The organism is Thermostichus sp. OS-CIW-31, from assembly GCF_054060305.1.
The window spans coordinates 113,162-158,592 of record NZ_JBSSDA010000004.1 but is presented as its reverse complement, the minus strand read 5'-3'; the positions used below and the strand labels follow the sequence as shown (position 1 = coordinate 158,592).

55 protein-coding genes (1 of these 55 cut by a window edge) are annotated in these 45,431 nt (G+C 58.8%); 22 read left to right on the top strand and 33 right to left on the bottom strand.

Features of this window, described 5'->3' with window-relative positions; genetic code table 11:
- The first annotated feature begins 210 nt into the window (after positions 1-210).
- A complete protein-coding gene (locus ACVWY9_RS04260) occupies positions 211-987 on the top strand; it encodes a YcjF family protein (protein WP_457387588.1) in 777 nt (258 codons plus the stop codon).
- On the opposite strand, the gene ACVWY9_RS04255 is transcribed toward ACVWY9_RS04260, so the two are convergent.
- Positions 979-1,983, bottom strand: coding sequence for a glycosyltransferase family 2 protein (locus tag ACVWY9_RS04255; RefSeq protein ID WP_414349686.1), 1,005 nt, complete (start codon positions 1,981-1,983; stop codon positions 979-981). The genes ACVWY9_RS04260 and ACVWY9_RS04255 overlap by 9 nt on opposite strands.
- Before the next feature lie 47 nt (positions 1,984-2,030).
- Positions 2,031-2,921, bottom strand: a complete 891-nt coding sequence (gene hslO, locus ACVWY9_RS04250) for an Hsp33 family molecular chaperone HslO (protein WP_414406715.1) — start codon at positions 2,919-2,921, stop codon at positions 2,031-2,033.
- 342 nt (positions 2,922-3,263) lie between these two features.
- Here hslO and ACVWY9_RS04245 point away from each other — a divergent pair, with 342 nt between their 5' ends.
- The 4 genes from ACVWY9_RS04245 (at position 3,264) to ACVWY9_RS04230 (ending at position 5,830) form a co-directional block, all read left to right on the top strand.
- Positions 3,264-3,749, top strand: a complete 486-nt coding sequence (locus ACVWY9_RS04245) for a globin family protein (protein WP_414331342.1) — start codon at positions 3,264-3,266, stop codon at positions 3,747-3,749.
- A gap of 63 nt (positions 3,750-3,812) precedes the next feature.
- A complete protein-coding gene (gene apcB / locus ACVWY9_RS04240; RefSeq protein ID WP_011433054.1) occupies positions 3,813-4,298 on the top strand; it encodes an allophycocyanin subunit beta in 486 nt (161 codons plus the stop codon).
- Positions 4,299-4,464: 166 nt separating this feature from the next.
- Positions 4,465-4,668, top strand: a complete 204-nt coding sequence (locus ACVWY9_RS04235) for a phycobilisome linker polypeptide (protein ID WP_011433055.1) — start codon at positions 4,465-4,467, stop codon at positions 4,666-4,668.
- A gap of 133 nt (positions 4,669-4,801) precedes the next feature.
- Complete coding sequence (locus tag ACVWY9_RS04230) at positions 4,802-5,830, top strand: ABC transporter ATP-binding protein (RefSeq protein ID WP_011433056.1); 1,029 nt, start codon at positions 4,802-4,804, stop codon at positions 5,828-5,830.
- Positions 5,831-5,960: 130 nt separating this feature from the next.
- Here the strand turns inward: ACVWY9_RS04230 and ACVWY9_RS04225 are convergent, their stop codons facing one another.
- The gene (locus ACVWY9_RS04225) at positions 5,961-7,601 is read right to left on the bottom strand and encodes a 2-isopropylmalate synthase (RefSeq protein ID WP_457387587.1); all 1,641 of its coding nucleotides are present in this window, start codon (positions 7,599-7,601) and stop codon (positions 5,961-5,963) included.
- Between the two features lie 71 nt (positions 7,602-7,672).
- Positions 7,673-8,605, bottom strand: a complete 933-nt coding sequence (locus ACVWY9_RS04220) for an arylamine N-acetyltransferase family protein (RefSeq protein ID WP_457387586.1) — start codon at positions 8,603-8,605, stop codon at positions 7,673-7,675.
- Positions 8,606-8,887: 282 nt separating this feature from the next.
- Between ACVWY9_RS04220 and ACVWY9_RS04215 the strand changes: the two genes are divergently transcribed.
- From ACVWY9_RS04215 to ACVWY9_RS04205, 3 genes are all read left to right on the top strand, one after another.
- Positions 8,888-9,169 (top strand): MoaD/ThiS family protein, encoded by a 282-nt coding sequence (locus tag ACVWY9_RS04215; RefSeq protein ID WP_414416405.1) that lies wholly within the window; start codon positions 8,888-8,890, stop codon positions 9,167-9,169.
- Between the two features lie 59 nt (positions 9,170-9,228).
- Positions 9,229-11,367, top strand: a complete 2,139-nt coding sequence (locus ACVWY9_RS04210; RefSeq protein ID WP_011433060.1) for a polyribonucleotide nucleotidyltransferase — start codon at positions 9,229-9,231, stop codon at positions 11,365-11,367.
- Positions 11,368-11,542: 175 nt separating this feature from the next.
- Complete coding sequence (locus ACVWY9_RS04205) at positions 11,543-13,729, top strand: CHASE2 domain-containing protein (protein ID WP_457387585.1); 2,187 nt, start codon at positions 11,543-11,545, stop codon at positions 13,727-13,729.
- Positions 13,730-13,734: 5 nt separating this feature from the next.
- Here ACVWY9_RS04205 and ACVWY9_RS04200 read toward each other — a convergent pair whose 3' ends face one another.
- On the bottom strand, positions 13,735-14,004 hold the full coding sequence (locus tag ACVWY9_RS04200; RefSeq protein WP_457387584.1) for a hypothetical protein: 270 nt from the start codon (positions 14,002-14,004) through the stop codon (positions 13,735-13,737).
- Positions 14,005-14,308: 304 nt separating this feature from the next.
- Positions 14,309-14,530 (bottom strand): high light inducible protein, encoded by a 222-nt coding sequence (locus tag ACVWY9_RS04195; RefSeq protein ID WP_011433062.1) that lies wholly within the window; start codon positions 14,528-14,530, stop codon positions 14,309-14,311.
- 199 nt (positions 14,531-14,729) lie between these two features.
- On the opposite strand from ACVWY9_RS04195, the gene ACVWY9_RS04190 reads away from it, so the two are divergent.
- Positions 14,730-15,212 (top strand): pyridoxamine 5'-phosphate oxidase family protein, encoded by a 483-nt coding sequence (locus ACVWY9_RS04190; protein WP_457387583.1) that lies wholly within the window; start codon positions 14,730-14,732, stop codon positions 15,210-15,212.
- Between the two features lie 67 nt (positions 15,213-15,279).
- Here ACVWY9_RS04190 and ACVWY9_RS04185 read toward each other — a convergent pair whose 3' ends face one another.
- Both ACVWY9_RS04185 and ACVWY9_RS04180 read right to left on the bottom strand, forming a co-directional pair.
- Complete coding sequence (locus ACVWY9_RS04185; protein WP_414349693.1) at positions 15,280-16,218, bottom strand: alpha/beta fold hydrolase; 939 nt, start codon at positions 16,216-16,218, stop codon at positions 15,280-15,282.
- A 103-nt stretch (positions 16,219-16,321) separates the two neighbouring features.
- The gene (locus tag ACVWY9_RS04180; protein WP_457387596.1) at positions 16,322-17,515 is read right to left on the bottom strand and encodes an RNA-guided endonuclease InsQ/TnpB family protein; all 1,194 of its coding nucleotides are present in this window, start codon (positions 17,513-17,515) and stop codon (positions 16,322-16,324) included.
- 218 nt (positions 17,516-17,733) lie between these two features.
- On the opposite strand from ACVWY9_RS04180, the gene ACVWY9_RS04175 reads away from it, so the two are divergent.
- The 4 genes from ACVWY9_RS04175 to ACVWY9_RS04160 all read left to right on the top strand — a co-directional run bounded on the left by ACVWY9_RS04175 (position 17,734) and on the right by ACVWY9_RS04160 (position 19,799).
- A complete protein-coding gene (locus ACVWY9_RS04175; protein WP_011434188.1) occupies positions 17,734-18,192 on the top strand; it encodes an MAPEG family protein in 459 nt (152 codons plus the stop codon).
- 151 nt (positions 18,193-18,343) lie between these two features.
- The gene (locus ACVWY9_RS04170) at positions 18,344-18,613 is read left to right on the top strand and encodes a hypothetical protein (RefSeq protein WP_011434187.1); all 270 of its coding nucleotides are present in this window, start codon (positions 18,344-18,346) and stop codon (positions 18,611-18,613) included.
- Between the two features lie 36 nt (positions 18,614-18,649).
- Positions 18,650-19,330, top strand: a complete 681-nt coding sequence (locus tag ACVWY9_RS04165; protein WP_457387582.1) for an energy-coupling factor ABC transporter ATP-binding protein — start codon at positions 18,650-18,652, stop codon at positions 19,328-19,330.
- Positions 19,331-19,586: 256 nt separating this feature from the next.
- The gene (locus ACVWY9_RS04160; protein WP_011434185.1) at positions 19,587-19,799 is read left to right on the top strand and encodes a CP12 domain-containing protein; all 213 of its coding nucleotides are present in this window, start codon (positions 19,587-19,589) and stop codon (positions 19,797-19,799) included.
- A gap of 398 nt (positions 19,800-20,197) precedes the next feature.
- On the opposite strand, the gene ACVWY9_RS04155 is transcribed toward ACVWY9_RS04160, so the two are convergent.
- Both ACVWY9_RS04155 and msrB read right to left on the bottom strand, forming a co-directional pair.
- Positions 20,198-21,001 (bottom strand): FTR1 family iron permease, encoded by an 804-nt coding sequence (locus tag ACVWY9_RS04155; protein ID WP_457387581.1) that lies wholly within the window; start codon positions 20,999-21,001, stop codon positions 20,198-20,200.
- A gap of 49 nt (positions 21,002-21,050) precedes the next feature.
- Positions 21,051-21,542, bottom strand: a complete 492-nt coding sequence (gene msrB, locus ACVWY9_RS04150) for a peptide-methionine (R)-S-oxide reductase MsrB (protein ID WP_414380695.1) — start codon at positions 21,540-21,542, stop codon at positions 21,051-21,053.
- Between the two features lie 275 nt (positions 21,543-21,817).
- Here msrB and ACVWY9_RS04145 point away from each other — a divergent pair, with 275 nt between their 5' ends.
- From ACVWY9_RS04145 to ACVWY9_RS04115, 7 genes are all read left to right on the top strand, one after another.
- Positions 21,818-22,261 (top strand): NAD(P)H-quinone oxidoreductase subunit N, encoded by a 444-nt coding sequence (locus tag ACVWY9_RS04145; RefSeq protein WP_011434182.1) that lies wholly within the window; start codon positions 21,818-21,820, stop codon positions 22,259-22,261.
- An 88-nt stretch (positions 22,262-22,349) separates the two neighbouring features.
- Entirely contained in the window at positions 22,350-23,390 is a 1,041-nt protein-coding gene (locus tag ACVWY9_RS04140) for a Light dependent period protein LdpA domain-containing protein (protein ID WP_457387580.1), read from the top strand.
- 54 nt (positions 23,391-23,444) lie between these two features.
- Positions 23,445-25,331 carry a R3H domain-containing nucleic acid-binding protein gene (locus tag ACVWY9_RS04135; RefSeq protein WP_457387595.1) on the top strand — a complete coding sequence of 629 codons (1,887 nt, stop codon included), beginning with the start codon at positions 23,445-23,447 and terminating at the stop codon, positions 25,329-25,331.
- A 237-nt stretch (positions 25,332-25,568) separates the two neighbouring features.
- Entirely contained in the window at positions 25,569-26,138 is a 570-nt protein-coding gene (locus ACVWY9_RS04130; protein ID WP_457387579.1) for a Uma2 family endonuclease, read from the top strand.
- A gap of 235 nt (positions 26,139-26,373) precedes the next feature.
- Positions 26,374-26,826: a QcrA and Rieske domain-containing protein gene (locus tag ACVWY9_RS04125; protein WP_414330183.1), complete on the top strand. Its 453-nt coding sequence runs from the start codon at positions 26,374-26,376 to the stop codon at positions 26,824-26,826.
- Between the two features lie 93 nt (positions 26,827-26,919).
- Complete coding sequence (locus ACVWY9_RS04120; protein ID WP_414330180.1) at positions 26,920-28,068, top strand: glycosyltransferase; 1,149 nt, start codon at positions 26,920-26,922, stop codon at positions 28,066-28,068.
- Positions 28,069-28,146: 78 nt separating this feature from the next.
- Positions 28,147-29,034, top strand: coding sequence for a PRC-barrel domain-containing protein (locus tag ACVWY9_RS04115; protein WP_011434176.1), 888 nt, complete (start codon positions 28,147-28,149; stop codon positions 29,032-29,034).
- A gap of 143 nt (positions 29,035-29,177) precedes the next feature.
- On the opposite strand, the gene ACVWY9_RS04110 is transcribed toward ACVWY9_RS04115, so the two are convergent.
- The 23 genes from ACVWY9_RS04110 to rplC all read right to left on the bottom strand — a co-directional run bounded on the left by ACVWY9_RS04110 (position 29,178) and on the right by rplC (position 42,674).
- Positions 29,178-30,158 carry an alpha/beta fold hydrolase gene (locus ACVWY9_RS04110; RefSeq protein ID WP_457387578.1) on the bottom strand — a complete coding sequence of 327 codons (981 nt, stop codon included), beginning with the start codon at positions 30,156-30,158 and terminating at the stop codon, positions 29,178-29,180.
- Positions 30,159-30,181: 23 nt separating this feature from the next.
- Positions 30,182-30,406: a translation initiation factor IF-1 gene (gene infA / locus ACVWY9_RS04105; protein ID WP_011434173.1), complete on the bottom strand. Its 225-nt coding sequence runs from the start codon at positions 30,404-30,406 to the stop codon at positions 30,182-30,184.
- Between the two features lie 130 nt (positions 30,407-30,536).
- Positions 30,537-31,310 (bottom strand): type I methionyl aminopeptidase, encoded by a 774-nt coding sequence (gene map, locus ACVWY9_RS04100; protein ID WP_414344308.1) that lies wholly within the window; start codon positions 31,308-31,310, stop codon positions 30,537-30,539.
- Positions 31,311-31,348: 38 nt separating this feature from the next.
- A complete protein-coding gene (locus ACVWY9_RS04095) occupies positions 31,349-31,930 on the bottom strand; it encodes an adenylate kinase (protein WP_011434171.1) in 582 nt (193 codons plus the stop codon).
- The gene (gene secY, locus ACVWY9_RS04090; RefSeq protein WP_011434170.1) at positions 31,930-33,228 is read right to left on the bottom strand and encodes a preprotein translocase subunit SecY; all 1,299 of its coding nucleotides are present in this window, start codon (positions 33,226-33,228) and stop codon (positions 31,930-31,932) included. Before secY ends, ACVWY9_RS04095 begins: the two co-directional genes overlap by 1 nt.
- Positions 33,229-33,369: 141 nt before the next feature.
- Positions 33,370-33,822: a 50S ribosomal protein L15 gene (rplO, locus tag ACVWY9_RS04085; RefSeq protein ID WP_457387577.1), complete on the bottom strand. Its 453-nt coding sequence runs from the start codon at positions 33,820-33,822 to the stop codon at positions 33,370-33,372.
- 37 nt (positions 33,823-33,859) lie between these two features.
- A complete protein-coding gene (gene rpsE / locus ACVWY9_RS04080) occupies positions 33,860-34,396 on the bottom strand; it encodes a 30S ribosomal protein S5 (protein ID WP_011434168.1) in 537 nt (178 codons plus the stop codon).
- 18 nt (positions 34,397-34,414) lie between these two features.
- Positions 34,415-34,783 carry a 50S ribosomal protein L18 gene (gene rplR, locus ACVWY9_RS04075; RefSeq protein ID WP_414355943.1) on the bottom strand — a complete coding sequence of 123 codons (369 nt, stop codon included), beginning with the start codon at positions 34,781-34,783 and terminating at the stop codon, positions 34,415-34,417.
- 7 nt (positions 34,784-34,790) lie between these two features.
- On the bottom strand, positions 34,791-35,336 hold the full coding sequence (gene rplF, locus ACVWY9_RS04070; protein WP_011434166.1) for a 50S ribosomal protein L6: 546 nt from the start codon (positions 35,334-35,336) through the stop codon (positions 34,791-34,793).
- Positions 35,337-35,369: 33 nt separating this feature from the next.
- Positions 35,370-35,780, bottom strand: a complete 411-nt coding sequence (rpsH, locus tag ACVWY9_RS04065) for a 30S ribosomal protein S8 (protein WP_011434165.1) — start codon at positions 35,778-35,780, stop codon at positions 35,370-35,372.
- Between the two features lie 59 nt (positions 35,781-35,839).
- Positions 35,840-36,382 carry a 50S ribosomal protein L5 gene (gene rplE / locus ACVWY9_RS04060; RefSeq protein WP_414328930.1) on the bottom strand — a complete coding sequence of 181 codons (543 nt, stop codon included), beginning with the start codon at positions 36,380-36,382 and terminating at the stop codon, positions 35,840-35,842.
- A gap of 66 nt (positions 36,383-36,448) precedes the next feature.
- Positions 36,449-36,847 carry a 50S ribosomal protein L24 gene (gene rplX, locus ACVWY9_RS04055; RefSeq protein WP_457387576.1) on the bottom strand — a complete coding sequence of 133 codons (399 nt, stop codon included), beginning with the start codon at positions 36,845-36,847 and terminating at the stop codon, positions 36,449-36,451.
- A complete protein-coding gene (gene rplN, locus ACVWY9_RS04050; RefSeq protein ID WP_011434162.1) occupies positions 36,847-37,215 on the bottom strand; it encodes a 50S ribosomal protein L14 in 369 nt (122 codons plus the stop codon). Before rplN ends, rplX begins: the two co-directional genes overlap by 1 nt.
- Complete coding sequence (gene rpsQ, locus ACVWY9_RS04045; RefSeq protein WP_011434161.1) at positions 37,212-37,463, bottom strand: 30S ribosomal protein S17; 252 nt, start codon at positions 37,461-37,463, stop codon at positions 37,212-37,214. The genes rplN and rpsQ overlap by 4 nt, the downstream gene beginning before the upstream one ends.
- Positions 37,463-37,684 carry a 50S ribosomal protein L29 gene (gene rpmC, locus ACVWY9_RS04040; protein WP_457387575.1) on the bottom strand — a complete coding sequence of 74 codons (222 nt, stop codon included), beginning with the start codon at positions 37,682-37,684 and terminating at the stop codon, positions 37,463-37,465. The genes rpsQ and rpmC overlap by 1 nt, the downstream gene beginning before the upstream one ends.
- Before the next feature lie 13 nt (positions 37,685-37,697).
- Positions 37,698-38,165, bottom strand: a complete 468-nt coding sequence (gene rplP / locus ACVWY9_RS04035; RefSeq protein WP_011434159.1) for a 50S ribosomal protein L16 — start codon at positions 38,163-38,165, stop codon at positions 37,698-37,700.
- 55 nt (positions 38,166-38,220) lie between these two features.
- Positions 38,221-38,991, bottom strand: a complete 771-nt coding sequence (gene rpsC, locus ACVWY9_RS04030; protein ID WP_011434158.1) for a 30S ribosomal protein S3 — start codon at positions 38,989-38,991, stop codon at positions 38,221-38,223.
- 42 nt (positions 38,992-39,033) lie between these two features.
- Positions 39,034-39,408: a 50S ribosomal protein L22 gene (gene rplV, locus ACVWY9_RS04025; RefSeq protein ID WP_457387574.1), complete on the bottom strand. Its 375-nt coding sequence runs from the start codon at positions 39,406-39,408 to the stop codon at positions 39,034-39,036.
- Positions 39,409-39,453: 45 nt separating this feature from the next.
- The gene (gene rpsS, locus ACVWY9_RS04020) at positions 39,454-39,735 is read right to left on the bottom strand and encodes a 30S ribosomal protein S19 (RefSeq protein ID WP_414331934.1); all 282 of its coding nucleotides are present in this window, start codon (positions 39,733-39,735) and stop codon (positions 39,454-39,456) included.
- A gap of 66 nt (positions 39,736-39,801) precedes the next feature.
- Positions 39,802-40,686, bottom strand: coding sequence for a 50S ribosomal protein L2 (gene rplB / locus ACVWY9_RS04015; RefSeq protein ID WP_414344282.1), 885 nt, complete (start codon positions 40,684-40,686; stop codon positions 39,802-39,804).
- Between the two features lie 49 nt (positions 40,687-40,735).
- A complete protein-coding gene (locus ACVWY9_RS04010; protein ID WP_414330452.1) occupies positions 40,736-41,035 on the bottom strand; it encodes a 50S ribosomal protein L23 in 300 nt (99 codons plus the stop codon).
- Positions 41,028-41,978 carry a 50S ribosomal protein L4 gene (rplD, locus tag ACVWY9_RS04005; protein WP_457387573.1) on the bottom strand — a complete coding sequence of 317 codons (951 nt, stop codon included), beginning with the start codon at positions 41,976-41,978 and terminating at the stop codon, positions 41,028-41,030. Before rplD ends, ACVWY9_RS04010 begins: the two co-directional genes overlap by 8 nt.
- Before the next feature lie 51 nt (positions 41,979-42,029).
- Positions 42,030-42,674 carry a 50S ribosomal protein L3 gene (gene rplC, locus ACVWY9_RS04000; RefSeq protein WP_011434152.1) on the bottom strand — a complete coding sequence of 215 codons (645 nt, stop codon included), beginning with the start codon at positions 42,672-42,674 and terminating at the stop codon, positions 42,030-42,032.
- Between the two features lie 428 nt (positions 42,675-43,102).
- Between rplC and ACVWY9_RS03995 the strand changes: the two genes are divergently transcribed.
- Together ACVWY9_RS03995 and ACVWY9_RS03990 are read left to right on the top strand one after the other, a co-directional pair.
- Positions 43,103-45,157, top strand: a complete 2,055-nt coding sequence (locus tag ACVWY9_RS03995) for a hypothetical protein (protein ID WP_457387572.1) — start codon at positions 43,103-43,105, stop codon at positions 45,155-45,157.
- Positions 45,158-45,225: 68 nt separating this feature from the next.
- Positions 45,226-45,431, top strand: partial view of a hypothetical protein gene (locus ACVWY9_RS03990; protein WP_457387571.1) — the 5' portion only. Its footprint extends 925 nt past the window's final position; the window shows 206 of its 1,131 coding nt (coding positions 1-206); the start codon lies at positions 45,226-45,228; its stop codon lies beyond the right edge, outside the window.

Sequence of the window (45,431 nt, the reverse complement as noted above, 5' to 3'; positions counted from 1 at the left end):
AGACTTTTGACCAGCAAACCTATATGGAGGAGGGCTTTCCTCCCGACACCAAGCCTGCGGCTATGGTGCGGGCCTCCAGCCCGAAAATTTGGTGAACAGAATCAGCAAGTTCGCCTGGAGGTTTCCCAGCTTATCGAGGAGCTGCGCTTTAAGGATCCTGAACATCACATCCATGTTGTTTGGTACTGCCTCCACCACGAACTGAAGCGGTTGGAGGAAGTTGAACGCAAATGGCTAAAGGAGTTGGAACTCAAAGACGTTCCCGTCATCTTGGTCTTAACCCAATGCTTGGAATATCCCAATCCTGAAGAGAGCGAGTTTTTCCGGTATTTGCAGCATCAAAATTTGCCTGTCCGCTACATTGTTCCCGTTTTGGCCCGCAACAAGGCGATTAACCGGCAAATTACCATTCCTGCCCACGGGCTGGAGCACCTAATTGGCTGCACGCTAGAGCTTTTGCCGGAAGTGGCTCGCCTTGCCTTTATCCGCCAGCAATTGCTGCGGGTGGATCTCAAGGCCGAGGCTGCCTTTAAGTACGTATCAGGCTATGTGGCCAGTGCAGCGTTTATCGGGGCAGTGCCCCTTCCCTTTGCAGATGCCCCTCTGTTGGTTACAGCCCAAGCAGGCATGATTGCCAATATCAGCTTTATTTTTGGCTTCGAGGCTTCCCCTTCTTTTTACTACTCTTTGATAGCCGCTTTGGCAGGCACTACAATTACAACAGCAATCGGGCGAACGATTGTGTCCAACTTGCTGAAGATGATTCCCGGCCCGGGGATTGTAGGCAGCGCTATCCAATCCACTACGGCAGCCACCCTCACTCTCTCTCTGGGCCTGGCCTATATCGAGCTGATGAAGGCCATCGCCCGCGCCAAAATCCAAGGGATCCAGCTATCTCCAGAAGAGATGAAAGATATCTTTATACGCGAGTACCAAAGTTATGTTGCCTCGGGATCCAAAACTCTGAAAGATGACTTTTCATCCTAGCTTTTGCGTAGGTACTGAATCTAGGGCAGGGGAAGGTCGTGGGGTCTCAAACCCAAAGGTGCCATCGACCAGGTAGAGGGGGCGGCCTTTCACTTCTTCAAAAACGCGGCCTAAATACTCGCCAATCACGCCCAAGCTGATCAGCTGGATCCCGCCCAAAAACAAGATCATCACCGCTAAAGAGGCATAGCCAGGTACATCGGAGCCAAAGAGCAAGGTGCGGATGATGAGAAAAAGGCCATACAAAAAGGCTGGAACCGAGATCGCCAACCCTATGTAGCTCCACACCCGCAACGGCCAAGAGCTAAAAGAGGTGATGCCTTCTATGGCTAGGTTCCACAGCCGCCAGTAGTTCCACTGGGTTTTGCCGCGAAAGCGGGGGGCGCGATCGTAAAAAATGGCCGTTTGCCGGTAGCCCACCCAGGCAAAGATCCCTTTCATAAAGCGGGTGCGCTCTCGCAGCTGTTTAACTGCCTCCACCACCTGCCGATCCAGCAGTCGAAAATCCCCCGTATTGCGCGGGATCCGCACCTGGCTGAGTTGATCAATCAACCAATAGAAGCCGTTGGCTGTAAAGCGTTTTAGCCAGCTCTCCCCGCGGCGGCTGCGGCGCACCGCATAAACCACCTGATAGCCCTGCCGCCACTGCTGCAGCATCTCCGGGATCAGCTCCGGCGGATCTTGCAAGTCGGCATCGATGGGAACAACAGCTCGACCAGAGGCGTGATCGAGGCCGGCAGTAAGGGCGATCTCCTTGCCATAGCAACGGGAAAGGTTCACCACTTTGATACGGGGATCCCGACGATGGAAGGCAATGAGCTTTTCCAGCGTGTTGTCTTGGCTGCCATCGTTGACGCAGATAATCTCGTAGGGGATCCCCAGCGGCTCCAAGGTAAGTTGCAGGCGTTCGAACAGGTGTTCCAGGTTGTCCGCCTCATTTTTGCAGGGGACAACAACCGATAATTCAACCAACTCAACCGGGGGCTCAGACAACATCGAGAGGTGTCAGAATCGGGATCCCGTAGTTGGCCATCATTGTGCCATCAGGGGGTGGCCGACATCTCCGCCACAATCGAGCGCAGCTCGTCTTCCGAGATGCGGTAGACCTCGTTGCAGAATTGGCAAACCGCTTCTGCCCCCTTGTCGGTGTGGATCATATCGAGCAATTCGTCCCGCCCCAGCATGCGCAGGGCCCCCTTCACCCGGTCGGAATTGCACTTGCAGTAGAAGCGGATGGTGCGCATTTCCGGCGCAATTTTCAGATCCAAGTCGCCCAGGCAGATTTGCAACAGCTCCCGCAAGCCGCCGCCGCAAGCCAACATCGGGCTAAATTCTTCCACTTTGGCCAAACGGGCTTCCATCTCTGGGATCAGACTGGCCGGCGCCCCTGGCATCAGCTGCAACAACACTCCGCCGGCGGCGCGTACCCGCTGTGAGTCGAGATTTACTCCCAGAAGGACTGCCGAGGGAATCTGCTCTGAGGAGGAGAGGTAGTAGGTGATGTCGTCTCCCACCTCTCCCGAAACCAGCTCCACCGCGCTGGTGTAAGGCTGGCCATACCCCAGATCCCGCAGCACATGGAGGTAGCCATAGCGCCCAACGGCTTGGCCCACATCCAACTTGCTCTCGGCAGTGAGAGGAAGCTCAATGGCGGGGTTGCTCACATACCCGCGTACCGTGCCATCCAAGCCGGCATCCACCCAGATGTTGCCCAAGGGGCCATTCCCTTTCAGTTGCAGGTTAATCCGCGCCTGGCGTCGCTTCAAGTTGGCCGCCAGCAACAGGGCTGCGCTCATGGCCCGCCCCAAGGCCACTGTCGCCACATAGGAGAGCTTGTGCCGCTCCCTTGCCTCTTGTACCGCCTGGGTGGCCACCAAGCCCACCACTCGGATTTTGCCTTCTGCCGCCGTGGCCCGGATGAGGTGATCCGGCAGAGATGAGGGCGTACCCTCAGAAATACCTTTCGCTCGCTTCAATCGTTCTGACCCAGAGGCATCCGTCATCGCAACCTCAACGCATGTCTTAAACCAAGCCTGCAGGGATCCCCTGGCGACTCAGCCTTCATTCTAAGTGAGTCTAAGTGAGATTGTAGCCCCTCTCTTGCCGGACTTTGGGGAGGGAACTGCCCTGTCGGGGCGGGAATGGGACTGTCCCTTTTCTGGGAGAGATTTTAAGAAGTGTGAAGATCTGAGATGGCAGACGGCAAGCATATCGGAAAATAACTTGCGGGTATGCTCGTCATACTCTTTAAAAAATCGACTTGAGGATGGATATCCATGAGTGTTGTTACGAAATCGATTGTGAACGCGGACGCGGAGGCCCGCTACCTCAGCCCGGGGGAACTGGATCGGATCAAGTCCTTTGTTGCCTCGGGTGAGAAGCGGTTGCGCATTGCTCAAGTCTTAACCGAGTCTCGTGAGCGCATCGTCAAACAAGCTGCCGACCAGCTCTTCCAGAAGCGCCCTGACATTGTCTCTCCGGGGGGCAATGCCTACGGGGAAGAGATGACGGCGACTTGCCTGCGGGATATGGACTACTACCTGCGCCTGATCACCTATGGTGTCATTGCCGGCGATGTCACCCCAATCGAAGAGATCGGCCTGGTGGGTGTTCGCGAGATGTACAACTCTTTGGGCACACCCATTCCGGCGGTGGCCGAGAGCATTCGTCAAATGAAGCAGGTGGCCATGGGTCTGCTCTCTCCTGACGATGCGGCTGAAGCCGGCTACTACTTCGACTTTGTGGTGGGGGCAATGAGCTAATCCCTCATTGTTTTTGCCGCACAACCCTTTGCTGTTCGTCGATTTGGATTTAGGAAGCTCATCATGCAAGACGCAATTACTGCTGTAATCAACAGCTACGATGTTCAAGGCAAGTATCTGGACAGCTCGGCCATGGAGAAGTTGAAAGCCTTCTTCGCCACAGGCGAGCTGCGGGTGCGGGCGGCTGCCACCATCGCGGCCAATGCCTCCACCATCGTCAAGGATGCTGCTGCCAAGGCGTTGCTGTACTCTGATCTCACCCGTCCTGGCGGCAACATGTACACCACCCGTCGCTATGCTGCCTGCATCCGCGACATGGACTACTACCTGCGCTACGCCACCTACGCCATGCTGGCCGGGGATCCCTCCATTCTGGACGAGCGGGTGCTGAACGGGCTCAAGGAGACCTACAATTCCCTGGGAGTGCCCATTGGGGCAACCATCCAGGCCATCCAAGCCATGAAAGAGGTAACTGCCGCTCTGGTGGGTGCTGAGGCCGGCAAGGAAATGGGGGTGTACTTCGATTACATCTGCTCTGGCCTGAGCTAACTCCCGGCGTCATTGCCTCAGGAGAGGTGCATTCTTCAACGAGCACGGCGGGCGATTTGCCACAGGGATCTGGTGTGCTATCTGCGGTACGCGAGCTTTCTGAGGTGAGTCGCCTGTTCTGCTGGTCAAGATAGCCCATTTTGTTGTTGAGCGGGGATCCCATATCATGCGCATGTTCAAGATCACGGCCTGTGTGCCCAGCCAAACCCGAATTCGCACCCAGCGGGAGCTGCAAAATACCTACTTCACCAAGCTGGTGCCCTATGAGAACTGGTTTCGGGAACAGCAGCGCATCCAGAAATCGGGTGGCCGCATCCTGAAGGTGGAGCTGGCCACGGGTAAGCCTGGGATGGACGTAGGACTGCTGTAGTTCCCCTATTCGTTCGTTGCTTTCCCTCGGATACTGAGAAATAGCCCTCTGCAGATCCGGTATGCCCAGCTCTGGAAGCTCTGTTCTTGGGGTTGGGGTAGCGGATCTGGCCGTTTTGTAGGGGTGGGGGTAGATGTTGCCTGATGTGCCGACCCGGTTGGAGCCAATCATCGCTGCCCACAACCTGAGCAAGGTTTACCCGGTGGCCGTCAAGGATCCCGGAGTGGTTGGCACCCTGCGCCACTTTTTTCGCCGCACCTATCGCCACATCCCGGCAGTGCAGTCCGTGAGCTTTCAAGTTCAGCCGGGGGAGATGGTGGGATTTTTGGGGCCCAACGGGGCGGGCAAGACCACTACCCTCAAGATGTTGACTGGTTTGATCTATCCGTCCGGCGGCACGGTGCAAGTGGTGGGTCATGTGCCTTACCGCCGGGAGCCGGCGTTTTTGCGGCAGATCACCCTGGTGATGGGGCAGAAGCAGCAGCTCATTTGGGATCTGCCGGCAATGGACTCTTTGCGCATCAACGCTGCCGTTTACGAGATCCCTGAGAAGGAGTTTCGGGAGCGGGTGGGGGAGCTGGCGGAGCTGCTCGACCTAGAAAGCAAGCTGAAGCAACCAGTGCGCAAGCTTTCCTTGGGGGAGCGGATGAAGGCGGAGCTGTTGGCGGCTCTGTTGCACCGCCCGCAGATCTTGTTTTTGGACGAGCCCACCTTGGGGTTGGATGTCAACGCCCAGGCCGGCGTGCGGCAATTTCTGCGGGATTACAACCGCCGCTATGGAGCAACGGTGCTGTTGACCAGCCATTACATGGCCGATATTACTGCGCTGTGCCAACGGGTGCTGGTCATCAACGCGGGGCAGCTCATGTACGATGGCGACCTCGAGGCATTGCTGGAGCGCTTTGCCCCCTACCGAGAGGTGAGGTTGAAATTGGCTCGCCCTTGCCCTGTTGCCCAACTGCAGCTCTATGGAGAGGTGCGCACGGACGGGGATCCGGGCAGCTGTGAGGCGCGGCTGTGGGTGCAGCGGGAGCAGCTCACCCAAACGGTGGCCAAGCTCTTGGCAGAGCTGGATGTGCTGGATCTAACGGTAACCGACCCGCCCATTGAGGAAGTGATCGGGCGGGTGTTTGCGGATGGGATCCCTTCGGCCAGCCCATAGGGTCATTTGCAACAGGGTTAGGTTGAGCGTGGGCTCCCTTCTTCCCCAAGAGGAGAGGGGCTGGGGGTGAGGGTCAGCAGCGAAGGATCCCAGCTTTGTTGGAAACGACTGGGATTCCCTAACCCTTCCCTCAGATCTTCTGGGCAGCAGCCTCGCGCTGGTCAGCCGTCGAGCGCGCCGCATGCAGCGCAGAGTAGAGCTTGTTGAGGGCATTCATGTAGGCTTGGGCCGAAGCGACGATGATGTCGGTGTTGGCGGCATGGCCGGAAAAGATGCGGTCTTCGTGGCGCAGGCGGATGGTGACTTCCCCAATGGCGTCGATGCCGGCAGTAACCGATTGGACAGAAAACTCGATCAGCTTGTTGGGGATATTGACAATGCGGTTGATGGCCTTGTACACCGCATCCACCGGGCCTGTGCCCACAGCAGCGTCCACCCGCTCTTCTCCTTCCGGGGTTACCAGCCGCACCGTGGCAGTGGGAGCCTCTCGATTGCCACACACCACTTGGACATGCTCCAGGCGGTAGAGTTCGGGCACCGGGCGAGTTTCGTCGTTAACAATCGCTTCCAGATCCAGGTCGGAGATTTCTTTTTTCTTGTCAGCCAGCTCTTTGAAGCGCAAGAAGGCCTTGTTCAGATCCTGCTCCGACAGCTCGAATCCCAGTTCTTTCAGGCGGGTGCGGAAGGCATTGCGGCCCGAGTGCTTGCCCAACACCAAGGTGCTCGATTGCAGGCCAATGGTCTGGGCGTCCATGATCTCGTAGGTCTGGCGGTTTTTCAGCATGCCGTCCTGGTGGATGCCGGATTCGTGGGCAAAGGCGTTGGAGCCGACGATGGCCTTGTTGGGCTGCACCAACATGCCGGTGAGGTTGGAGACCAGGCGCGAGGTGCGATAGATCTCCTGGGTTTTGATGTGGGTGAGGGGCTTCTCGGAGTCCACCGGCAGGCCGAAGTAGGGGTTGAAGTAGCTGCGCCGCACATGCAGGGCCATCACCAACTCTTCCAGCGCTGTGTTGCCGGCCCGCTCACCAATGCCGTTGACCGTCACTTCCACCTGACGTGCGCCCTGCTTGATCGCTTCCAAGAAGTTGGCCACCGAAACCCCCAGATCGTCGTGGCCATGCACGGAAAGGATCGCTTGCTTAATGTTGGGCACATTTTCGCGGATGCCCTTGATCAGTTGGCCGAACTCCTCCGGCATGACGTAGCCGACGGTATCGGGGATGTTGATGGTTTTGGCCCCCGCCCGAATGGCCGCCTCAATGACCTGGTATAGGAACTCGGGATCGGAGCGGGTGGCGTCCATCATGGAGAACTCCACATCGTCCACGAAGGACTTGGCGTAGGCCACCATCTCCTCGGCAATTTGCAGCACTTCGGCGCGGGTTTTGCGCAACTGATACTTCAAGTGAATGTCTGAGGTGGAGATGAAGGTGTGGATGCGGGGCTTGGCAGCAGGCTTCAGGGCGGCGGCGGCGGCCTCAATGTCCGGCTTTAGGGCACGGGCCAGGCTGCAAATCACAGGGCCATCGGGGGTTCCCACCTGCTCGGCCACCTTCTGCACGGCCTCGAAGTCACCAGGGCTGGCATAGGCAAATCCCGCCTCGATGATATCGACGCCCAGCCGGGCCAACTGCCGGGCAATGGCCAGCTTCTCTTCGGTGTTGAGGGTGGCGCCGGGGCACTGCTCCCCGTCTCGCAGGGTGGTGTCGAAAATGAGTACATGATCCAAAGCTTGGCCATCAAACCCGGCGACCGCGGCAGCATCCATAACGGTTACTGGGATAACGAAACACTACCTCATTATTCTGACATTAACTGGGACATTAACTGGCAGGGGTTCTAGCCTTGTTTGGGGAAGATTTGGGTGGGCTCTGTTGAGACGTCATTGGGCTTGGGTCTTGCAACCTTTCCCCTGGGATCCCCAGCGGCGGCAGGAGATGGGGGAAGGCAGATCCCGAAGGCGCAGGCGAGCAGTTGTTCATACTCTTTCTCATCCCTGAGAGGGCGTTCCCAGCGGCCTTCTGGGGTGGTCTCGATCCACTTAAAAGAGCCATTGGCGCGGGCGGTGAGGGTGACCCGTCCGGTCGGAGTGGCCAGGGTGCAAAGGCGCAGCCGGGTAAACATCGATTCTGGCGAAGTTTGGTGAAAGTGGCACATGGGCTCGAACTCCTGCAGGGAGCGTGGGATCCGATCCAGAAGAAATAGAGTTTTCCAGGTGCGATCCGGCTGTTCCTGCTGAATGAGCCAATAACGGCAAGCAGCGGGATCCCCTGGCCAAGGGGTGAGGCGGTAGCGTCCTTCAGCCTGGGCTTGAATCCCGGGATCCCCCAGCCGCAACGGCTCGCGAAAGGCCTCCCCATACCCCACATCTGCCAGCCAGGCTTCATCGCCGATGTTCACCTGCACAGCCAAGTGGTCGCACTCAGGTCCAAAGCGGACATCGGACTCCGTCGGAGTAGCGCGAACGGCGCGGCTCACCTGTCCTGAGAGTAGGTGTACCGAAAACCCCATTCCCTGCAAGGCAGCGGCCAGCAGGCTGTTCAGCTCGAAGCAAAACCCACCCCGCCGCTCTCGGACGATTTTTTGGAACAAGAAATCCCGCTCCAGGCGAATGGCACGACCCCGATGAATGTCCAGATTTTCAAACGGCACCCTCAGCAGGTGGGCTCGGTGGATCTGGCGGAGGGTTTGCAGGGTGGGCTGGGTGGAGCCAACGTAGCCGATCCGATCCAAGTAGGCCCTGATTTGGGAGGGGGTCAGTGGCTCTAGCATCAGCACAGAAGCCGGTTGGCTGCCAAGCAAGCTTTTGGCCTACCCTAGCCTTGCCCCGGATCCCCGGCCAGAGCTAAAAGAACAGTTTTGTTTGGGCGACGCCCCAACCCCTCACCGGGATCTAGGAGGCGGGTATTTTTTCGCTTCTCCAGAGCCGATTTTTCTGGGGTTGTGGGGATCCCTGATGGCCAGGATATGGGCAGAGGATTCTGGTGGACAAACCGGCCAAAGATTGCCCAATATTGTCCACAAGATCGTTCAAAGCAGGTGGGAGCGCTACCGATGGCTGCTGCCCAAAATTTGCCCTCCGATGAGCTTTTTCCCATCACGCTGAAGCTCTTTGCCGTCTATCAAGAAGTAATCGGACAAACCGAGATGCGCCTGCAGGTGAGCCCTGGTACCACCGTCGGGCAGCTGTGCGATCAACTGATCCAGCGCTACCCCAGCTTGGCTCCTTGGCGCTCCCAAACCCGTTTCGGTCTCAACCTCAATTTTGTAGCTGCCGACACCCACCTATCGGCGGGAGACGAAGTCGTTCTGATCCCTCCGGTCAGCGGGGGCTGAAAAGGAGCAAAAGGAGAATGCTACGATAGCGGCAAGAAAAAAAGAAGGCGAAGCGTTACATGGCAGAATACACTCGGTCGATTTCCTTTTATGGGCGGGAAATTGACATCAATATTGGGCTGATGGCCCCCCAGGCAGGGTGTGGGGTTTGGCTGACTTCGGGCGAAACCTCGATTTTGGTTACCGCCACACGGCAGCCAGGCCGGCCTGGCGTTGATTTTATGCCCTTGTTGGTCGATTACGAAGAGCGCCTCTACGCAGCGGGGCGGATCCCAGGGGGATATCTGCGGCGAGAAGGCCGGCCACCGGAACGGGCCACTTTGATCTCTCGCTTAATAGACCGACCCATTCGTCCGTTGTTCCCGGAATGGCTGCGGGATGATGTGCAGGTGGTGGCCACCACCCTCTCGGTGGACGATACGGTGCCGCCCGATGTGTTGTGTATTTTGGGAGCCTCGTTAGCCATTCACGGCGCTCGCATCCCCTTCAATGGCCCCGTGGCGGCGGTGCGGGTGGGCTTGGTCAAGGATGAATTTATCCTCAACCCCACCTATGCCGAAATTGAGGCGGGCGATCTGGATCTGGTGGTGGCCGGCTGTGCCGATGGCGTGATCATGGTGGAAGCCGGGGCCAACCAACTGCCGGAAAAGGATGTGGTGGAGGCCATCGAGTTTGGTTTTGAGGCCATCCAGGAGCTGCTCAAAGCCCAACAGCAAGTCCTGGCGGATCTCAACATCACCCCGGTAGAGCTACCCCCTCCCCCCAAAAACGAGGAGCTGATTGCTTTTGTGGAAGAGCAGGCTCAGGAGGGCATTCGCTCCATCCTCAGGCAGTTTTTGGACAAGACCAGCCGGGAACAGCAACTGGAGGAGCTCAAGGCCAAGCTGGAGGCCCAAATCCAGGAACGGCCAGAGGGGGATCCCTTGCGGCTCTATCTTCTGGAAAATCCCAAGGAGTTGGACAACCAGTTCAAGGCTCTGCTCAAGAAGCTGATGCGCCAGCAGATCCTGCAAGAGGGGGTGCGGGTGGATGGGCGCAAGCTGGACGAGGTGCGACCGGTCTCTTGCCGGGTGGGTTTGATCCCAAGGGTGCACGGCAGTGCCCTGTTCAATCGCGGCCTCACCCAAGTCCTTTCCATTACCACCCTCGGCACCCCCGGCGATGCCCAGGAGCTGGACGACTTGCACCCGGTGGATGAGAAGCGCTACATGCACCACTACAATTTTCCGGGCTTTTCAGTGGGAGAAACGCGGCCTTCACGCTCCCCGGGGCGGCGGGAGATTGGTCATGGGGCGCTGGCGGAGCGGGCCTTGGTGCCGGTGCTGCCCAAGGAAGAGGAGTTTCCCTATGTGGTGAGGGTGGTCTCGGAAGTGCTCTCCTCCAACGGCTCCACCTCGATGGGATCCGTCTGTGGCTCCACTCTTTCCCTAATGGATGCTGGGGTGCCGATCAAAGCGCCGGTCAGCGGGGTGGCCATGGGTCTTATCAAGGAGGGGGACGAGGTGCGCATCCTCACCGACATCCAGGGGATCGAGGACTTTCTGGGCGACATGGACTTCAAGGTGGCCGGTACGCGGGCGGGGATCACCGCTCTGCAAATGGACATGAAAATCACCGGCATCACCGTTGACGTGGTGGAACAGGCCATCCGGCAAGCCAAGGCCGGACGCGAGTTCATCCTCGACAAGATGCTGGAGACGATTGCTGCGCCTCGACCCCAGTTGGCCAAAACGGCTCCTCGTCTGCTCACGTTCAAGGTGGATCCGGAGGACATCGGCAAGATCATCGGCCCCGGTGGCAAGACCGTGCGCGGCATCACCGAAGCGACAGGGGCCAAGGTGGACATCAGCGACGACGGCACAATCACCGTGTCTTCCTCGGTGGGCGGCCAGGCGGAGGCGGCGCGGGCGATGATCGAAAATCTGGTGCGGCGGGTGGAAGAGGGGCAGGTGTATTTGGGCAAGGTGACCCGCATCATCCCCATCGGCGCTTTTGTGGAGTTTTTGCCCGGCAAAGAGGGCATGATCCACATTTCGCAACTGGCGGAGTACCGCGTCGGCAGGGTGGAAGACGAGGTGGCTGTGGAAGATGAGGTGGTGGTCAAGGTGCGCAGCATCGATCACAAAGGCCGTATCAACCTCACTCGCCTCGGCATTAGCCCTGAGGAAGCAGCGCGGGTGCGCAACCATCACCACTGAGGCTGCGGTTTTCCCCCAGCAACGGGGGGGCCAGGGATCCCCTCGACAGCCGCCGGCAGCGGCCAAAATGGCAGAGAAAACTCCATCGCGACAGCGGTGCGGAGCGCTTTTTAGCTGGCTCGCGTCTGCACTGCCGTTCGTGTGGTCGCGTCAGCGGTGCAAAGCCCTTTGCAATATGCCGGATCCCGTCCCTCCCTTTCTCGTTGGCCAAGGCTATACTTCTCCAGCTCGACTGTCCCCCTCCCGGCGGCGGCTGGGCTGGGCGTTGGCTTGGGGCTTGGGTTGGGCTGCTCTGCTTAACCTTTCTGCTCAGCATCCTTTGTTGGTGCGGATGGAGAGCGACGCCCAGGAGTGGCTGTACGCTTGGCGTGGCCCTCAGCAGCCTTCTCCCGAGGTGGTGATCGTCGGCATTGATGGTCGTATAGGACTCGATCGCGACAGCGGTGCGGAGCACGTTCCCGCTAACGGGAACAGCGGACAGGGGGAAAGCAATGGCCGCACCAGTGGTGCAGAGCACCTTGGCCAACATCAAGTTGACTTCCTTCTGGAACGGGCCAACTACGCCGGCCTGACGTTGCGTCTACTGGAAGAAGCTGAGGCCAGGGTGGTGGTGCTAAACCTGCCCAGCAGCTTTGTGGTACCTCAAAACCTGGGCAACGAGAACTTAGATGCCCCTCTGCGTCAGGTGGTACAGCGCTACCCAGATCGCTTGGTCTTGGCCACCCGCAGCAGCGAGAGCTTTGGCCGCTCCGAGATTAACATCTACAACCATTTCCTGCCCTTTTCTTCCCTGCGGCTGGAGTACTTGGTGCCGCCAGAGCATGTGCAGGGGGTGGTGCAATATCGGGTGGATAGGGCCGGGATCCTGCGCCAGGCCCAGTTGCGGGGGCTCTACCTGCGCCGCGACAGCCAAGAGGAGCAGATGTTCGCCTCGGTCGAGGCTCTGGCTTTTGCCAAATACGACCCGGAGCGGGCCAGCCGCTGGTTTCGCGAGCGGGGTTTGCAGCCGATCCAATTCAACCCCCTCGGATCCCAGCACGGGATCCCCATCATCCCCATCGAACGGGTTTGCCCTCCAGCTGTTCTCCAGGCAGGATCCGGGTCTGTTGCCCCGATGATCAACCCCAGCCAAGCCTGCCGCGGCCAAGAAGGGATCCCTCCCCTCGATCCCGAAGTTGCCGACCAATTGCGGGACAAAATTGTCCTGGTGGGTTTTGTGGGCGGCTACCCCGAAACCTTCCCAGTGCGGACTGCGGATGGATCCCAGATTGCGGCGGTGGAGCTGCAGGCGCAAGTCCTCTCCAGCCTGCTCACCGGGGAGGTCTACCAATCCGTGCCGGGGGGGGTGGCGGTTGCGGTGGTCTTGCTGCTGGGAGTGGGAACGGGACTGCTTTTGGTGCTTTATCGTCCCCCCCTACGTTCGCGTCAGCGGTGCGGAGCACTTTTGAGCCCTTGGGGCTGGAAGCAACAGCAGTTTCTCCTGCGGCCTGTGGTGGGGCTTGCCGTTTACGAAGGGTGGGCTGTGGCCCAGTTTCTACTGGGGCGTTGGGTTTGGCCTCTCGTCTTGCCGGCCCTGGCCAGTGGGCTAACGGGGGTGAGCCTGCTGCTCACTTTGGTCATTGTGGAGAATCAAGAACGGCTCTTGGCCCAGCAACAGGAACTGGAGCGTCTGCGTCGGGCCGAACAGGAGGCAGCTATCGACCAAGCCCGCAAGTTGCTTTACCGGGTAGCCACCGACATTCACGATCGGGAGCTGCAGGAGTTGAAGGTGGTGATGGACGACTTGGAGAGCCTGCAATGGCAGCAGCAGCAAGGCAGGTCGCCCGACCCCGCCGTCTACGATCACCTGCTCGAACAACTGGAGAGGATCGGACGCGGGATCCGGAATCAGCTCAACGATGTGCGCACTCTAGCTGCCAAGCTGCGCATCTCCCCCAGCTTGCGAGAGGGGTTGCATCGCGGCATCGAGATCTATCTGGACGAGCTGATCCAAGCGGGCAGCCTGACGCTGTCTGTGGAGCGCCAACTGCAACCGCTGCAGGAGCCCAACACCGGTGAGTGGTTTGATCAGCGAGAAGACATCTTGCGCTTTTTGCGGGAGGCCATCGGCAATGTCATCGCTCACGTGCAACCCCCCAAAGGCAATGCTTCCTTTGTCAGAGTGTCGCTGGCCCAAACGAATCGCCACTGCTGCCTTTCTGTGGTCAACGATGGTATCGAGTACGCTCCCGGCCTCAGCGGCGGCTACGGCAGCAAGGCCATGAACACCATCGCCCGCTATCTACCCAAGGGATCCTGGCATCGCACCCGCACCCCAGAAGGCCATACCCATGTCGAGCTGCACTGGGAGATGCCGCTCTGAAAGACCTACACAGCACTGAACAGAACAGATTTTTGCTCAGCGCTGTTGCTTTCTTCCTGCTTCAGCAACCCTTGACTAGCGGTAGGTTTTAGACCTACCACCTCGCCAGAGGAGTCTCCACAGGCGTTAGCTTGTCGGGGTGTGGGGTTAGCTAAGCCCCGCACTGTACCCGTAGCGTCAGTGTCGGGATACAGATACCCCCACATGGTGTATGGTGAGAGTAGTTGCACAAAACGGCTTTTGCCGGAATCTGGTGCAGCTACGCGGTGGGACATCCCGTGTCTGCTCGCAGAGGGTTCTTGCGTAGGCTCCCCAATGAAGCGAGAAGCCCACACTGTACCCGTAGGGTCAGTGATGGGAGTATGTCACTTCCCCCAGAGCTTGGGGTACATTTCAAACGGTAGCTGGGGTCTAGAAACATAAACCTAACCACCCGCTCCCTGCACACTCGCACAACTGCCTAGCGTTTGCACATCAGGTTGTAGAGAATTGTGCAGCAAAGTGAGGACTCCGTCCCACTATCGCGAACAGTCAATCGGCGATTAGAGACAGCCCTCTTCCTAGGAAGCGTTCTTTGGCTTATCGGCCCAGGGACTGCAGCCAGCCAATCAGGGTGGTACCGGACAGAGCTTCAAACAGGATCAGGGCAACAAAGCCGATCATCGCCAAACGCCCGTTCAAGCGCTCTGCATAGTCGGTGAAGCCCACGCGGGGGGTGCTGTCCACATACATTTCCGGCTCGATGGCGTAGTTGTTCAGCCGACCACCTTCTTCGACGACAACGGAGCGATATCGGGTCATAGGGTTCTCCTCGTGCTTTCTTTCCCAGCGTAGCTCGCTTTGCATAGGATTGTAAAGTTTTATTTACAACGTTGTTGACGCCCAATGTTCCGAGCTGCCGGGCAGAGTTCAACCAGGCCAGGAACAGCCTGTAAGCAGGGTTGTGGCTCTTGTCCCAGTACAGGGGAGCTGATAATAGCAAGGGGACTGGAGGACAACCATGTCGGTGCTGGAACAGTTAAATATGCTGCTGGATGGCCAGCCGGTGGCCAGCTTGGCGGTGCTGGAGCAGGGATCCCCGGCGGTGTCGTTGGTGCCTTTTGTGGTGCAGCGGGATCCCTTGCGCTTTGCCATTGTCATCAGCGATCTTTCTGCCCACACCCAGGCTTTGCGGGCGGATCCCCGGGCCGCGCTACTCATCCACGAGCCGCCTACGCCAGGGGATCCCCGCAGTAACCACGCCCTGCCGCGGGTGATGGTGAGCGGAGAAGCCCAGTTTCTCAGCCGCGAAGAGGCGCAAGCGCAGGGGTTTGAGGCCCTTTATCGCGCCAAGTACGAGATTGCCGAGATGATCCTAAGTTTGGCGGATTTTCACTTCTGTCAGATCGTCCCCAAAACTGGTAGCTTCATCCAGGGGTTTGGCCAGGCATTCCGGCTGAGGGGCCCCAACCTGGATCAACTGGAGCACCTTGGTCGGGCGTAGATTATGAGAATTCCAAGGGCAGCCCGCGCCATCCTTGAGCCCAGGGAAGCTCTTGCTGCGCCGCTTCCTAGCTCCCCTCTTCTGGGGGGAGAGAATGGAGTCCTTTCTCAGGTTTTCGGGTGGGATCCCGGATCCAGTCCAACAGCAGCGGGTTGACCAGCTCGGGGGCTTCATCCTGGGGGCAATGGCCGACCCCCGGCAATGGGATGAACCCCACCACGCAAGGAAACTCTGCCAGGGCCCGCCCCAGAGCAATGGGTTCCCAGGGATCCGCTTCCCCCCACAAGATCAAGACGGGACAGGTGAGCTGAGGCAAGAGATCTTCAGCCAAAGGCCCCTGAGAATAGCGCACAAAGGCCAAAAAGACCTCTGCCGCCCCCGGCTCCAAAGCGGGTTTGAGCAAAAGCTGGATCAGCTCCTCGGTAACCGCTTCTTTGCGTCCGTAGGCTTGTAGAAGGATATTGCGAATGGCCCTAGCCTGGGCCACCTGAGCAAAGAAGAAACGACCAAAGGGGGGCCACCCCAGCAGGGATTGCAGCAAAGGGGTAAACTGGCGGCGCAGCCAGGAGACCTGGCCCCGTTTCCGCTCGTGCAATAGCCGCAGCGAGGGATCCAACATCGCTACCCCTAAAACCTGGGCTGGATCCAGAACCGCCGCCTGCAAAGCCACGATGCCCCCAATCGAGTTGCCCACCAGGTAGGCCGGCTGGCCCATCACCTCCCGCACAAAATCGGCCACCAGGGATCCCCAGGTCTCAAAGGTGTAGGGCAAAGGGGATCCCGGCAGGGGCTTGGCGGATCCCCCAAACCCCAACAAATCGACCGCATACACCTGACAGTGCTGCCCCAGCTCCGGCAAATTTTTCCGCCAATGGTCGCTGCTGGCCCCAAAGCCATGGATGAGCAACACGGCTGGGCCTGTGGATCCCGACTGTTGGTAGCGAATGGGCTGGTCACGCCAGAGCCAGCGATGCTCTGTGTTCGCGTTGGCGCTGCATGGCAACATGGGGGTGCAGTGTAGGTTTGAGTCAGCGTTGCGATCCTAACCGTTCGCGACAGCGGGACAAAGTCCTTGTGATCGGGGCAAGTAAACTACCCGGCTCCGACCGCTAAGCGGTACGGAGCGGGCTTTCAGTAGCCCTGAGCCTGCTCTGCTCTACCAGAGAACAAAACAGGCCCGAACCTCTAGGCCGGTTTACGGCAGCCCCCAAGAGCGCAATTACGTTTGCACCATTCAAGTCCGCATCTCCTTCCCATCCACAGTGCCCACACTTAAACTTCTTCCCACTGCGGTAGGATTGCGCAGGATCGGGATGGATGTGTAAACACTTGTGACAGGTCTGCGACGTGTAGGCAGGCGGCACAAGAACCAGAGAAACCCCTGCAACTCTCGCCTTGTATTCCAGAAACTGGCGTAGCTGGTAGAACGCCCAACTGTTGGTTCTGCGCCGTTCGGCCTTGTTGCGCGGCTGTTGATTGACTCTTTCCCGGATCCCTGTCAGGTCTTCCAGGGCGATAGCGCTGTTGGTAGCCTTTGCCCTAGAGACAATAGCTTTGGAGATGCGATGATTGACCCACACTTGAAAGCGTCTTTCCTTGCCAGACAGCCGTTGCAACAGTTCTCTGCATCTGCGCCGCGAACTGCGTGTGCCCTTACTGGCTTTGCGTTGGAGTGCTGCCCTCAGTCGGGAGTAGTGGTCGCGGACTCGGTTCAACTGCTGTCCATTCCAATTGTCCCCCTCTGACGTATGGGCGATATCCGTCCTGCCCAAGTCCACCCCGATCACCTTGTCGGTATCTTGTTGCTTGGGTGGTTTCCTTTCTGCGCAAATCTGGATGTAGTAGGAGCCATCTTTGCGCTTGACCAGGGTGGCAGCTTTTGGGTTGGAACCAGCCAGCATTCCCCTCTGGTAGTTACCAATGGCTAGCTCAAAGCGTTCTCTCCCTTCCACCGTGGTCAGCGACACCGTCCAGTCTTTCTCGCGAAACGAGAAGATACGTGCATCGTAGGTAACGAACCCACACTTGAACTCTTTAACCGGACGGTTGCGCTGTCTCGCCACTTTGCGAGCGCCTGCCACCCGTCTGCACACCTGCTGGGCCAAGTTGCTGGACAAGCCGAATCGGGCGCGAATCTCGTAGTAGCAAAGGGACTGCAGTTTGACCGCATTGACGATCTTCTCCGGCGTGTTCTGGTTGACCCAGTTCAAGGCTTGGCCAAAAGCCTCCATCGTCGCGTCCAATTTGGCGGCTTGCGACTGGGACGCCTTGAGCTTACAGGAGACGGTCAGGACTTGGCTCATGAGTTCATTGTACTTCATCAAAGCGCATTCCTCCCGGCACTGACCCTACGGGTACAGTGCGGGGCTCCTGCGATTTCTAGCTGACGCAAGCATCTGCCTGGATAGACAGCCCGATAGATGGATAATGGTTCTGGTGTTGATCTTCCCGGCAATAGCTCCTGCCCAAGCTGGGCTCTTTTCTCTCCTCTGTCATTGTGCACCGCCCTTTTGCCTATCTTATGTTGCCAAATCCTCCTCTCGTAGCCATCCCCCTGTTCTCCATCGCGGCAGCCATGCTCTTGGTCTATCTGCCCATGGGGGTGGTGGGCTATGCCCGTGCCCGCGTTGGCTACGACCTGCATGCTCCTCGGGCTATGTTTGATAGGCTACCTCCATATGGACAGCGGGCCACCTGGGCCCACGCCAACGGGTTTGAGACCTTTGGGATGTTTGCGGCAGCAGCGTTGATTGCCTACATCACCGGCCCTCACTCGGATCCCTGGTATTTTGGCCTCAGCGGAGATGAAGGGGTAGCTGTGCTGTGTGGGGTGTTTCTGCTGGCGCGGCTGCTCTACAACTTTTTCTACATTGCCGATATTCCCATTGGGCGATCCCTCTCCTTCTTGGCGGGATCCCTGGCCACGTTGGGCCTGTTGCTGATTAGCCTGCTGCCTTTTCTCGGCACCGGCCTGGCCTAATCTGGCAAGAGAAACTCCCCCGTCATTTGTTGAGCCTGCCGGTACCCTGGCCCAACCTGCGATACTGGAAAAGGACTTCGTCCTGCTGTCGCCAACGGCGTCCTCTGGGTGCCTCTCTTTTGTCCCACGGCCCACTACGCAACGGTCAGCCATGTACACTCTGGAACTGCTCCTGAAAGGGAACCCTGCCCCCATCGTTGTCCACCAAAAAGAGGAAGAAGCGGCCAACCGGGCCTACCAAAGCATCGTCAATGCTCTGCAGAGTGGATCCCCTCAGAGTTTGGAGCTGACCTGCGACCGCACTGGCAAAAAGGTGTTTCTGCTCACCGGTGAGTTGTGTGGCGTGCAAATGACTTCTAAGTCGGGCAGCGCCAGCCCCATGGGAACCCGTCCCGGTTTTTTGGCCCAGTTGCAAAGCTGAGGACAGCCCTTTTCTCTCTGCCGCTAAGGGATCCCCATGTCTGAGGTGGCCATTCGGGTGGAGAGCCTGACCTTTGCTTGGCCGGAACGTCCGCCGGTTTTGCAGGCGTGCAGTTTTGTCATTCCCAAGGGCCAGTTGTGGATGCTGTTGGGGCCCAATGGCAGCGGCAAGTCCACTTTGTTGCAACTGTTGTCCGGATCCCTGACCCATCCCCAGCCCCTTTCGGGCCACCTGGAGATTCGCGGTCGGCTGGGCTATGTGTTTCAAAACCCGGATCACCAACTGTTCATGCCCACGGTGGGAGCCGATGTGGCCTTTGGCTTGGGAGCAGAGGCCCTGACCTTGGCGGAAATTCACCGGCGGGTGGAAACAGCCTTGGAGCAAGTCGGATTAAAGCACCTGATCCGTCGGCCCATCCACGGCCTCAGCGGCGGACAGAAGCAACGAGTGGCAGTGGCAGGGGCTTTGGCCCGGCGCAGTGAGGTGCTGCTTTTGGACGAGCCGACAGCCCTGTTGGATCCCGACAGCCAGGCGGATTTGCTGCGGTGCATCCGGCAACTGGTGGATCAAGAAGGCATCACCGCCCTTTGGGTAACCCATCGGCTGGCGGAACTGGAATGGGCAGACGGGGCGATTTTGCTCTCGGAAGGTCAAGTGCGTCAACAGGGATCCCCAGAGCAGGTGCGGCAACGGATTGAACAACTGTTTGGGGCCTGAGGGATCCCTGCGCATCCTGATCCCAAAGAGATCGCGAAAGCGCAGCTGCACCCCCCTGCCGTCACTGTTTAGAATGGGTAATGTATCCGGTTGATCAATTCGGTTGGCACAAGGTCATTATCCTGAACTTATTCCCCGTCTGGATCGGCTGGTTTCTACTTGTTGATCCGGGATTACGCTGGATCCCTGCAGATTTGCGTCAGCCGGTTACATCAGCGGGCCACCGGCCCCATCTAGTCTAAAGGAGCTTGAGAACATGGGACTGTCTGAAGTGATCGCCAAAGAGCTGGAAAATGCTCGCAACGTCTGCTCTGAGTACGGCGAAGGGGATCCCCACTGCCGTGCGGCCTGGGATGCGGTTGAAGAAGTGCTGGCAGCTCGCAGCCACCAGCCGAGGACTCCCAGCAGCCTAGAGCAGCACTGCGCTGAAAACCCAGATGCTGTTGAATGCCGGGTCTACGATACCTGATTCTCGGGAACCCCACAGAGTGGATGCTCTCTGTCGATTCCGTAGCGATCGACAAGGTTTCCTACTGGGGATCTCCGACAAAATCCAGCGGCCTGCCGGATCCCTGCCGGTAGGCTTTGCTTTCTTGGGCTGGAAGGCTTGACTGGGTGCGGTTTCAGGCGCGACGTACAGAGCGCTTTCTTTTTAGGGTCATTTTGATTCAAACCAGGACACTGCACCCGCACTTAAAACGTTAGATGCACAGGGCCAGAAGGCTTTTCCCAGTACCTCGGTCGCCTTGTCCCAACCTGAAACGACTATGAAATTGTGACCTGCATCATTGCCATCCATCAAAACCAGGACAGGGATTCATCAAACTTATGGCTTATGGGATCCCCAGTGCCGGTGGAGAGCGTTTTTCACGAAGAAAGCCTCTGAGCAGAATCAGCCCGCAGCCATTGCCTCACCCACAAGGCGAAGGCTATTCCCAGCAGCAGCAGTTGGGGGAGCAGCGTCTGCCAAGTAGGATATATGCCCAGCCAGCGCAGCTTTGGGATCCCAACAAGAGGAGTGATGGGCAGCCAGTCCGCCACCTGTAGAGCGTGCAAGCCACTGCCCAAAAACTTAAAGCCCAAGTAGAAAATCAGCAGACTTAGACCCCGGAAAAAAACTCCCAGCGGCAATTTCAGCCCCACCTGCAGCAGCAAGATCGCCAGTGCCACCAACACCAGGGATCCCAGGCCGATCCCCAGCCAAAAATCTTTTGCCGAGAGGGAAGGGGCCAACCCCACATAAAACAGCACCGTTTCCGCCCCCTCGCGAAACACCGCCACAAAGGCCAGAAAAGCCAAGGAAAAAACCTGACCCGTGGCCAGTGCCGCCTGCGCCTGTTCCCGCACAAAGGTTTGCCAAGAAGCCACTGCAGCCCGGCGGTGCAACCAAAGGCTGACCGAGAACAACAAACCTGCTGCCACCAGCCCGGTGATCCCTTCCAGCACCTCTTGTCGCGTGTGGGTGAGCATCTGCTGGAAAAACAGCTTCACCAGCAGACCGAGCATCACCGCTGCCAGCAAGCCCGCGGATCCCCCTAGCCACACCCAGCGCTTCTGAGCCGATTGCCCGCTCTTGCTCATAAGGGCCAGCAGTGCCACCAGCACCAAGAGAGCTTCCAGGCCCTCCCGCAGCAGAATCGAAGCAGCATCCAGGAACGTGTAGTCCGACATAGGCTCACCCAGACAGGCGGCTCAGTTTTAGCTGGAGCCAAGAGGATTTCTAAGTGGTGGCTGGGATGAACTTGAGGGCAGCAGAATTGATGCAGTAGCGCAAACCCGTGGGTGGGGGGCCATCCCGAAACACATGCCCCAGATGCCCACCGCAGTTAGAGCAGTGGACTTCCGTGCGGGGCACAAACAATTTCCAGTCCGTCTTGGTGCCGATCACATGGGGAGCAATCGGCTCCCAAAAGCTGGGCCAACCGGTGCCACTGTCGTACTTGGCCGCCGAGGAAAACAGCTCCTGACCACAGCCGGCACAGACATAGATACCTGGGGCCTTGTTGTCGTAGTAAGCGTTGCGGAAGGGGGGCTCAGTGCCCTCTCGGCGCAGCACATAGTATTGCTCTTCGGTGAGCAGTTGCCGCCACTCGGCGTCGGTTTTGGTGAAGGGATAAGTCTGTTGGGCCATTGCTCTTTGCTCTCCTGCTAAGCTGAGGGGTGCTGTAATCAACCCGGCCACCGCCAAGGTCAACAGCTCGCGTCGTCGCATGATGAGGTTCATCTGTTGTCGCTGTGTAAGTGGCGGGGAGGCCATCCCTACTAGGGGGATCCATCCGCCTTTGTCCGCCACCTGTGGGTTGAGACCTGCAAGCAGGTTACCCGTATCTTAACCCTTCTTTACGCTCCCTTCTGCAAAACAGGGAGATAGCCAGTATTCTATGGGTTCCATTGGCAGCTTCTATCCCCAGCTTCAGTCGCCATCCCGTTACAATGAGCGCAGGTGGGCTGCTTGTCCAACCCTAGACGAGTCATGGAGTTTTTCCTATGCTGCTGGTCGGCTCAGGTGCAAAGTTTGTACAGCAACTGGAGCAAGCTGGAGCTTTGGCCATCTATGTAACCCCAGAGGGGGGATCCGAGGGGCACTACCTGCGGCGGCTGCGCGGAGCTGGGTATGAGGTGGTCACCCTCTCCAGTAAGGGAATCGGGGACCTGGCCAGCTATTTGACGCGCATTCATGGGGTACGGCCTGCCACGCTGGGCAAATCGGAGCGGCGCACCTATTTCTTTCCCGCGTTGATCGAGCAGTATCGGGCCACCTTGCCCCCAAAAGCTAAGGGGTTGGTGTTCTGGTTTTACGAAGGGCATGTGTTCAGCCAACAGGAACTCTCCTACCTGGTGAAGCTGAGTCGGGAAGACAAGGGAGTGAAGTTTGTGGTGGAACTGGGCCGAGAACGGTCAATTCGTTGGCAACCTCTGCAGAGCGCCTGAACCTCTCTTCGGGATCCTGGAAATTTCTTTGCTACCATCTCAAGTAGATGGCCTGCGGCTCAGATCCCCATCCTGCTAGCGGTTTCTCGTGCCTGTGACCTTGCCAACCGCCTCGCTGCAACAGGGTACTTGGTTTAAGCTGATCTGCGGCGCAAGTTTCCACCACTTGCCCTCGGTTCGGGAGCTGGCTTTCCTTTACACGCTGGCCGGGGCAGATTGCATTGATGTTGCTGCCGATCCGGCCATAGTGCGGGCCGCTCAAGAAGGGATCCAACGGGCACAAGCCGAAGATCCCCAGGCGGGATCCCCTTGGTTGATGGTCAGCGTCAATGACGGCGAAGACGTGCATTTCCGCAAGGCGGTGCTGACGGCTCCCGTCTGTCCTGCCGACTGTCCTCAGCCTTGTTTGGCAGTCTGTCCTCCCCATGCCTTGACCCAGGCAGCCCTTCCTGCTCAAGTCCACATCCAGACAGAGCTGTGCTACGGCTGTGGGCGCTGCGAGCCGGTTTGCCCCCACCGGCGCATTGCTACCTTCGGCTACCAAGTGGCTCTGTCAGAAGTTTTGCCGCCTTTGGTCGAGCTGGGCATTCAGGCGGTGGAGATCCACACCTGCATTGGTCGCCAGAGGTCATTCGAGCAATTGTGGGGATCCCTGAAGCCCTGGCTACCTCAGCTCCAGGCCATCTCGATTAGCTTTAACGATGGTCCGGGCCTAGAGGCTTATTTGAGGGATCTGCTGGCCCTCATGGATCCCTTGCCGGAGGTGTTGATCTGGCAGGTGGATGGCCGGCCTATGAGTGGGGATATTGGAGCTGGCACCGGCAAAGCCACCCTGAAATTGGCCGAGAAGGTGCTGAACATGGGCCTGCCGGGCTATGTGCAATTGGCGGGAGGAACCAATGCCCAAACGCTGCCGCTGTTGGATCCCCGGTGGCCGGTGGCGGGGGTAGCCTTCGGCAGCTACGCGCGACAGTTGGTGTCAGCCTATCTGGAAGGGCCAGCTCACAGCTCATCGGAGTCAGGATGGAATCCTGGATTGGTGGCAGGGATCCCGTTGGCAAAGCAGTTGGTGCAGCAAGTAAAGCGGCGATCCGTTGCTTTTAGGCAAACCTGTTTTTCCTGCGTTTAACGACGTTGCTCAGCCATGAGTTTCCCCGTACAGCCCTCAACCCCAAGTCCGTCGATGGATCCGGAAAGTGCTCCGCACCGCTTACGTGAACGTACCGGCTTTCCCGGCCAGGTTCAATACAGCGACGACCTGAGTAAGCTTTTGGATATCCTGCCTGCTCCGATTCGTGAGCGCCTAGAACAGCATCCCCACTTGGATCGGTTGGTGGAGGTGGTGCTGGATTTGGGTCGCCGCCCCGAAGCCCGCTTCCCCGGCTTTGCCGATTACCTTTCAGAAGACGTGATCACCCGGGCCGACTTGGATCAGGTGATCAGCCGGGTTGGAGAGTTCAGCAGTGACAACCGCGCAGGCATTGCCTCTACCCTGCACCGGATCAGTGCCATTCGCAACCGCCAAGGCACGATCATCGGCCTTACCTGTCGGGTGGGTCGCTGCGTTATCGGCGTGATCAGCATGATCCGCGACCTGGTGGAACAGGGGCGCTCCATGCTGTTGCTGGGCCGACCGGGGGTGGGCAAAACCACGGCCTTGCGGGAGATTGCCCGTGTGCTGGCCGATGAGCTGGGCAAACGAGTGGTCATTATCGACACTTCCAACGAGATTGCCGGCGATGGCGATGTGCCCCATCCGGGTATTGGTCGGGCCAGACGGATGCAGGTGGCCAGCCCAGAGCTGCAGCACAAGGTGATGATCGAGGCAGTGGAAAACCACATGCCCGAAGTGGTAGTTATCGACGAGATCGGCACTGAACTGGAAGCTTTGGCCTCTCGTACCATTGCCGAGCGGGGGGTACAACTGGTGGCCACCGCCCATGGCAACCGCATCGACAACCTGATCAAAAATCCCACCCTCTCCGACTTGGTAGGCGGGATCCAATCCGTCACCCTGGGAGATGAAGAGGCGCGGCGGCGCGGCTCTCAAAAGAGTGTGTTGGAGCGCAAAGCTCCCCCTACGTTTGAGATTGCCATAGAGATGCTGGAGCGATCCCGCTGGGTCATCCACGAAGATGTGGCCGCCACTGTGGATCGCCTCTTGCGCAACCGCGAGCCGCTGACCCAAACCCGCAGTCTAGACGAACGCGGCCAGGTGGTGATAGTGCGGAGCACCGCTGGCGCAAACGGGCGCCCGGCTCTATCTGGCCCCCAATGGCCCCCTGCCGGCAGCACAATCTCCGCAGCACGGGAGCGGGGAGGATGGCAACGCTCTGGACGGATGGAAGCTCTGCCCTCAGAACCGCTTGAGAGTCGCTCGCCGCAGGGAGGAGCATCGGGTTTGCTCCTGGATAGGCAAGAGGACTCTGTCCCGTTAACGCCGGCGGGATCCCGTCCTGCCCCTCAGGTGGTGGCCGAATCCAGAGTAGAATCCGGCTCTGACGAAGAAGAAGATTTGGACTGGGAGGGATCCGCCCTAGCCCCGACAGGACGGCAGCAGAATCCGGATGGGCCGCTGATGATCTACCCCTACGGAGTGAGCCGCTTCTACCTGGAGCAGGTGATCCAAACCCTGAAACTGCCGGCGGATGTCACCAAAGATCTAGACGAGGCAGACATTGTCTTGGCCTTGCGATCCCAAGTGCGCAGCCGTTCCAAGATCCAGCAGATGGCCCACTCCCGCCAGATCCCGATTCACACCGTTAAGGCCAATACTCTGATTGCCCTGGCTCGCGCCCTGCGCCATATTCTCAACATCGAAAGCGAAGAGGGATCCGATTCCGACCTGGAGCTGTTCATTCGCGCCAGCTCAGGCGATGAAACCGAAGCTCTGGAAGAAGCCCGCCTGGCGGTGGAGCAAATTGTCATTCCCAAGTCTCAGCCGGTGGAACTTTTGCCCCGTTCGCCTCTGATCCGCAAGCTCCAACACCAGTTGGTGGAACATTACCACCTGCGGGCCCAAAGCTTTGGCGAAGAGCCCAATCGCCGCTTGCGCATCTATCCCAACTAGCCCCACACGATAGCTCAACCGATAGTTCAGCTCCGTAGAAGCTCTACCCATTGAGCCGTCGTGGTTAGAGAGGAAGGACTCCGTCTCGCTTCTGTGAACGGGATCCTGGGCTAAGATTTGGCTACGCCAAGTGCGGTTCCCGCTGTTGCGACAGCGCTGCAGGTGTCGGCCCAGTGTCGTAGGTACAGCAGCAGGGTGCCCTGGGCATAGCACCATTTATTGCTATAGGGATAGCTAATGACTGCTACAGAAGTACGCTGGACCACTCGGGATATCGAGGCTCTTCCAGAGAATGAATGGATCCGCTACGAGATCATCGACGGAGAACTGCTGGTGACTCGCTCTCCTCATCACAAACATCAGCACATTATCGGGTGTTTGTTCTCCGCACTGCATCGGTGGTCGCTAGAAACAGGATTGGGAGAACCCTCAATCATGCCAGGGATCCTCTTTTCCGAATTTGATAATGTGTCTCCCGATGTTGTTTGGGTTAGTTATGAGCGGCTATCACAGATTCAAGATGAAGCAGGACATTTTCGGGGTGCCCCTGAGCTGGTGGTTGAAGTCCTATCACCTGGAAAAGTTCATGAGGATCGAGACCGCTTGGCAAAACGGAAACTCTACTCTGTGCATGGGGTGCAAGAGTACTGGATCGTCGATCGGCTGGCTCAGAGAGTAGAGGTGTATCGCAGACAACAGGCCCAGTTGGTCTTGGTAGAAACGCTGTTGGCTCAGGATGCGTTGTCTTCTCCCCTGTTGCCCGGCTTTGCCTGCGCGGTTGCTGAGCTGTTTACCTCCCGACCCTAGGCTCCAGGCGTACAACAGCCGAAAGGGATCCCATCCCATCGGCCAAATCAATGAAGCAACCAAGATGCCTGCTGCTGCGTACTCTAGCCGGAAAAAGTGCGGCTTGGCCCTGGCCGAAACCGTTCTGGTGTAACAAGATGTTAAGGGCAGCATTTGCACCGGGATCCCTTCTGAAGGGGCCGGTCTTTTGCTGGCTCATGACCTACATTTCGCACACCTCCAAGGACACATAGCCATGTACAACAATCGTCGTGGTTTTCTTCGCTGGCTGGCTCTCGGGTTTGGCTCGTTGGTGGGTTGGTTACCTGGGTTTACCCGGCGCCGTTTTGCCCTGGCCCAGGGAACTGCTTCTGGCTCTAAGGCTTCTGAGCCGGAGTTTGTGAAAGTTGCCACTCTGGCCGATCTCAAAGATGGCCCCTTCAAGGTGGAAAACGCCTTTGGGAAAAACACCGCCACCCTCTGGCTGGTCGGGGATCCGCAAAAAGAAGATTCTCTGCTGGCTTTGGATGCCGCCTGTCCCCATGCGGGGTGTGATGTGAACTGGCGGGGGGAGAACTTTGTCTGCCCCTGTCATGGCTCGGCTTTTGCTGCCGATGGCAGCCGTACCCGTGGCCCGGCCAAGGCAGACCTGGCCATCTACAAGGTCAAGGTGGAGAAGGGAGAAATTTTTGTAGCCAAAGCCTCATAAAGTTCTGGGCAGGCTGTGGGCTTTGAGGCCAGGCAAAAGGAGTCGGGTATCCGGATTGAGAAGACAATGGGCTGAGCTACCGAGGCTCTCCCTATGGCTCGTCCCTACCGCTATCTGTTCCTCTCCACCCCTGTTGGACCTCTGGGATCCGGGGCCGGTGGTGGTGTGGAGCTCAATCTTGCCAACCTGACGCGTGTCTTACTCCAGATGGGATCCCAAGTGCGGGTGTTGGCCCCTGTGGGATCCCGAATGGCGGAGTTGCCGGAGGAGGTGATCGAGCCGGTGGCGGGCCTTCCCCCGGCCTATGCGCAAACCCAGCGCCGCGATCAGCCGGTTCTGATCCACACCCCCTCTCTGCTGGCCAACCTGTGGCAGCGGGCTGCCCACCTGCAAGATCAGTTCGATCTAATCGTGAACTGGAGCTACGATTGGCTCTCGTTTTATTTGACGGATTTTTTCCGCACCCCGGTGGCCCACATTGTTAGCATGGGATCCCTCAGCGATGCCGTCGATCAGGCTCTAGAGCACATTGCCCATCGCTACCCTGGTCGGCTGGCGGTGCATTCGCGGGCGCAAGCCCAGACCTTTGCCTTTGCCCGAGCCGAGATGGCGGCAGGTCGGGATCCCTTTGTCTATCTGCCCTGCGGGGTGGATCTGCGCCTCTACGACTTTGTGCCCCAAGGGAATGGATCCCTGTGTTGGATTGGCCGCATTGCCCCGGAGAAGGGCCTAGAAGACTGTGCTGCCCTGGCCGAGAAGACGGGAAGGCCGGTGGTGATCCTAGGCCACCTGCAAGAGCCAGGCTACTGGCAGCAGATCCAAGAGCAGTACCCGCATGCCCAATTGGATTACCGAGGGTTTTTGCCCACCCCGCAAATGCAGCGGATCTTGGGGCAATGCTCAGCCTTGATCATGACCCCCAAGTGGGTGGAGGCCTTTGGCTTGGTGGCGGTGGAAGCTTTGGCCTGTGGCGTGCCAGTGATTACCTACCGCCGGGGTGGGCCCGCGGAAATTGTCAGCGATGGAGAAACCGGCTGGATCGTCGAGCCGGACAACGTGGCAGCTTTGGCAGAGGCTGTAGAGCGCCTAGATCACATCGACAGGAGCCGCTGTCGGCAACGGGCAGAAGAGCACTATTCCCTGGGCGCGATGGCAGAGCAGTTTCTGGCCTGGAGCAGGCAGATTGGCCGGGATCCCACCTGGGCAGCCCGCGAGGGAGGAGACAGGCAGTGGTACTATTAACTTACTTAATTCTGGCGAACTGTGTCAGACACGCAGCCCAACAACGGGAACGTTTTGACTTACGACGGGGAAACCATCATGACGACTGGGAAAGGATCTGTTGCGCTGGTGCGATCAGAGGTTCGTCGGCGGTCACAGGTTCTGGGAACGCAGGTGATCAGCCAGGGCAACGCAGCCCGGCTTGGGGTAGTCAGCGAAGTTTGGGCGGATCTGGAAGCCAAGCAGGTTCTGGTGCTGGGGGTGCTGGAAAAAGCCCTTGCCGGATCCCCCCGTTTGATGGAGCTGCGGCAAGTAACAGCGTTGGGTCAGGATGCAGTTCTTGTCCCCAGCGAAGAAGTTTTCGATAACTTGGATTTGGAGGGCCTGAGTCGCGTGGTTGGCAGCGAGGTGGTAACCGAGGAAGGGATCCGCCTCGGCAAAGTTAAGGATTTTGAGTTCAACTCCGTCTCCGGCATCATCACGGGCTTGGTGCTCTCCAACCTTGGCCTCACCTTTTTACCTGGCTTTATCCTCAGCACCTATCTGCTCTCCACTGACGAGATTGTCTCTGTGGGCGGGGATCGCCTCATTGTTGCCGATGGCGCTGAGACCCGCCTAACCCAACTGGCCAAGGGGATTTTGGAAACCCTGGGAATCGGCAAGCCCCCTTGGGAAGCCGGAGTTAGCCCTGCTCCTGCCCTGCCCAGTGCTGTCGAGAGTTCCGCCGTCGAGGAAGATTACGAAGAAGAATACGACGAGGAATACGAGGCCGAAGAAGAAGACGTTTACGCAGAAGAAGAGCCTGAACCTGAGCCGCAGCCTGTGCGTCCACGCCCGCCTGAGCCCGCACCCGCCCCCGAACAACCGGCTTGGGAACAGGAGTATGCCAAAGAAGAGGCCCCTCCTTCTGAGCCTGCCCCTCCTCCTTCCAGCTCCACTCCTGTGGATGGTGATCCCTGGGAAGATAAGGCCGGGGAGCCCACTTGAGTTGCCGGACTCGTACCAATTCCCCTCTGCGCTCGGGATGGTCACGTCAACCGAGAGCACGGCCCTTACCCCTGGCGCTAGGGCTGCTTCTTGCGCCAATCTCCCACTTTTTTCTGCCAAGGGGCAAAGGGATCCCCTGTCCGTCATCCCGGCAGGGCAGGATCGGCTTCGGCCAAGAAGCGCAAAGCCACCGACAAAAAGGTCTGCGGCGCTTCAATGTGCGGAAAAGCAGCCCCTGGCAACCGGTATATCGGCACCTCCGGGCGCAAAGCGCGATACCGCTCTGCCTGTTCTGGGTCGGTGAGACGATTTTGTTCTCCCCAGACCAGAGCCATGGGCTTGGCCACCACGCGAAAGTCGTCTTGGATGGGCAAATTGAGCCTGCCGGTGAGAAAAGAACGGGGGGCAAATTGAGCCCCCGCCTGGTGGGCTGCCCGGTAATAGTAGTCCACCACCCCATCATCCAGGGCATAACCGGGGGAGAACAAGCTCTGCTCTGTAAACAAGCGTACACTCCAGGGGGCGGTGATGCCGTTGTAGAAGGCCAACCCCAAAACGGGCAGGCTGAGAAATCCATAGGCAATCTGAGCCAAAGGGATCCCGAGGGAATCGGGGATGAGGCTGTTGTCTCCCAGAGGGGCGATGAGCAGCAGCTTCTGCCAATGGTGGGGCTGTAGGCGGGCCGAGCGCAGCACAAACCCTGCCGAGAGGGAATTGGCAATGACGTGACACGGTCGCCCGATCACCTGCTGGACAAAATCCCCGATCATCTCGGCGTAGAGACTGCCGGTGTACTCCAAATCTGGACGTTCTGAGTTGCCCCACCCCAACAAATCCAGAGCATAGACTTGATAGTGCTGCCCCAGCTCCGCCATAATGGCACGAAACTCATAGCTGGAGGAGCCTGCCCCAATGCCGTGCACCAGCAACAACGGCTGGCCGGATCCCATGACCTTGTAAAACAGGCGATGGCCGCGCCAGAAGTGATGCCTTTCCTCTCCCGGCAGCAGGCTCTGCAGAGGCTGAGTTTGGGAAGAGATCCAAGCGTTGAAAACGGCTAGAGCACCCAAGCCGCCGACAGTAGTCCAGAGCCCGATCTTGAGAACTTGGCTCAGCTCTTTCATCCTCAGCAGCCCAGCTAGGGAACCTACTTTTTCTTAAGGCGGTAGGTGATGCGCCCTTTGTTGAGGTCATAGGGGCTCAGCTCCACCTTAACCCGGTCGCCGGGCAAGATCTTGATGTAGTTGCGGCGAATTTTGCCGGAGATATGAGCGAGCACGTTGAAGCCGTTGTCCAGATCCACTCGGAACATGGCGTTGGGCAGGGATTCCGTAACAACCCCCTCCATTTCAATGGCATCTTCCTTAGACAATGAGCCCTCCCAAAAACGACATAACAAACAACAGAACAATCCACAGCTGCGACGACACGCGCTGTTAAGAAATGAAAATATACTCCATCTCTTCTATCCTAACCGTTGCAGTCCTTCATCAGGGGATCCCTTAGGACTGAAAAGGCGTGCGATCGGTCAAAATTTCTGCTCCAGACTCGGTAACCAAGACCGTGTGCTCAAACTGAGCTGACCAAGAGCCATCCACCGTGACCACCGTCCACTGGTCTGGCAACACTCGGGTTGCCTCTCCCCCCGCATTCACCATCGGCTCAATGGCCACTGTCATGCCGGAGCGCAGCTTGGGATTGGGCAGATCGCGGGTGCGATAGTTGGGAAACTGCGGCTCCTCGTGCAGGTTGCGCCCCACCCCGTGGCCGACATACTGCTTCACCACAGAATAGCCCCGCCCCTCGATGTAATCTTCAATGGCGCCTGAGACATCCTGAAGCCAAACGCCGTGGCGCACACAGTCGATGCCCGTCTGCAGGGCCTTGGCCGCTGTATCGATCAGATCCCGAGCTGCGTCGCTCAGGGGTTCCAGGCCGATGGTGATACAGGAATCCGCATGCCAGCCCTCGACGATGGCACCAAAATCCACTTTGACCACATCTCCCGGCTGCACCACTTTACGGGGACTGGGGATCCCGTGCACCACCTCATGGTTGACACTGACACAAACGCAGGCGGGAAAGCCGTAGTAGCCCTTGAAACTGGGCAAAGCATTGAGTTGGGCCACCCGTCTCTCAGCATAGGTATCGATATCTGCCGTAGTCCAGCCCGGCTCTAGGCGCTCCGCGATCTCCTGCAATACTTGGGCCACCACCCGACCGGCCCGCCGCATTTTCTCCACTTCGCGGCGAGATTTGATCTCAATAAGCTGCATGCCTCGCCGCTGGGAGGGATTTCCAGCTCCTGCTCTGATCACGCCGTCCTCCTGAAGCCTTCCAAAAGAGCCTGCAGATGTTCCTGTACGGATTCCATCGGCTGGTTGCCGTTGACCCGCTGCAAGCGCCCCTTGGCCTCATAAAAATCAATTAGGGGAGCCGTCTGCTGCCGATAGACCTCCAGACGCTTGAGAATCACCGACCGATCCGCATCATCGCTGCGCCCCTGTTCCTTGCCCCGGGCCAGCAGCCGGGCCACCACCACCTCATCCGGCACCTCCAAGTTGAGGACGTAGTCATAATCTTGGCCCAGCTCTTGCAGCAGCTCTTCCAAGGCCTCTGCCTGGGCTAAGGTGCGAGGAAATCCATCTAGGATCCAGCCCTGCTCCGGAGACTGCTGCAACTGCCCCTTCACCATTCCGATCAGCACCTCGTCGGGCACCAGCTCTCCCGCATCCATGTAAACCTTGGCCTGGCACCCCAGGGGCGTTTGGGCTTTCACCTCGGCCCGCAACAGATCGCCTGTGGAAATTTTGGGCGTGTGGTAAATGGCCGCCAGCCGCTCCGCCTGTGTACCTTTGCCCGCCCCCGGCGGCCCCAGAAAGATCAACCTCGGCACTACTGTTTGACCATCCCTTCGTAGCGTTGTGAGATGACATAAGTCTGGATCTGCTTGGAGGTCTCGATCGCCACCCCCACCAAAATCAGTAGCGAGGTCGCCCCCAAACCTTGGAAAGTGGTGATGCCGGTTGCCCGTTCCACCGTCGTCGGGATGATGGCCACCGCGCACAGGAACAAAGCCCCCAGCAGCGTCAGGCGGTTGAGGATCCCTTCGACATACTCGGCAGTGGCCTTGCCCGGGCGTACCCCTGGAATGCTGGCCCCCATCTTCTTCAAGTTTTGAGCCAGATCCACCGGGTTGATGAGCAAAGAGGCGTAGAAGTAGCTGAAGAAGAGGATCAGCACGAAATAAAAAGGAATGTAGAACCAGGAGGTGGGGGATAGGAAGTTGGCCACTTGCACCAAAGTCAGGTTTTGGGTGTACTGGGCCAGGGCCAGAGGCAGGGACATCACCGAGTAGGCAAAGATGATCGGCATCACCCCCCCTTGGTTTAGCCTCAGGGGCAGATAGCTTTTCTGCTCGCGGAACAGCTTGTTGCCCACCTGGCGCTTGGCGTAGACGATAGGGATCTTGCGGCTGCCTTCTTGGACAAAGACAATGCCGACAATGGTGACCAAAAAGATTGCCAGCAACAGCAAGATGCCACCGATGGTGCTGCTATCGGCACGGGCCAGGCTAATAGTCTGTCCGAGGGCACGGGGCAGAGTGGCAACAATGTTGACGAAGATCAAGAGCGAAGGGCCACTTCCCACCCCTTTCTCCGTGATCATCTCTCCCAGCCACATCACAAACAGGGATCCCGCCGCCAGAGCCAGGGTGGTGGAGGCCATGAAGGCCAACTCATTGGTGGTACTGGCAAACTCCCGCACCCAAAAGGAAATGCCAATGCCCTGGATGATGGCCCAAACCAAGGTGACATAGCGGGTGTACTGAGAAATCTGCCGCCGCCCCTGTTCTCCCTCGTTTTTCTGCAGGTTCTCCAAGGCTGGAATGGCCGAGACCAGCAACTGCATGATAATTGAGGCATTGATGAAAGGCAGGATCCCAAGGGCGAAAATTCCCAAAGCAGAAATCCCTCCGCCGGAGAAGACATCCAGCAAGCCAAACACAGGGCTGTTGGCAGCTTCGGCAGCAAAGCGGGCCCGATCGATACTGGGAATGGGGATGTAAATGCCCAGTCTGACCAACAGCAGCAAGCCCAAGGTGAGAAACAGACGGCTGCGCAGGCCAGAGGCCATAGCCATCTGCATAAAGGTCTCTTGGGCAGAGGGGGCGGAACCTCGTGTGTCAACCATAGGGAAGAGAATCTCGCGGGAGCAAAGGGCAAGGTTAGCTATCTACCACTCTACGCTGCTGGTGGAGCAGTCGGCAAAATCAAAAAAGTGCAACTCAGCGCCACCCGGCAGAAGCCGGCCAGAGCAACGGGAAGGGGCGGTCTAGGATCCCAAGATTTCCACCCGACCTCCGGCTGCCTCGATCTTGGCTTTGGCTGAAGCGGTAATAGCCGCCGCCCTGATCGTCAGGGGCACGCTGACTTCCCCATCTCCCAAGATCTTCAGCGGGCCATCGTTGGTGGTGACGATCCCTCGTTCCATCAGGCTTTCCAGGCTGACCTCGCTGCCGGCAGGCAGATCCGCCAAGGCGCACAGGTTAACCAGGGTGTATTCCAGACGCCGCCTGTAGCGAGGGAAATGCTTAAGCTTGGGCAAACGCCGGTAGAGGGGAGTCTGCCCCCCTTCAAAGCCGGGTCGTGTACCACCCCCCTTGCGGGCCTTTTGCCCCCGCATCCCCTTGCCACAGGAGGCTCCCTGTCCAGCAGAGACGCCACGACCTAGGCGCCGCCGCCGCCGCGTCGAACCTGCTTGAGGCCGAATGTCTTCCAGTCGCATGGCTACCTCTGGCTCACTTGCTCGATATACCTGTCCATCACTTGCCAAGTAGGCGGCGCACATCGATGTCTCGGTCTTGGGCCACCTGCTTGAAGGTACGCATCCGCCGCAGCGCATCGATGGTGGCACGGGCATTGTTGAGGGGGTTGCTGGATCCCAGTTGCTTGGCCAAGCTGTTGCGTACACCCGCCAGCTCCAGAACGGTGCGGACTGCCCCCCCTGCGATGACGCCTGTGCCGGGAGCTGCTGGCATGACCAAGACGGTGGCACCGCCGCCTGCCCCCTGCATGGGATGGGGTACGGACAAACCTTTGGTGAGGGGCACCTCAATGAGGTGTTTTTTACCGTCCACAACTCCCTTGCGCACTGCTCCGATCACATCGTTGGCTTTGCCCACGCCAACCCCGACTTGGCCCCGCTCGTTGCCGACCACCACCACAGCGCGGAAGCTCAACTTCTTGCCGCCCTTGACCACCTTGGTGACGCGGCGAATCTGGATGACCCGCTCTTGCCACTCGGTGGGTTGCTCTTCGCGGTTTTTTTTGCTTCTGCGACGTTCCCTCTGCTCAGCCATGTGCTATGTCCTCAGTAGCTAGAACTGTAACCCTGCTTCTCGGGCAGCTTCTGCCAAAGCCTGAACGCGCCCGTGATAGAGCTTGCCCCCCCGATCGAAAACCACGCGGGAAATGCCCATCTGTAAGGCTCGTTCAGCAACTGAGCGGCCCACCAAGGCAGCCGCTTCTTGAGTAGCCGTCCCGGTTTCTTTGAATTTTTCGCGCAGCTCCCTGTCCAAGGTGGAGGCGGAGGCTAAGGTATGCTGGGCTACATCGTCGATCACCTGGGCGTAGATGTGTCGATGGGAGCGAAACACGGCCAGGCGAGGCCGCTCGGCAGTGCCGAAGACTTTGCGGCGAATGCGCCGATGACGACGTTGGGTGGTGATTTTGCGGCTGGCTTTCATAGGCTATTCACTTCTTCGCTTTCCCGGATTTACCTGCCTTGCGGCGAACTTGTTCCCCTAGATAACGGATCCCTTTCCCCTTGTAGGGCTCCGGAGGCCGGACCGCTCGGATGCGGGCGGCAGTATTGCCCACCAGTTCTTTATCTGTGCCTGAGACAACAATGATGTTGTTTCCCTCAACGGCAATTTGGATGCCGGGGGGAAAGGGGATCTCCACAGGGTGACTGTAGCCGACGTTCAAAACCAACTTGCTGCCTTGGATGGCAGCCCGGTAGCCCACGCCCACCAATTCCAGCCGCCGCTCAAATCCCTTGGACACTCCGTCTACCATGTTGGCGACCAAGGTGCGGCAGAGGCCGTGCAGTTGGCGGGCAGGACGAGAATCGTTGAGACGGCTGACCGTGAGCATCTGAGCGTTTTGCTGGACTGTGATCAAGGGCGGCAAACTGCGGGACAGTTGACCTTTCGGGCCTTTCACTGCAATGTGTTGGCCGTCGATCTGGATCTCCACCTTGGCAGGAAGGGCGATGGGGCGTCTACCGATACGGGACATGGGAAAAACTCCTGACCAGAGAAAACTTAAGGTCTAGTAGACAAGACAGAGGACTTCACCACCAATGCCCTGCTTACGAGCCTCCCGGTCGGTCATGATGCCGTTGGAGGTGGAGATGATGGCGATCCCAATTCCTCCCAGCACTCGGGGCAGCTCTTTGTGGTTGCGGTAAACCCGCAGACCCGGTCGGCTCACCCGCTTTAAGCCATTGATGATGGGCCTGCAGTTGCGGCCTTTGCCCTTGTACTTCAATCGCAACACCACTCGGGCTTGGATCCCTTCTCCCTCCTCCTTCCATTCGCTGACGAACCCTTCCTCATGAAGAACGCGAGCGATGCTGCGGGTCATGCGGGTGGCCGGAACTGCCACCGACTCGTGCCGAGCCATGGTGGCATTGCGAATGCGGGTGAGCATATCGGCGATCGTGTCGTTGGTGTGGGCCATCGGTGGGTCAGTGCTCCTCGGAAGATCGATGCAGATCAAGAAAAGTCAGGGTGGGCAACCTAGGAGGCAAAGGGCATGCCAAACGCTTTGAGCAGGGCACGGCCCTCTTCGTCGGTTTTAGCAGTGGTCACAATGGAGATATCCATACCTCGCAACTGATCCACAGAGTCATAGTTGATTTCGGGAAAAATCAGTTGTTCACGGATGCCGAGGGTGTAGTTGCCTCGTCCATCAAAGGCCTTGGGGCTGACACCGCGGAAGTCACGGATACGGGGCAGAGCAATGTTGATCAGGCGATCCAAAAACGCATACATGCGCTCCCGTCGCAGGGTCACCATCAGGCCAACCGGCATGCCCTTGCGAATCTTGAAGCTGGCAATTGCCTTTTTGGCGCGGGTGATCACCGGACGCTGACCGGTGATGGCGCTGATCTCGGCAATGGAGGATTCCAGAGCCTTGGCATTTTGGGAAGCTTCCCCCAAGCCGCGGTTGATGACGATCTTCTCCAGGCGGGGCACCTGATGGATGTTGGTGTAGCCCAACTCCTTTTGCAGCTTGGGGACAATGACGGTGTTGTAGTGGATTTGCAGACGCTGGGGCATGGTGGCTTCTCCTTGCGGCTCTGGGCTGGGTCAGAGCCAAACCAATGGTGGAAAGGGATCAAAAGCTTAGTCGAGAATCTCACCCGTTTTCTTAAGGACGCGAACCTTGCGACCATCGGCGGTGATTTGATAGCCGATACGGCTGGCCACCTCCTGCTTCTTGGAATAGACCATCACTTTGCAGACGGGAATGGGAGCTTCCTTGGTCTCAATTCGGCCACTTTCCCCTTCTCGCTGAGGTTTGCGGTGGTAGGTAACAATGTTAACCCCTTCCACCAAAACCATGTTGCGTTCGGGAAAAACGCGCAGCACCTCGCCGATTTTGCCTTTGTCATCGCCGGAGATCACCTGAACGGTATCCCCTTGCTTGATACGCATTTTGTAGCGCAGGCTGTTGCGGTGCTTGCGAATGCCGGGGCGCCGAACTAGGCGCTGAATTTGGCTGGGTTTGAGGGGGCGAACCATCAGAGTACCTCCGGGGCCAGGGAGATGATCTTGGTGAAGTTTTTCTCCCGCAGCTCGCGGGCTACAGGGCCGAAAACACGAGTTCCACGGGGATTGCCATCATTGTTGATGATCACGGCGGCGTTGTCGTCGAAGCGGATGCACATGCCGTCAGGGCGACGTACCGTATCGACGGTGCGGATAACAACGGCCTTGACAACATCGGATTTTTTGACGGGCATGTTGGGCAGGGCATCCTTGACGACACCAATGATCACATCGCCCAAGCTGGCGTAGCGACGGCCACTGCTGCCCAGCACGCGAATACACATCATCTTGCGAGCACCGGTGTTGTCGGCCACCGTCAGCATAGTTTGCTGCTGAATCATAGTTTCTTCACCTCCCTCAGGATTTCGGCAACTTGCCAACGCTTGGTGCGGCTAAGGGGACGGGTTTCCGTGATGCGCACCAGATCCCCTTCTTGACAGCGGTTTTCCTCGTCGTGGGCCTTAAACTTCTTGGTCTTGACGACGATCTTGCCGTACTTCGGGTGAGCAACTCGATTTTCCACAGCAACAACCACCGTTTTTTGCATCTTGTTGCTGACAACAATGCCAATCTTCTCCCGAACAGCCATTACTCCTCCTTGGTTGGGCGTTTGCCCCGCTTACGCTCTCCCTCCACAATTAGTAGTTGCGCCAGCTTGTGTTTGCGCAGCCGGATGAGATGGGGCTGGTTCAACTGCCGCGTGGCCTGCTGCAAACGCAGCTCAAACAGCTCTTTCTTGACGGCGTAGATTTCGTTGCTCAGCTCTTCGTCCGATAAAGCACGGGCATCAGCAATTTTGGGCATGGGCATGGCTGAACTCTCCTCATACACTGCTGGTGGCCACCTCTGAAGCCGTTGCCTGGGCGGGCTCTGGCTTTTCAAAGTCGGCTTTGGTTACAAACTTGACCTTAATGGGCAGCTTCTGGGCGGCAAGGCGCATGGCCTCGCGGGCGATAGGCTCTGCCACTCCCCCCATTTCGAAGAGGATACGGCCCGGCTTGACGACACAAACCCAGTACTCAGGGTTGCCTTTGCCGGATCCCATGCGGGTTTCCGCGGCTCGCTGAGTAACGGGCTTGTCGGGAAAGATGCGAATCCAGATTTGGCCGCCCCGCCGAACATAGCGGGTCATGGCTCGACGGCTGGCCTCGATCTGTCGAGCTGTAATCCAGGCGGGTTCTAGGGCCACAAGGCCGTATTCCCCAAAGTTGATGCGGTTGCCACGGGTCGCTTTGCCTTTCATGCGCCCGCGCTGTTGCTTGCGGTACTTGGTGCGTTTGGGGCTTAACATGGCCGTTCCTTAAGTCAACTGCGATAGGGATCCCTGGACGTTCCGGTGTTGGCCCTCAGGCCTCCTGAGCCGAGCGATCTTCAAAGGTGGGCCGCCGCCGCTGCTGCCGACGTTTGGGCTGTTGCAGGGGAAACTTCTGTTCGTGGCGTTCCTGCCCGGGCAGAACTTCCCCTTTGAAGACCCAGACCTTGACCCCGATGATGCCGAAAGTGGTGTGGGCGAGGTGCTCGGCGTAGTCGATGTCGGCCCGCAAAGTATGCAAAGGGATCCGCCCCTCCCGCGTCCATTCGGTGCGGGCAATCTCGGCCCCGTTCAGACGCCCGGCAATTTGGATTTTGATCCCTTGTACACCTGCCCGCTGGGCCCGTTGGATCACCTGGCGCACGATGCGGCGAAAGGCAATCCGCCGTTCCAACTGTTGGGCAATGTTTTCCGCCAACAAGGTCGCCTCGGCATCGGCACGGGTGACCTCTACTACATTGATGCGAATGGTTCGCTCGCCACCACCTCGTGAACCAGGGCTTTGTCCCGCTAGCGCGGACAGCTCTTTCTGTAGACCTTGGCGCAAAGTCTCTAGGCTGGATCCGCCCCGACCCACAACTACCCCAGGGCGAGCAGCCCGGATCTCCAGGTCAATTTGATCCGCTTTGCGCTCGATTTGGATATCGGCCAAACCAGCACTGCTCAGTTGCTTGGTCAGGTAGGTGCGAATCTGGTCGTCCTCCTGTAACAAGGCTGGGTAGCGGGCTGGATCGGCAAACCAGCGGCTGCGATGCTCCTTAATCACGCCGAGGCGGAAACCGGTGGGGTGGATCTTCTGTCCCATGGTGGTGTCGGTTGAAGGGTAAAGGGCTAGAAATACAGGAGGTTAAGAGGCCGTCGCCGCTTCAGCTTCCTCTATGGGCCGGACGGCGATGGTGATGTGACAGGTGCGCTTGCGAATGGGGTAGGCCCGCCCTTGGGCGCGGGGGCGAAACCGTTTCAGGACGGGCCCCTGATCAGCATAGGCCTGGCTGATCACCAGATCCCAGGGATCCAAGCCGTTGTTGTGCTCTGCGTTGGCCACCGCCGAGCGCAGCACCTTACGAACCGGCTCACAGGCAGCGTAGGGCATGAACTCCAAAAGAATCAGGGCATCGGCATAGGTGCGCCCACGGATCTGATCCAACACCCGCCGCACTTTAAAGGGGGACATACGGATATAGCGGGCTACCGCTTTAACCTCAGGGGATGAATCGGCCATGGCCCTCTCCTTGCCTACTCGATACTTTCCTGTTCGTTATTCCTCTCAACGGCGAGCGGCTTTTTTGTCGCTCCCCGCGTGACCGCGGAAGGTACGGGTGGGAACGAATTCCCCCAGCTTGTGACCCACCATCTGATCGGTGATGTAGATGGGCACGTGTTGCTTGCCGTTGTGAACGGCGATGGTGTGGCCGATCATGACCGGCAAGATGGTGCTGGCCCGCGACCAGGTCTTGATCATGTGCTTCTCGTTGCGCTCGTTCATCTTCTCCACCTTGAGAAGCAGCTTGGCATCCACAAAGGGGCCTTTTTTCAGCGAACGTCCCATAAGAACCTCAACCGTTTGATAAGCAATTCACTGTCGAAAAAGCTTCGGGGAGCGAATGGCCAGCGGCTACTGAGCAGCCCTTCCGCCCTTGTCCCGGCGGCCTCCGCGACGGCGACCGCGCACGATGAATTTGTTGCTGGGCTTGTTGCGTTTGCGGGTCTTGTACCCCAGGGTGGGCTTGCCCCAAGGGGTGACGGGGGTACTGCGGCCTATGGGGGCTCGCCCTTCCCCGCCACCATGGGGATGATCCACAGGGTTCATCACCGAGCCACGCACCTTAGGACGGCGCCCCAACCAACGACTGCGACCCGCCTTGCCCAGGCTGATGTTGTTGTGGTCAACGTTGCCCAGTTGGCCGATGGTGGCGTAGCACTCGCCGCGGATCATGCGGACTTCGCCGGAGGGCAGCTTGAGGGAGACATATTTGCCTTCTCTGGCCACCACTTGAGCGCCAGCCCCGGCGGCGCGAACGATCTGCCCGCCGCGACCGGGATACAGCTCCACGTTGTGAACCACCGTTCCCAAGGGGATCCGCTCCAGGGGCATGGCATTGCCGATCTCAAAGGGGGCCTCTGGCCCAGCCATGATGGTGGATCCCACCTGTAGGTTGCGGGGAGCGAGGATGTAGCGTTTCTCGCCGTCTTCGTATTCCACCAGGCAGATGTGGGCGCTACGGTTGGGATCGTACTCCACAGTTTTGACGGTCGCCGGGATCCCCCGCTTGTCGCGACGGAAGTCGATGATGCGGTAAAGCCGCTTGTGGCCACCACCGCGGTGCCGGCAGGTGATGACGCCACGGTTGTTGCGCCCTTTCTTGCGGTGAATAAATTGCAGCAGCGACTTTTCCGGTCTGGGCCGCTTGCCGTTCTCGTCACGGGACAGCTCCTCGAAGTCAGAGACCGTCATGTGACGGGTGCTGGGGGTGTAGGGTCGGAGAGTACGAATGCCCATGGCTCGGGTAGGGGTGGGGGATGGGATGACAACAGCTCAAAAAGGGGGGTTAGGTGTCCGGGAAGAGGGTGATGGAATCTCCCTCCGCCAAGGTCACGATGGCTCGCTTGGGACGGGTGCGGTAGCCCACAAAGCGGCCCACCCGCCGTTGCTTGCGCGGGAGCTTCAGGGTGTTGACGGAAGTAACTCGCACGCGGAACATTTCTTCGACGGCAGCTCGGATGAGCGGCTTGGTGGCGGTGGGCAGCACTTCAAAGACATATTTGCGCTGCTCCATCAAGGCGGTTGCCTTTTCGGTGATGACGGGGCGCAACAGGACGTCGGCCAGGATCCGCTTGCTCTCAGTCATCGCTTTCCTCCTCTGCTGGGGCTGCTTCGGCCTCTTCTACCGTTGACGGCTCTGCTCCTTGAGCCAGTTCTTCTGCTGGATCTTGGGGCTCTTCGGTTTGCTCTTCTGGCCCCTGCGGATCTGCTGGACGTCCTTGGAGGGCAGCTTGGTTTTCCTGGGCCTCAGGTTGGGCTGGGGTTTGCTCTGCTTCCTCGTGTTCGCTTTCTGGAACGGCCTGATCTTCCGGTCCATCTCCGGGCAGGGCCTGATCTTCGGCTATGTCGGCCTGAGGTGCATCCTCAGAGGGAGTCTCCAGAACTGCCGGCGCAGCGTCGGATCCCCAACGGGCCTTGAGCTGCTCTAGGGCAGAAACGGTGATCAGCACCCAATCGACGTTGAGCAGATCGAAAACGTTGATCTGATCCAGGCCGATCAGCTTAACGCGGGCGATGTTGCGCACGGCCCGCTCTACGGCTTCCGAGCGTTCGGCAACGATGAGCAGGGCCGATTGATCTTCCATCACCCCCCAGCGCAGCAAAGCCTGGGCCACGGCGCGGGTCTTGGGCGGGTTGAGCTGCTCCTGGAAATCCTCCACGACGATCAGGTCTTCCACCCGACTTTGCAGAGCGGTGCGCAGGGCCAGTTGCCGTTCTTTGCGGTTCATGGCCAGGTTGTATTCCCGCTTGCGGGGGCCGAAGATCACCCCCCCTTTGCGCCAAAGTGGGGAGCGGATGGAGCCGGCACGGGCCCGACCGGTGCCTTTCTGCTTCCAAGGCTTGCGACCGCCGCCGCGCACCTCAGCTCGGGTCTTGGTGTGGGCGTTGCCCTGACGAGCATTGGTCATCTGCCGGCGCAGTGCCAGATAGAGGATGTGGGCGGCTGTTTCGGGACGAGCAACTTTAAGGCTCAGCTCCGCGCTGCCCACCGTTTCCCCTTGCCAATTTTTCACCACACAACTTGCCATGGTTTCCTCGTCTTTGCGGATGCGGGTCAGCCTTTGCCAGGGATCCCTCCCCTAACGCTTGTTGCCCACCTGCTTGGCAGGGGTGATCTCCAGCAGCCCTCCTTCTACGCCGGGCACGCAGCCCTTGATCACCAACAGATCCCGCTCCGGATCCACCTGCACCAACTGCAATTTGCGGGTGGTGACTCGGCCACCTCCCAGCCGCCCCGCCATGCGCATCCCCGGAAACACGCGGCCTGGGGTTGTACCGGCGCCAATGGAGCCCGGTCGGCGGTGGTTTTTGGAGCCGTGGGACATGGGGCCACGACCGAAGTGGTGGCGCTTTTGATAGCCGGCAAACCCTCGCCCGATGGAGGTACCTGCCACATCCACCAATTGGCCAGGGGAGAACATCTCGACGGTAATTTTCTGCCCCAACTGGTAGGCTTCTGGCTGGTCAACCCGGAACTCCCGCAGGTGGCGCAGCAGCTCTGTCACCCCCGCTTTGGTGAGGTGGCCCCGCTGCGCCCGCGTGAGATGCTTTTCGGCAGTGGGCAAGTAGCCCAACTGAATGGCGTTGTAGCCATCTGTGGCTTGGGTTTTGATCTGGGTCACGGTGCAAGGCCCCGCCTGCACGACAGTGACCGGAATGGCCAGCCCTTCTGGAGAGAAGATCTGGGTCATGCCGACTTTTCTTCCGAGGATGCCAAGTGCCACAAGAACCTCCAATCGAGCCTGCACGACTCGTTTTCATCAACTGAGAGCCAGCTCACTCCGACAATCGGCTAGCCGTTCGCGAAGCGGGCCGTAGGCCAATGGCTCAGTTAGCCGGATGGATAGGCATACAGCAATAGCGTGGCAGCAGGAAGCTCAAGACAAAGCTGAGTCTGCCGGCTGAGGCGAAAGAGCAAGGTAGGGATACCCCGAGGCCAAGTTCAGCGCCGGCAACGCTGAGCCTTTTGCTTAGTTCACCCCCAAAGCTGCACGCCAAACTGCTTTTGTTGAGAGCTGCTCAGACTTACCTGCTAAAGAGGCAGTATCTGGTGTAGCAGCGCGCCGGGTCGCCAAAGCGGATGGACTCAGTTGGCAACGGAAAACAATCATAATGAAGCGAAGGCCCGTTTGTCCAGACTTTTGCTGAGAAAATGGGTTGGTTGGAGAGGCCGGAGAGGGTAAGGGCAGCTCAAGTGGAAGAAAAGAGCCATTGGCGGGGGAAGCCATCTCCCTTCCAAAGTGTGATGGGCTGGGCAGGCAGTGGGCTGACCCAGGCTTGTGTGGATCACTATCGAAGTTTGTTGCAGGCGGGAGCCGATCCGGGCCGGGTCTTATTTTTGGTGCGGAGTCAACGGCAAGCGGATGAGGTGCTGCGGCGCTTGCAGCAGTCCAGTTCGGGCTTGGTGGGGCCGTGGCGGATCGAAACGTTCTTGCAGCGGGTGGGACGCTCGTTGGCCGATCATTGGCCACAGGTGTGTGAGCGTGTCCCCCAGTTGCCACGCTCGTTGGAGCCGATCCCCTTGGCCAAAGATCTCACTCAATTTCTCTGCGAACGAGCCTGCGCTTTGTGCCCTCGGCATGGGGAAGCCTTTGCCGGGGTCGGGCTCAAGGAGTTCCAGATCTGGGATCAGATTAGCAGTGCTGCTTACATTGCGGGGGCTTCGGGTTTGTCGGCAGAAGTGGTGGGATCCCGGCTGGCCAGGGCTTGGCCGGAAGAGGCGGATCCACGGCGGGCAGAGGCTTTGCAGGCAATGGGCTGCTGTGTGGGTCGGCTGTGGGAGGCAGCGCTTCGGTTGGGATCCCTGGATTTTGGCCTGCAAATTCGGCTGTTTGGCGAGCACATCCTGCCGCTGGCGGAGTTTTGGCAAGAGTGGGATCACCTGATTGTGGATCAGGCGGAAGACAGTTGTGCCGTGGCGCTGGAGTTTTACCGGCAGGGGCAATCCCATCTGCAAAGTCAATTTTTCAGCTACACCCTTGGTGGTGGGGTTTCCTTGACCGGGATCCCAGAGGCAGTAGCTGACTTCTTGATGGCAAAAACGCAGGTTCGGTTTCTGGAGGGGAGCCATCGCGCTTCAGCAGGCATGATCCGCTTAGGGGTGCAGATTGCGCGGGTGTTGGATCCCCAGTTTTCTCATCCGCTGCCCGAGCCGCAGGGGGGAGGACTGCCGCTGGTGCAAACGCTGGAGGAAGAGACCCAGTTTGCGGCAGTGGAGGTGATGGTTGCTCAAATTCGCCGGCTTTTGGGGGCCGGGATCCCGGCCCATCGCATTGCTGTTTTGCTGCCCCGTATGGATGTGGGGGTGAGCCTGAGCTTGCAGGAGCAGTTGTCGGAAGTGCCGGTTTTGTCGATTGCCCCCTTCCCGGCGTTGATCCGCTATCCCTTGGTGCGGGCGGTGCTGACGGCAGCAGAATTGGCCCATCCCGAGTGGGGTGCTTTTCCCACTTTGCCGGCTTGGCGGCTGATGTTGAGCTGGGTGCTGGGGCTGGATCCCATCCGGGCAGCTCTGTTGGCCGAAGATACCTGGGATCCGGTGGGGCGTTCTCTGCGTCCCCGAACGGCAGTACGGCAGCCGGAGCGAGTAGGGTTTGCCAACCTGGAGCGCTACCAGCGACTGTTCGATTGGCTGCGCGGCTATCATCCCGGCCCTTCATTGGCCGCTTTCTTCCAGCAGTTTTTTGCCGATCACTTGGCCTCGGTGATTGCTTCCCCTCAGGATCAAGAGCTGCTGCGCGTATTGATGGAAGCGGCACGGCGGTTTCGCCAGGCCTTCCCCGCCGAAGGGGATCCCGCCTTTTTGGCCATGATCCGCTCGGGACAGACCCCCAGCAGCAGCCGCTTCGAGCCCGACTATTCCCGTTACTTGGTAGTTGCAACTCCGGGGGCCTACATCACTCGGGGTTTGGAGGCGGATTACCAATTTTGGTTTGATATCACCAACCCCAGCTGGTCCCGCTCCCTCTGGCATGTGCTCTACAACAGCCGTGTGCTGACGCCGGAATGGGACGGGGAGGTTTTCGATGCGGCGCGGGATTTACAGGCGCGTCAACAGATTTTGGCCCGCACGCTGCTGAACCTCTGTTGCCGCACTCAGAAGGGGCTGTGGCTGGTGCGCTCCAATTTTAATTATCGCGGCGAGGAGAACACCAGTATTCTGGACTACCTGATTTTGAAGGGGTTGAAGGCCATGGCAACCGCCGGCTAAGGGAGAGCCTATCCTGAAAGGGTGCTGGCAACTCAGGCCTCCAAGAAATCGGGGGATGCACTGCAGGAATGGTCAAAGGCAAGGGTTTTAGAAGAGCGGCGCAGCCGCCCCTCTGGCTGACACGCACCTTGGAGTGGCAGGGCAAAAGGGAAGAAGCACTGGTCCTTTTGGCCAATTGGCTGGCGGATCCCTTCGGCGATGGAGACATGCGCTACGTCTTGCGCCGCCGCCTGCTTTTGCTCTTAGACAGCGGTGCAACCCCCAGCGAGTTGCA

Excerpts from the sequence above, each read along its gene's own strand:
- ACVWY9_RS04255 (WP_414349686.1), bottom strand. The coding sequence starts at position 1,983 with ATGTTGTCTGAGCCCCCGGTTGAGTTGGTTGAATTATCGGTTGTTGTC.
- ACVWY9_RS04245 (WP_414331342.1), top strand. The coding sequence starts at position 3,264 with ATGAGTGTTGTTACGAAATCGATTGTGAACGCGGACGCGGAGGCCCGC.
- apcB (WP_011433054.1), top strand. The coding sequence starts at position 3,813 with ATGCAAGACGCAATTACTGCTGTAATCAACAGCTACGATGTTCAAGGC.
- ACVWY9_RS04235 (WP_011433055.1), top strand. The coding sequence starts at position 4,465 with ATGCGCATGTTCAAGATCACGGCCTGTGTGCCCAGCCAAACCCGAATT.
- ACVWY9_RS04230 (WP_011433056.1), top strand. The coding sequence starts at position 4,802 with ATGTTGCCTGATGTGCCGACCCGGTTGGAGCCAATCATCGCTGCCCAC.
- ACVWY9_RS04225 (WP_457387587.1), bottom strand. The coding sequence starts at position 7,601 with ATGGATGCTGCCGCGGTCGCCGGGTTTGATGGCCAAGCTTTGGATCAT.
- ACVWY9_RS04220 (WP_457387586.1), bottom strand. The coding sequence starts at position 8,605 with ATGCTAGAGCCACTGACCCCCTCCCAAATCAGGGCCTACTTGGATCGG.
- ACVWY9_RS04215 (WP_414416405.1), top strand. The coding sequence starts at position 8,888 with ATGGCTGCTGCCCAAAATTTGCCCTCCGATGAGCTTTTTCCCATCACG.
- ACVWY9_RS04210 (WP_011433060.1), top strand. The coding sequence starts at position 9,229 with ATGGCAGAATACACTCGGTCGATTTCCTTTTATGGGCGGGAAATTGAC.
- ACVWY9_RS04205 (WP_457387585.1), top strand. The coding sequence starts at position 11,543 with ATGCCGGATCCCGTCCCTCCCTTTCTCGTTGGCCAAGGCTATACTTCT.
- ACVWY9_RS04200 (WP_457387584.1), bottom strand. The coding sequence starts at position 14,004 with ATGTCCCACCGCGTAGCTGCACCAGATTCCGGCAAAAGCCGTTTTGTG.
- ACVWY9_RS04195 (WP_011433062.1), bottom strand. The coding sequence starts at position 14,530 with ATGACCCGATATCGCTCCGTTGTCGTCGAAGAAGGTGGTCGGCTGAAC.
- ACVWY9_RS04190 (WP_457387583.1), top strand. The coding sequence starts at position 14,730 with ATGTCGGTGCTGGAACAGTTAAATATGCTGCTGGATGGCCAGCCGGTG.
- ACVWY9_RS04185 (WP_414349693.1), bottom strand. The coding sequence starts at position 16,218 with ATGTTGCCATGCAGCGCCAACGCGAACACAGAGCATCGCTGGCTCTGG.
- ACVWY9_RS04180 (WP_457387596.1), bottom strand. The coding sequence starts at position 17,515 with ATGAGCCAAGTCCTGACCGTCTCCTGTAAGCTCAAGGCGTCCCAGTCG.
- ACVWY9_RS04175 (WP_011434188.1), top strand. The coding sequence starts at position 17,734 with ATGTTGCCAAATCCTCCTCTCGTAGCCATCCCCCTGTTCTCCATCGCG.
- ACVWY9_RS04170 (WP_011434187.1), top strand. The coding sequence starts at position 18,344 with ATGTACACTCTGGAACTGCTCCTGAAAGGGAACCCTGCCCCCATCGTT.
- ACVWY9_RS04165 (WP_457387582.1), top strand. The coding sequence starts at position 18,650 with ATGTCTGAGGTGGCCATTCGGGTGGAGAGCCTGACCTTTGCTTGGCCG.
- ACVWY9_RS04160 (WP_011434185.1), top strand. The coding sequence starts at position 19,587 with ATGGGACTGTCTGAAGTGATCGCCAAAGAGCTGGAAAATGCTCGCAAC.
- ACVWY9_RS04155 (WP_457387581.1), bottom strand. The coding sequence starts at position 21,001 with ATGTCGGACTACACGTTCCTGGATGCTGCTTCGATTCTGCTGCGGGAG.
- msrB (WP_414380695.1), bottom strand. The coding sequence starts at position 21,542 with ATGCGACGACGCGAGCTGTTGACCTTGGCGGTGGCCGGGTTGATTACA.
- ACVWY9_RS04145 (WP_011434182.1), top strand. The coding sequence starts at position 21,818 with ATGCTGCTGGTCGGCTCAGGTGCAAAGTTTGTACAGCAACTGGAGCAA.
- ACVWY9_RS04135 (WP_457387595.1), top strand. The coding sequence starts at position 23,445 with ATGGATCCGGAAAGTGCTCCGCACCGCTTACGTGAACGTACCGGCTTT.
- ACVWY9_RS04130 (WP_457387579.1), top strand. The coding sequence starts at position 25,569 with ATGACTGCTACAGAAGTACGCTGGACCACTCGGGATATCGAGGCTCTT.
- ACVWY9_RS04125 (WP_414330183.1), top strand. The coding sequence starts at position 26,374 with ATGTACAACAATCGTCGTGGTTTTCTTCGCTGGCTGGCTCTCGGGTTT.
- ACVWY9_RS04120 (WP_414330180.1), top strand. The coding sequence starts at position 26,920 with ATGGCTCGTCCCTACCGCTATCTGTTCCTCTCCACCCCTGTTGGACCT.
- ACVWY9_RS04115 (WP_011434176.1), top strand. The coding sequence starts at position 28,147 with ATGACGACTGGGAAAGGATCTGTTGCGCTGGTGCGATCAGAGGTTCGT.
- ACVWY9_RS04110 (WP_457387578.1), bottom strand. The coding sequence starts at position 30,158 with ATGAAAGAGCTGAGCCAAGTTCTCAAGATCGGGCTCTGGACTACTGTC.
- map (WP_414344308.1), bottom strand. The coding sequence starts at position 31,310 with ATGCAGCTTATTGAGATCAAATCTCGCCGCGAAGTGGAGAAAATGCGG.
- secY (WP_011434170.1), bottom strand. The coding sequence starts at position 33,228 with ATGGTTGACACACGAGGTTCCGCCCCCTCTGCCCAAGAGACCTTTATG.
- rplO (WP_457387577.1), bottom strand. The coding sequence starts at position 33,822 with ATGCGACTGGAAGACATTCGGCCTCAAGCAGGTTCGACGCGGCGGCGG.
- rpsE (WP_011434168.1), bottom strand. The coding sequence starts at position 34,396 with ATGGCTGAGCAGAGGGAACGTCGCAGAAGCAAAAAAAACCGCGAAGAG.
- rplR (WP_414355943.1), bottom strand. The coding sequence starts at position 34,783 with ATGAAAGCCAGCCGCAAAATCACCACCCAACGTCGTCATCGGCGCATT.
- rplF (WP_011434166.1), bottom strand. The coding sequence starts at position 35,336 with ATGTCCCGTATCGGTAGACGCCCCATCGCCCTTCCTGCCAAGGTGGAG.
- rpsH (WP_011434165.1), bottom strand. The coding sequence starts at position 35,780 with ATGGCCCACACCAACGACACGATCGCCGATATGCTCACCCGCATTCGC.
- rplE (WP_414328930.1), bottom strand. The coding sequence starts at position 36,382 with ATGCCCCAGCGTCTGCAAATCCACTACAACACCGTCATTGTCCCCAAG.
- rplX (WP_457387576.1), bottom strand. The coding sequence starts at position 36,847 with ATGGTTCGCCCCCTCAAACCCAGCCAAATTCAGCGCCTAGTTCGGCGC.
- rplN (WP_011434162.1), bottom strand. The coding sequence starts at position 37,215 with ATGATTCAGCAGCAAACTATGCTGACGGTGGCCGACAACACCGGTGCT.
- rpsQ (WP_011434161.1), bottom strand. The coding sequence starts at position 37,463 with ATGGCTGTTCGGGAGAAGATTGGCATTGTTGTCAGCAACAAGATGCAA.
- rpmC (WP_457387575.1), bottom strand. The coding sequence starts at position 37,684 with ATGCCCATGCCCAAAATTGCTGATGCCCGTGCTTTATCGGACGAAGAG.
- rplP (WP_011434159.1), bottom strand. The coding sequence starts at position 38,165 with ATGTTAAGCCCCAAACGCACCAAGTACCGCAAGCAACAGCGCGGGCGC.
- rpsC (WP_011434158.1), bottom strand. The coding sequence starts at position 38,991 with ATGGGACAGAAGATCCACCCCACCGGTTTCCGCCTCGGCGTGATTAAG.
- rplV (WP_457387574.1), bottom strand. The coding sequence starts at position 39,408 with ATGGCCGATTCATCCCCTGAGGTTAAAGCGGTAGCCCGCTATATCCGT.
- rpsS (WP_414331934.1), bottom strand. The coding sequence starts at position 39,735 with ATGGGACGTTCGCTGAAAAAAGGCCCCTTTGTGGATGCCAAGCTGCTT.
- rplB (WP_414344282.1), bottom strand. The coding sequence starts at position 40,686 with ATGGGCATTCGTACTCTCCGACCCTACACCCCCAGCACCCGTCACATG.
- ACVWY9_RS04010 (WP_414330452.1), bottom strand. The coding sequence starts at position 41,035 with ATGACTGAGAGCAAGCGGATCCTGGCCGACGTCCTGTTGCGCCCCGTC.
- rplD (WP_457387573.1), bottom strand. The coding sequence starts at position 41,978 with ATGGCAAGTTGTGTGGTGAAAAATTGGCAAGGGGAAACGGTGGGCAGC.
- ACVWY9_RS03995 (WP_457387572.1), top strand. The coding sequence starts at position 43,103 with ATGGGTTGGTTGGAGAGGCCGGAGAGGGTAAGGGCAGCTCAAGTGGAA.